The following is a 57,671-nucleotide window of genomic DNA, read 5'->3' on the forward strand; positions in this document are numbered from 1 at the left end:
GCAGGCGCTTGGCCGGTAACGCCGAACAGCTTGAACAGCAGGACCCGCCAGACCACCTCGACCGGCACCGGTGCCGAGCCGAAGCCCAGGGAGACCACGCAGGAGACCAGCAGCAGGGCGAACAGCCCGAGCAGCAACAGGCGATGACGGGCGCTTGCGGACCTCATGCGCCGTGCAGGCTCTTGGCGATGGTCTCGATGGCTTCGACGTTCTCAAGGCTTGGCGTGGCCGCCACGTATGGAATGACCACGAAGCGCTTGTTGCGGATCGCATCGACCGATTGCAGGGCTGGATGCTGTTGGAGAAACGCCTGCTTCTGCGCGGCGCTGACTTCGCCATAGTCGACGATGACAATCACCTCGGGGTTGCGTTCGACCACGCTCTCCCAGTTGACCCGGGTCCAGCTGGCCTCGATGTCGTCGAGCACATTGCGCCCGCCCGCTGCGGCGATCAGCGCTTCGGGCATGCCCAGGCGCCCGGAGGTCATGGCCCGGTCTTCGCCGCTGTCGTAGAGAAACACCCGTGGGCGCTGTGCCGGCAAGTGCTGCTGGACCACGGCGACGCGCTGTTGCATCTCACTGATCAGTCGCTCGGCGCGCGTCTGCACGTCGAAGATCCTGCCGAGGTTGCGCAGGTCGGTGTAGGTGTCATCCAGGCTCGCGGCCGGGCGCTTCATGACAAAGGCGCAGGACTCGGTCAACTCATAGACCGGGATGCCCAGCGGCGCCAGGCTCTGTGGCGTCAGGTCGCCACCGACGCGCATGCCGTAGTCCCAGCCGGCGAACAGGAAGTCGACATTGGCATTGAGCAGGGTTTCCACCGACGGGTACTTGGCCGCCAGTTCCGGCAGGCCGTCGAGTTGCTTGCGCAACTGCGGGGTCACCGCCTTCCAGCCGCTGACGCCGCTGTAGCCGACCATGCGCGAGCGCAGGCCGAGGGCGAGCATCATCTGGGTCATGTTGATGTCATGGCTCAGGGCATGCTCCGGGGCTTGGGTGAAGGTCACCTGGCGGTTGCAGCTCTGCACGGTCAACGGGTATTGGGTCGCCTCGGCGAAAACGCCGGGGCTGGCCAGCAGCAAGGCCAGGCCGAGCAGCAGGGTGGATCGAATCATCGCTGGGTTATCCAGGTAAGGCGTGGGTGGTCAGCCAGAGGGTGGCGGTCGATCAGCGCTTGCACGCCGAACACCTCCTGCAGCAACTCGGCGGTCAGCACCTGGTCAGGTGTGCCGCTGGCGACGATGCGCCCATGGTCGAGCACGTACAGGCGATCACAGAAGGCCGCAGCCAGGTTCAAGTCGTGGATGCTCGCCAGGGTGCCAATGCCCAGGCGCCGCACCTGCTGCAGCAGCTCCAGCTGATAACGGGGGTCGAGGTGGTTGGTCGGCTCATCGAGGATCAACACCTGGGGTTGCTGGACCAGGGCACGGGCGAGGATCACTCGCTGCTTCTCGCCGCCGGACAGGCTGGCGAAGGTGTGGTCATCAAAACCCTGCAGGCCGACCGCCTGCAAGGCCTGTTGCACCAACTGGCGATCCGCGTGACTGTCGCCGTCGAACAGGCCTTTATGGGGCGTGCGGCCCATGGCGACGACTTCCTCGACATTCAGGCCGAAGGCATCGGGAAACTCCTGCAGCACCACGGCAATGCGCTGGGCACACCAGCGCGAAGACTGCTGCCACAGGTCATGTGCGCCCAGGCGCACCTGGCCGCGTTCCGGCTTGTTGAAGCGGTAGGCGCAGCGCAGCAGGCTGGTCTTGCCGCTGCCGTTGGGGCCGATCAGGCCGACGAATTCGCCGGCGCCGACCTGCAGTTCAACGTCGCGCAGCTGGAACTGGTGGTGGCAGTGGCCGTGGCCCAGGGGCGACCAGTACAGGTCGCTGATACTCAGGGTACTCATCAAGGTCCTGCGGGCCTGAAAAAGCGGGGGCCTATGTTAACGGATTTGCTGTAGGAGCGGCGGCGCGACGATTCGCCTTACCCCGCGATAGCGGTTCTTCAGTCGCAGGGTATCGCGGGGCAAGCCCGCTCCCGTGTCGCCTGGGTAAGGCGCGATCAGTGATCGCGCCCGGGGTGGATCAGAAACTCAGGTCGACCTTGGTCCAGAGCGTACGCCCTGGCTCGTTGATCGGCTGCGGGTCGCTGGCCGGGTAGCCGAAGCCGGCATTGCCCGCCAGGTTCAAGTGTTCGGCGTACGCCTTGTCGAACAGGTTGTCGACCCCGGCACTGAGCTTGAGGTTGTTGCTGACCTTGTAGGCGCCGTTGAGCGAGAACACGCCGAAACCGCCGCTCTTCTCATAGTCCTTGCCCACCACGTTGCCGGAATTCTCGGCGATGCGGTTTTGTGCCGCGACCAGGCGCCACAAGGCGCCGGCGCTCCACACATCACGGCTGTAGGTCAGGCCCAGGCGGCTTTCCAGCGGTGGCATCTGCGGCAGTGCCTTGCCGTCGCTGCTGTTCTTGCCCCACGCGTAGGCGAGGGTGGCGTCGGCTTTCCAGTTGCTGGACAACTTGTACGCCGCGCCCAGTTCGCCGCCCATGATCCGCGCGTCGATGTTCTGCGCGCGCGAGCTGGGCATGCCCATCATCCCCGGCCGGTAGTCGAAGAGGATGTAGTCGCGGATCTGCCCGACATAGCCCGAGGCCCAGGCGTCGATGGTCTCGGTCTGGTACTGGATGCCGAAGTCGAGCTGGGTGGTTTTCTCCGGCTTGATACTGTCGAAGGCGTTGACTGAACCGGCCGGACCGGACTTGGGCGAGAACAGCTCCCAGTAGTCGGGAAAGCGCTGGGCGTGGCCGAGGCCGACGTAGGTGGTGGCGGGAACGTCCACCAGGTCATGCTCGTAGCGGATAAAACCGCTGGGCAGGGTATCGGCGCGGGTGTTGTCGCGAGTGGCGCTGGTGGCTCGGTAATCCTTGGCCGAGGCACGGTCCAGGCGCGCGCCGGTGATCAGCCGGTCCTGTTCGGCGGCGTACCAGGTCAGTTCGCCGAACACCCCGTAGTTGTGGAAGTCGGCGTCCTTGGTCCAGGCCATGTGCTTGTGCGCATCGACGCCCATGCCGCCGCGCTGGCGGTGTTCGTTGGTCTGTGCGTCGATGCCGCTGATCAGTTGCAGGTCATCCCAGCGCCAAGTGCCCTTGATCCGCCCGCCGAGGGTGCGGCGGTCGACGTTGCTGACCATCGGCATGCCCATCATGCCCATGCCTGAGGGCGTGCGCAGGCTGTAGTTGTCCATCACGTGGTCGGCATAGTTGTAGTAGACCTGAGCTTCGAGCTTGTCCCAGACCTCGCCGATGTTGGACTTCTCGAAACGCAGGCCAAGGCTTTCGCGCTTGAACTGCGAGCCGTCCATGCCGCGCCCGGCATAGCGGGCTTCACCGTCGCCCTTGCCGGCGGTCAGTTCCACCAGGGTGTCGGCGTCCGGCGTCCAGCCCAGGGCGACGTCACCGTTCCATTTGTCCCAGCGCGACGGCACGGTGTCGCCATTGCCGTCTTCATAGTCATCGGAGCGCGACTGGTTGCCGACGAAACGCGCATAGCCGTAGCGATTGCCGGCGGCGGCATCCAGCACCTTGTCGAAGCGGCCGTTGGAGCCACCCAGCAGGCTGGCATTGACGCGGCTGCCGAGCTCGCCGAATTTTTCCGGCTCGCGGTCAAAGAGGATGGTCCCGGCCGAGGCGCCCGGGCCCCAGATCACGCTTTGCGGGCCCTTGATCACGGTCAGGCGGTCGTAGGTTTCCGGCGAGATGTACGAAGTCGGGGCATCCATGCGGTTGGGGCAGGCGCCGAGCATCACGCCGCCGTTGGTGAGGATGTTCAGGCGTGAGCCGAACATGCCGCGCAGCACCGGGTCACCATTGGTGCCACCAGCGCGAATGGCCGAAAAACCCGGGATGGTTTTCAGGTAATCGGCGCCATCACTGGCCGGTACCGGCTGGCGTGGATCCTTGGGGTTGGTGACGATAGTCAGTGGCGAGCTGGGAGCCACGGCGGTGATCACCGTCGGGCTCAGTTCGGCCTGGTCATGGACATGCGTGTCCTGGGCCTGGTCGGCGGCCAGGGCCAGGGGGCTGAGCAGGGTGCCGCAGATCACGGCGATGGTTCCTTGCAGGGACAGACGAAAAACAGCGGTGCAGCCGGACATAATGATTCCAACATCGATCAGTCATAAGGGTGCGCGCAGTCGACGGCAGTTGCCGGACTTCGGGCGCAGGTAGTGGGCTCAGACGACGATGAGGGAAGGCGGCGCGCGGCTGCGGGCGCCGGGGAATACCGTTTGCCGGGCATGGCCCTGGCGCGGGTGGACGAGCAGTCGGTGGCTGGCGGGAACGGCTTCGGTGTTGAGCAGGCTCAGGGCCTGGGGCAGCGCCGGGCAATGGAAGAACAGGCTGCAATAGCCGCACTTCTCCCAGATCACCTTCAGCGCCGGGCTGCCGCCGTGATGGCTGTCGGCATGGCAATAATCGGCAGCGCTGTCCATGCTCATGCCGGCCGGCATGGCACGGTGATCCATCGGCATCGACTGGGAAACCAGTGGGCCGATAAAGATCATCAACATGGCGAACAGGCTCAGCCAGCTGCCGCGAACCGTCCTCGACTCAGGACGCGCGGTGTGGCTGAACCTGCTGCGGGCGATCGTCACGCCGGGCAGCCTTCAGCGATCAATGGCTGTGGGCGGCTTCCTCGGGTGCCTGCTTCTGTACCGCGACCTCGACGGTGATATCACCGGCGTTCTTGAAGTGCAGGGTCAGCAGGAAGCGCTTGCCATCAGCCAGCAGGCTGCGGTCCTTGGGTTGCATCAGCATCACGTGGTAGGCACCGGGGGCGAACTTCAGGTCGCCACCGGCAGGGACGTCGACGCTCTGTACCTGCTGCATTTTCATCAGGCCGTCCTTGTGCACATGCTCGTGCAACTGGGCATCGTCGCTGATCGGGCTGTTGACGCTGAGCAGGGTGTCGGCAGTCTTGCCGTTGTTATGCACAACGAAATAGGCCGCCACGTTGGGCGCGTTGGGCGGCAGTTCCTGCGACCACGGGTGAGCGATATGCAGCTCGCCTACGGTGTATTCATGGGCATTGGCAAAGGTCGCCGGCAGCATCAGTGCGGCCAGCAGCAGGGCGTTCTTGAACATGGTGATTCTCCAGTCGATTCAGGTTCGCAGCAGGTAGCGCAGTGAACTCAGACCAGAGGGGAGGCGCGTGGGTTGAGGGCCGGCCACTGTTGCCGGGGTGTCGGCTGGTGGATGGCAAGCAGCGCAGGCGCGGGGGCGAAATCCTGGCTGGGCACCAGCAAGCGTGGTGGGTGGCCAGGCAATGCCAGCAAGGGCGCTGCGCCAGAGCAGCACCAGCAGTGCTGCATGCTGGAGTGATCATCGCCTTGCTGGCCGAGGTCGATCTTGCCCAGGGCAATGATTTGCGCCTTGGCCTTGCCGCCGACACTCGAACAGAAGGCGCCCCATAGCAGTTGTTCGGCCGGCCCCTTGGGGGCTGCGGACGCCAACGGCATGGCCAGCAGATTGAACAGCACTGCGAAGCAGGCGATCCAGGCAATGGCGGGCCGATATGGGGACATGGAAAGATCCGGTCAGGAATCAGAGGTGGCTATTGTAACGCCCAGTATAGGGAAAATTACCGGGGGTGCGGTGAAGTGCCGCACACCCGGCACGCATCAGGCCTGCTTGTTGCGGCCCATCAGCCCGCGCACGGTTTCCTGCAGGTCGGCGGGCAGCACCACGACCTTGGCGTTGTCGCTGCTGGCAAGGCTTTCCATGGCGCCGATGTAACGCTCGCCCAACAGGTACATGGCCGGGGTGATCTCGGTACCCACCGCGTCCTTGACCAAGGTGATCGAACGCGCCGAGGCTTCGGCGAGGTTGATCTGCGCTTCGGCGTCGAGCTTGGCTGCCTGCTGGCGCGCTTCGGCTTCAAGGATGGCGGCCTGCTTGGCGCCTTCGGCCCGGGTGACGTCGGCTTTACGTTCACGCTCGGCGGCGGCCTGGCGCTCCATGGCCGCCTGCATGTTCTGCGACGGCTTGATGTCCTGGATCTCTACCGAGCGCACGGTCACGCCCCAGTCTTCGGTCTGCTCGGACATGGCTTCGCGCAGGCGCGCCTTGATCTGTTCGCGGCTCGACAGCGCTTCGTCCAGGTCCATGGCGCCGACGATGGCGCGCAGCGAGGTCATGGTCAGGCTGGTCACTGCGAAGGAGAAGTCCTGGACACCGTAGGCGGCTTTTTGCGGGTCGACGACCTTGGCGAAACACAGGGCGTTGGCGACGATCACCGCGTTGTCGCGGGTAATGATTTCCTGCTGCTGCACATCGAGGATGATGTCCTTGGTCGGCAGGCGGTAGGCGACCACGTCCATGTACGGGATCAGCAGGTTCAGGCCAGGTTTGAGGGTGCTGTGGTAGCGGCCCAGGCGCTCGACGATCCACTCCTCGCCCTGGGGCACGATGCGCACGCCCTTGAACAGGGTGAGGAGGGCGAATGCGGCGATCGTGCCGACGACGATAAGGCTGGTCATGAGTCAAAGCTTCCTTTTTTGCTGATCAGGCCCGGGTAACCCGGGCGGTATTGCCTTCGATGGCGGTGATGCGCACGCGCTCGCCCGAGGGAATCTCGGCATCGGCAACGCAGATCCACTCCTCGTTGCCCAGGATGGGTTTCTGGAAGCGCACGCGGCCTTTCTGGAACTCAGAGACCGTGGCGGTGAGCAGGCCGACCTCGCCGATCACGCTGTCGGCGGTCCAGCGGGTGTCTGGCTGCTTCTTGCGAAACACCTTGAACCACAACAATGTGGTGATGGATGAGAACACCACCCACAGCAGCATTTGCATGTCGAGTTGCAGGCTCGGCGCCAGAAAGGCGATGAACGAAACCAGCACGGCGCCGATGCCGAACCAGAGGATGAAGAAGGTTGGCAGGACCAGTTCGAGCACTACAAGGCCGAAACCGAATACCAGCCAGATCCACCATTGCATTTCCATATGGGTGAAGTCTTCCGGGGGGAGGAGGGGTGTAGTGTAAGGCAGAGGGGTGGGGACGGGGCAAATCAACCCAGTAAGAAATTTCTTAAAATCTGGTTTGTATGGCTATGCGCCCACAGGTTGTGGTGCAAGCAAATCCATCAAGGCAGGTCTGCCAGCAGCTTTGAAGGACTGAAGAATTCCCTGTCGACTTGCGGCAGCACTGGTCGCTTGAGGACCAACACCGGCACTCGCCGTTGCCTGGCGATTTCAAGTTTGGGCTCGGTCGCCCCGCTGCCACTGTTCTTGCTGATCAGCACATCGATCTGCCGGCGCTCGAACAGCGCGCGTTCGTCGTCCAGGTGAAACGGCCCGCGTGCGCCGATCACTTCGCAACGCTCATTGCCCGGGCAGGCTTCAAGGGCGCGCAAGGTCCAGAACTGATGGGCGGGAATCTCGTGCAGATGCTGCAGTGGCTCACGGCCGAGGGTGAACAGCGGGCGTTGGAACGGGCGCAGGGCTTCGATCAGCTCGGCCCAGTCGGCCACCTCGCGCCAGTCATCCCCGGCCTGGGCTTGCCATGCCGGGCGGCGCAAAGCCCAGCACGGCACGCCGGTCAGCTGCGCGGCGCGAGCAGCGTTGGCGCTGATCTGTGCGGCGTAGGGGTGGGTGGCGTCGATCAGCAGATCGATGTTGTGCGCAAGCAGGTAAGCGGCCAAACCCTCGGCACCGCCAAACCCTCCGACCCGCACCTGGCAGTTCAGGTCAGTGGGCACCCGGCCAATTCCGGCCAGGCTGTAGACCTGCTGCGGGCCCAGGGTGCGGGCAATGGCCAGGGCCTCGGTGATGCCGCCGAGCAACAGGATGCGCTTCATGCAAAGCCCCCCGCATGGCCAACGATGCCACCCTGGCGATCGATGGCGAACACCTCCACCTGCACCTGCGCCGGCACCACGCTGCGGGCAAAGGCCAGGGCATGGGCGCAGACCGCGTCGCCCAGGGCAACGCCGGCGGCGCTGGCCAGGGCCAGCGCCTGCTGGCTGGTGTTGGCCTGGCGAATCGCGTCTTGCAAGGCGTCGTCGGCACCGATCGCCGCCGCCCAGTCGGCCAGTTGCGGCAGGTCGATGCTCGAATGGCGGCTGTGCAGGTCCATGTGCCCGGCGGCCAGCTTGCTGATCTTGCCAAAGCCACCGCACAGGCTGAGTTTATCCACAGGCACTTTGCGCAGGTGCTTGAGCACCGCGCCGACAAAGTCGCCCATTTCGATCAGGGCGATTTCCGGCAGGTTGTAGACTCGGCGCATGGTGTCTTCGCTGGCGTTGCCGGTGCAGGCGGCGATGTGCTGGTAACCGTTGGTTTTCGCCACGTCGATGCCCTGGTGGATCGAGGCGATGTAGGCCGAGCAGGAGAACGGCCGGACAATGCCGCTGGTGCCGAGGATCGACAGGCCGCCAAGAATGCCCAGGCGCGGGTTCATGGTTTTCAGCGCCAGGCTTTCACCGTCCTGGACGCTCACCGTGACCTCGAACCCGCCTGCGTAAGCGTGTTCGGCGGCCAGGCGCTGCAGGTGTTCGGTCATCATCCGCCGGGGTACCGGGTTGATGGCCGGCTCGCCAACCGCCAGTACCAGCCCGGGGCGGGTCACCGTGCCGACGCCCTTGCCAGCGACAAAGCGTACGCCAGGCTCTGCCTGTAAACGCACGCGGCTGTACAGCAGGGCGCCGTGGGTGACGTCCGGGTCATCGCCGGCATCCTTGAGGGTGCCGGCCTCGGCGCCATCCTCCAGCAGGCGGCAGAACTCCAGGCGCATCTGCACCACCTTGCCCTTGGGCAGGGTGATGTGCACGGCGTCATCGCCCTCGCCGGCAAGCAGCAGGCGGGCCGCTGCGAGGCTGGTGGCGGTGGCGCAGCTGCCGGTGGTCAGGCCGCTGCGCAGCGGGGCGGGTTGTTCCCGGGTCTCGTCACGCATCGACAGGCTTGACCGCTTCTAGCAGGGTAATCGGCAGGGCCTGGCGCCAGGTGTCGAACTCGCCCAGCGGTTGCGCCTGGGCGATATGGATACGGGTCAGCTCGCCGCCATGTTGCTCGCGCCAGTTGACCAGGGCCAGCTCGCTTTGCAGGGTCACGGCATTGGCCACCAGGCGCCCGCCCGGGCGCAGTTGCTCCCAGCAATGCTGCAGCACGCCTTCGCGGGTCACGCCGCCGCCGATGAAGATGGCATCAGGGCGCTCCAGGCCCTGCAGGGCCATCGGTGCACGGCCGCGGATCAGTTGCAGGCCGGGCACGCCGAGGGCATCGCGGTTGTGTTCGATCAACTGCTGGCGGCCCTCATCGGACTCGATGGCCAGCGCCCGGCAACTGGGGTGGGCGCGCATCCACTCGATGCCGATCGAGCCGCTGCCGGCGCCGACATCCCAGAGCAGTTCGCCCGGTCGCGGCGCCAGGCGCGCCAGGGTAATGGCACGCACATCGCGCTTGGTCAGCTGGCCATCGTGCTTGAAGGCGCTGTCCGGCAGACCGGCCAGGGGCGACAGGCGCGGCGCATCGGGTGCGGCCAGGCATTCGATGGCGATCAGGTTCAAGTCGGCAACCTGCGTGTGCGCAAAGTGCTCGGCAGTGCCCTCAAGTCGGCGTTCGGCGCTGCCGCCAAGGTGCTCGAAGACCTGCAGCCGGCTCGGCCCGAAACCGCGCTCACGCAGCAATGCGGCGATGGCAGCCGGGCTGCTGCCATCGTTGCTCAGCACCAGCAGGCGCACGCCGCTGTACAGATGAGCATTGAGCGCCGCGATCGGCCGCGCCACCACCGAAAGGCTCAGTACCTCCTGCAGCGGCCAGCCCAGGCGGGCGGCGGCCAGGGCGCAGGAGGAGGGCATCGGCAGCACGTTCATTTCACTGACATCGAGCTGCCGCGCCAGGCTGGCGCCCACGCCATAGAACATCGGGTCGCCGCTGGCCAGTACGCACACCGGTTCGCCACGCAGGGCCAGTACCGGCGCCAGGGAAAAAGGGCTGGGCCAGAGCAGGCGTTCGCCAGCGATGCAGTGCGGCAGCAGATCCAGCTGGCGCTGGCCGCCAAACACCCGTGAGGCGCCCAGCAGCGCGCGCCGGGCATTCTTGCCCAGGCCACTGAAACCGTCTTCACCGATACCTACTACTGTCAGCCAGGGCGACATGGATTTCCTCAATTCAACGCAATCCGACCGGCAGGCTTTTCATGCCTTCGGACAAAGCAGGCATAATACCGCGCCTTCTACACTGAAGTGCCTTTTCACGATTGCCGGGTGACCTTTTGAACCAGCCTGTATCGGCCCACCAGCCCCAAGCTTCGCTGCGTCCCTCGGCCTGTCCGGGGTTGTGGCGCATCGTCCAGGCGCTGGATGGCGGCATCTGCCGGATCAAGCTGGCAGGCGGTGCGCTGACGGCTGATCAGGCCGATGCCGTTGCCACTGCGGCCGAGCGCTATGCGGGGGGTGAAATAGAAGTCACCAACCGCGGCAACCTGCAGATTCGTGGCATTGCTGGCGAGCATGGCGCTCTGATCGAAGGGCTGCTGGCGGCGGGCCTGGGCCCGCGTGATGCGGCCGGCGATGATGTGCGCAACCTGATGCTCAGCCCCGTGGCCGGCCTTGATCCGCAGCTGCTGATCGACACCCGGCCCTTGGCACAGCAGGTGCTGCAAGCGCTGGAGACCACCCCGCGTTTTCATCAGCTGTCGGCCAAGTTCGCCGTGCAGCTGGATGGCGGTGAGGCCCTGGCAATGCTTGAACACCCCCATGACCTGTGGCTCAGCCCCCTGAACCTGGACGGCGAACTGTGGCTGGCGTTCGGCCTGGCCGGGTGCCCGGCCAAGGATGCGCCATTGGGCGCTGTGCCCCTGACCCGGGGCCATGAGCTGGTGCTGGCGGTGCTCAACCGTTTTCTCGACCTGGCCCGCCCAGAGCAAACACGGATGCGCCAGTTGCTGGCCGAGCATGCACCGGAGGCCTTTACCGCCGGGTTGGGCTTGCCGATCCGGGCTGACGCAGCGGTCTGCCAATGGCGCCGCTCGCTGACAGCGGCCAGCTATCTGGGCATTTATCCCCAGCTGCAAACCGGCCTGAGCGCTGTCGGTGCCGCAGCGCCGCTGGGCCGCCTGAACCCTTCGATGCTGCGCGGCGCGGCCCGGCTTGCACGTGAACAGGGCGACGGCACCCTGCGCATGACACCCTGGCAAAGCCTGTTGCTGCCTGCTATCGCCCAGCGCCATGCCGAGCGGGTCAGCGAGGGTCTGGCCCAACTGGGGCTGCTGGTCTCGGCGAGTGAACCACTGTCCCGCCTGGTCGCCTGCAGCGGTTCCGCCGGCTGTGCCAAGGGCCAGGCCGAAACCAAGGGCGATGCCCGCCTGCTGGCGCCCCTGCTGGCCCCCGGTGCCCCGGCCAGCGTGCACCTGAGTGGCTGCCCGCGCTCTTGCGCCATGGCCCATGTCGCCCCGGCGACCTTGCTGGCGCAGGGCTCCGGCCACTACGACTTGTATCTGCGTGACGGCGCCCAGCCGGGCTTCGGCCAGCTGCGCGCACGCAACCTCACACTAAAAGAAGCTGGCGCATTGCTAGACGCCTGCTCACGGAGCACCCTTGATGATTGATTACATCCGCGATGGTCAGGAGATCTATCGCAATTCCTTCGCGATCATTCGAGAGGAAGCCCGGCTCGATCGCATCCCGGCCGATCTGGAAAAGCTCGCGGTCCGCGTGATTCACGCCTGCGGCATGGTCGATGCGATCGATGGCCTGCAGTTCTCCCCGGGTGCCGGCAAGGCCGGGCGCGATGCCCTGGCCGCTGGCGCGCCGATCCTCTGCGATGCACGGATGGTCTCCGAGGGCATTACCCGCGCGCGCCTGCCGGCCAACAACCCAGTGATTTGCACCCTGCGCGACGAGCAGGTGCCGGCGCTTGCCCGCGAGCTGGGCAACACCCGTTCGGCGGTGGCCCTGGAGTTGTGGCGGCCGCACCTGGAAGGCAGCGTGGTGGTGATCGGCAACGCGCCGACCGCGCTGTTCTACCTGCTGGAAATGCTCGACGCCGGCGCGCCCAAACCCGCGCTGATCCTCGGCTTCCCGGTGGGCTTTGTCGGCGCTGCCGAATCCAAGGCGATGCTCGCCGCCGACAGCCGTGGCGTACCCTTCGTGATCATGCAGGGGCGCCTGGGCGGTAGCGCCATGGCCGCCGCGGCCGTCAATGCCCTGGCCACGGAGGTCGAATGATGCAGGCTCGTGGACGTTTGCTGGGCCTGGGCGTCGGCCCTGGCGACCCGGAACTGATCACCGTCAAGGCGTTGCGCCTGCTGCGCGAATCGCCGGTGGTGGCCTACTTCGTCGCCAAGGGCAAGCGCGGCAACGCCTTTGGCATCATCGAGAGCCATTTGCAGGAGGCCCAGACCTTGCTGCCCCTGGTGTACCCGGTGACCACCGAAGTGCTGCCGGCGCCGTTGTCCTATGAACAGGTCATCAGCGATTTTTACGATGCCGCCAGCCTTGAGGTTGCCGCGCACCTGGATGCCGGCCGCGACGTGGCGGTGATCTGCGAAGGTGATCCGTTCTTCTACGGCTCCTACATGTACCTGCACGACCGCCTCGCCGAGCGTTATGACGCCCAGGTGATCCCGGGGGTCTGCTCGATGCTCGGCGGCGCCTCGGTGCTCGGTGCGCCGCTGGTCTATCGCAACCAGAGCTTGTCGGTGCTGTCCGGTGTGCTGCCCCACGACGAGCTCAAGCGTCGCCTGGCCGATGCCGATGCGGCGGTGATCATGAAGCTTGGGCGCAACTTCCCCAAGGTTCGCGATGTGCTGACTGAGCTCGGCCTGGCCGAGCGTGCGCTGTATGTGGAGCGGGCGACCATGGCCAACCAGAAGATCGTGGCCCTGGATGAGGTCGACCCGCAATCCTCGCCGTACTTCTCGCTGATCATCGTTCCCGGTGAAAGGTGGCAAGGCTGATGACGCGCAAAGCACCGGCCATCGTCATCCTTGGCAAAGGCAGCCTGGCCACTGCCCGCAAGATCCAGCAGTTGTACCCGGATGCGCTGATCCATGGCCTTGAAGGCCGGGTTGAAGGCGCCGACTGCAGTTACCAGGCGTTCGGCGCCACCTTGTGCCAGCTCTATCAGCAAGACACGCCGATCATTGCCCTGTGCGCTGCCGGTATCGTCATCCGCACCTTGGCCAGCCTGTTGCTGGAGAAGGGCGCCGAGCCGCCGGTACTGGCGGTGGCCGAGGATGGCAGCGCCGTGGTACCGCTGCTCGGTGGCCTGGGCGGGGTCAATGTCATGGCCCGGGAAATCGCCGCCGGCCTGGGTGTGGCGGCAGCGATTACCACCAGCGGCGAGCTGCGTTTCGGCACCTGCCTGCTCAATCCGCCCAGCGGCTATGCCCTGGCCGACCTTGCGCTGGGCAAGCGCTTCGTCTCCGACCTGCTGGCCGGTGAACCTGTGCGCATCGACGGCGCCGCGCCTTGGCTTGAGCAGGCCCAGTTGCCGCAAAGCGAGCAGGCGCAGTTGGCGATCCATGTCGGTTGTGATGCCCGTGAAGCCTCGGCCAATGAACTGGTGATCTATCCGCGCTGTGTGCTGGTGGCGGTCAGTGAAGTGCCGCCGGAGCTGGCCAAGGCCATCCGTGCTGCCCTGCAGGCTGCACGGATTGCCGAGCCGGCGCTGGCCTGCCTGCTGGCAGCCGACGAACACATGGCCAACCCGGCCCTGCACGCTGCGGCGGCCGAGCTGGGTGTGGCCTTGCGCTTTGCTCCAGGCGCTGGCGATGCCAGTGCCCTGGCCGCTCAGGCAATGCCGCAATTGCTGCCACCGCAGCCGGTGACCGATGGCCTGGCCATCGTGGTGTCGAACCAGCCGATCGATCCGCAACAGATCGGCCGCGCCCGTGGGCGCCTGGCCGTGATCGGCCTCGGGCCTGGCGCTGCCGACCTGATGGTGCCGGCGGTCAAGGCCGAGCTTGCGCGGGCCAACGATGTGCTCGGCTATGAAACCTATGTGCGCATGGCCGGGCCGTTTCGTGCCGACCAGGTGCTGCATTGCACCGACAACCGCGAAGAGATGCAGCGTGCCCGGCATGCCTTCGAACTGGCGGCGCAAGGGCGTTCGGTGGTGGTGGTGTCGTCGGGAGATCCGGGCGTGTTCGCCATGGCCGCGGCGGTGCTCGAAGCGTTGCATGAGTCGAGCGATCGGCACTGGCACGCTGTGGAGCTGCAGATGCTACCCGGTGTTTCGGCCTCACTGGCAACTGCGGCGCAGGCGGGCGCACCGTTGGGCCATGACTTCTGCGTACTGTCGCTGTCGGACAACCTCAAGCCCTGGTCAATCATCGAGAAACGCCTGGACCTGGCCTGCCAGGCCGACCTGGCGCTGGCCTTCTACAACCCGATCTCGCGCTCGCGTCCGTGGCAGCTTGGGCGGGCCCTGGAAATCGTCCGTCAGCACCGTAACGCACTAACCCCTGTAGTCCTTGGCCGCGACATCGGTAGGCCGGGACAGACGCTAAGGGTGGTCACGCTCGGTGAGCTGCAGCCGGAAATGGTCGATATGCGCACCATGGTGCTGGTCGGGTCCTCGACTACCTGCGAGTTTGCCCGCGCGGACGGTGGGCAGTGGGTCTATACCCCGCGCTGGTATCCGGCGCAGGATTGACGCTGCAGTGGAAGGCTTTCGATCCTGATTGAAACGGCCGTCTCGAATAGCGTGAAAGCCCCTGTCGATACCGACCGGGGCTTCATGAAAAGGACTATTCGAGATGAACGACACCACAGAAATTCTCAGCACCAATACCGCCGCAGTTCTTGAGCAATCGTTGCTCGCGTTTGGCGCCGGCATGTCGGTGCAAAGCCGTACCGACGTGAAGAACTCATACCAGTTCGCGTCTCTGGTGGCTAGCAAGCTGTATGACCAGGAAGGCCAGGGTGAAGCCTGGTTCAAGCAGTTTCTCAAAGTCCTGCAGGATTGTGGCTGGGTCACCGCACGTCGTAGCTATGAGCGCGAGTTTACCTCCTCCAAGACGTTGACCGTCGGCGCCGTGGCCGCCAAGGCGCTGGGCGCTATAGGCACTGCGGTAATGGGCGGTCCCATCGGCGTGGCGCTGAACAAGCTGACCAACGACGCGCTGGCGAAACTGGGTCAGGTTGATCAAGCGCAGAAGCTTTTTGACCGTAACGTAAAAAACAAAAGGACCGCCACAATCGGTTTGGCCTCCTGCATTGAAACCTCCGAGGGGGAAGTGGTCCTGGCCATGAGCTGCGTGCATTCCGACACCTCTGCCAAAGACCTGGATGTCTTCGTACTGGAATGGAACAGCAGCTCTGCCGAGTTCTACACCGGGACTGCGGCGCTGTCATTCAATAAGCCGGTGTATGAGCGGGTGCGTGCCACCATCGAAGAGAAGCTGGGCGAGCGCAGTGTCAACAGCGTGCTGGACTACGAGATCTGACCGCCGGGGGTGGCTCGTTCGTCGGGCCACCCTGCCATTTCAAACGCAAGGATGACAGAAATGGACGACTACTCGGTATGGACGGCGGGTGGCACCCTGTTGCTGGTTGCCCCTGAAGTATTGCCTGCTCAGCGCCAGGCAATAATCGACTCACTGGTGTACTCCCAATTACGTGCCAACAAGGTCGTAGGTTCGCGCTTCATGAACTATTCGCTTTGGTATGGGCGTTACCGCAAGGAACTTTCAGAGCGCGGCTGGATGATTACCCAGTTCTTCCATGATACGCGGTCTGCAAGCGCCGATTCGTTGCTTGCGCCAATCCAGCCGGTGCGCCTGTGGCTGGACAGCCAGTATGAGACGGCGGACGGCATCATCGAAACCGCATTGAGCACATTGAAAGGCACGCAGAGCAACCTGGAGGCGTTTCGCCGTTTCACGTTCGAAGGCACCAAGTACGGTACGCGGATTGCCCTTGAGATTGGCCTGGTGCATCCGGGGCCTGTGATCAACCTGTGCAGTATCGCCTTGCACACCTGCGAGCCTATAGAGCAGGTCAGTATCGAGGGACCATTGCTTGCCAGGGCGTTGCAGGGGGACGTTGTGGTCAAGGGGCTGTTGGCGCAACTGGATGATCAACAGTTCGAGCCACATCGTGCTCAATTGCGCGTGTTGATCGAGCGTAAGCAAAAGGAGCAACCGGCTCTGGTGAATGAAGTGCCAGGAGGCCCCCATGAGTGAGCAACAGGCAGCAGTAGTGGGCGCAAGTCTGATGTCGTTCATGCCTGGCCTGTCACCCGGGCAACGCAGTTCGGTACAGCTCGCAATTCTGCAAGCCGAGCAGGAAACGCGTTTCGTCCATGAGCAGGGCCAGGTCGAGGACTGGTACAGCTATTACAAGAACAAGCTCAAGTTTTACGGTTGGGACGCGGTACCGCCCAGTGAGGTGCATTGGCCTGGCCAGGAGCGCTCAGGCATTGTCGACAGCGCGCTCAAGGCTATCTCGGCTATCGCCGGTGACGACTACGCGCTATCGACTGAACGGGCCATGCAAGGCTTGAAGCGCAATGCCAGGGCCTTGTTGCAGTTTGAACAGCGCACGCGCCAGCAAGGCGTGTTTCAGTTGTTGCCCTGTGCGCCAGCCAGGAACGGCTCGGTCGATATGGTGTTGTATCACGAGCTGGTCGACGTATCGGAGCTCAGTGCAGGCTTTCTGTATCGCCAGCGCCGACAAAAGCTGCTCAGGGCGGAACTGGTGCGCTTCAATACCCGCCTGTTCGATCAGCAGTTCAGAAGCAAAGTGCAACGGAGCCTGCAGAACGTCGCCCTGCGGGAAATTCTTGACCTCAAGGTCTAGGGCACCAGATAACCCTTGATCCCGGTAAAGATGATCTGCGCCGCCAAGGCGCAGACAAACAGCCCCATCAACCGGCTGACGATCTGCAACCCCTGGTCGCCCAGAATCCGCTCGATCCGGTGCGAGAGGTACAGCACCAGGCCGACGGTGAAGCTGGCCAGGGCAATACTGACGATGGCCAGCAGCTTGTCGTCCCAATGCGGCTGGCTGACGCCCATCACCAGCAGCGCACCGATGGTGCCGGGGCCGACGGTCAGAGGGATGGTCAGCGGGACGATGGTGACGTCCTGCTGCACGCTGTCGGTCTGCACCGCCGACTTGCCCTGGGCCATACCCAGCGCGGAAATGAACAGCACGCTGCCGGCGCCGATACGGAATGCATCGGCGGTGATGCCGAACACACCGAAAATCACCCGGCCGAACAGGTACAACAGCACGCTGGCAATCAGCACCGCAATCGCCACGCGCCAGGCCAGTTGTTTGCGCTCCTTGCTGGAATGGCCGCGGGTCAGGCTGATGAAGCACGAGAGCACGAAGAACGGGCTGTAGAGCACGAGCATTTTCAGGTAGACGCTGAACAACTCATGGAGCATGGCCGAAGCTCGCGACAAGGGTGACGGGAAGAAGTGTATCAGGGGCCGGGGGGATTACGGGGTAGGAATCTGGCTCGATTCGGCTTCGCGGCGCGCCACCCAATGTTCGATCAACTCGCGCAACTGCGACAGTTCCACCGGTTTGGACATGTGCCCGTCCATGCCGGCCAGGCGTGCACGTTCCTTGTGCTCGGCAAGGATATGCGCGGTCAGCGCCACCACCGGCGTGCGCCGGCGCTGGTTACTGACTTCCCAGATGCGCAATTGCTGGGTGGCCGAGAAGCCATCGAGCACCGGCATTTCGCAATCCATCAGCACCAGGTCGTAGTGGTTGGCCTTCATCGCCTGCAGGGCCTCTTCGCCGTTGCTGGCGGTGTCTGGCTCCAGGCTCAACTTGCCGAGCATGCCGCGGATCACCTTGGTCGAGATGTTGTTGTCTTCGGCCACCAGAATGCGGAAATCGCTGGGCAGGTTCAGCGGCGCCGACAGGCCGGTCTGCACCGGGATACTTGGCTGGCCCTTGCTGCGCTGGGACAGCTCTTCAGCCAGGGTGGTCTTGAGGGTGTAGCCGGCCACCGGTTTGGCCAGGATGCGTTTCACTCCGGCATTGCGGGCGATGACCTTGCTGGGTGCATTGCTGATACCGGTGAGCATCACCAGCAGGATGTCGTGGTTGAGGCTCGGGTCTTCCTTGATTTTCGCCGCCAGTTGCATGCCGGTCATGCCGGGCATGTTCTGGTCGAGCAGCACCGCGTCGAAGTAGTCGCGCAGGTGCGCCTTGGTACGCAGCAGGGCCAGGGCCTCTTTGCCCGACGGCACGGCGCTGACGTTCATGCCCCAGGCGCTGCACTGCTGCACCAGCACCTTGCGGCAGGTGTCGTTGTCGTCCACCACCAGCACCCGGGCGCCGCGCAGCGGCCCGTCGAGGTCTGCCAGTGGCTGTTCCAGGCGTGAAGGGTCAAGCGGCAGGGTCATCCACAGAGTGTTGCCCATGCTGTGGCTGGTCTTGATGCCGAACTCGCCCTGCATCAGGGCGATCAGCTGCTTGGCGATGACCAGGCCCAGATGGCCGCCGAGCTTGTTGCTGGAAAGGAAATGCTTGCTGTGCAGCTCAGCCTGCAGCAGTGCTTCGCGCTCACCTGGCGGAATCGGCTCGCCGCTGTCCTGCACGGCAATGCGCAGGCGCGGGCTGTCACCCCGTTGGTCGAGGGCGACCACCAGGAGGATTTCACCCTGGTCGGTTTTCTTCAGGGCATTTTCCAGCAGGCCCAGCAGGGCCTGGCGCAAGCGTGTCGGATCGCCGCTGATGACCCGTGGCACCTGCGGTTGGGTGAAACTGATGAGTTCGATGTTCTGCTGTTCGGCCTTGGCCCGGAAGATACTCAGGCAATCTTCGATCAAGGCATTGAGGTCGAACTGCACGTCATCCAGTTCGATCTGCCCGGATTCGAGCTTGGAGATGTCGAGGATCTCGTTGATCAGGGTCAGCAGCTCGTTGCCGGCGCTGTGGATGGTCTGCACGTAGTCACGTTGCTTGACCGACAGCGGGGTGCCGAGCAGCAGCTCGGTCATGCCCAGTACGCCGTTCATGGGCGTGCGGATCTCGTGGCTGATCTTGGCCAGGAACTCGGCCTTGGCATTGATCTCGGCGTTGCTGGCGGCCAGTTCGCGGCTGGCGCTGAAGCGTTCTTCGCTGATGCGCCGCAGGCGCTCGCTGACCGCAAGATTGAGCAGCAGGCCGCTGATGCTGGTCAGCCCCAGGAGTATGAACAGCAGCCATTGGGTTGGCGTGCGGGTCAGGCCAAGCAAGGCCGGCAGTACCACCAGGCAGCCGATGTTGAACGCCAGCATGGCCAGGGCGAACAGCCGCGCCGGGGCATAGCCCTTGTACCAGTGATAGCTGGCCACCAGCAGCATGGTCAGGCTGGCCAGCGCCATCAGCGCATAGGTCATCAGGTTCAGTGGCAGGGTGTCAACGAACAGCAGCAGCAGGCCAAAGAGTGCGATCACCAGCATCTCCACCTGCAACAGGCGGCTCAGGCGTGGTTGTTCACAGGGCGTGAAGAAGCGCAGGGTGAAGGTCAGGCCGGCCAGCGACGCGAGCAGGGCGGTCAGGTAGGCCGCAGGCGTTTGCGCCGAATGCCAGAGGCTCCACCAGGGGCCACTGAGGTTGAGCAAAATCAGCGCGCTGAGCAGCATCAGCGCGTGGTAGACCGCCAGGGCCAGGCTGGTACTTGAGCGTGAGTAAGCGAAGCGGATCAGGTTGTGCAGCATCAGCATCAGCAGGCAGCCGAACAGCAGGCCGAAGAACAGCGGCTGGCGCTGGTCGGCGGCGGCCTGGGCAGCAGGCTCCAGGCTGATGGCCGGGCGCAGCTGGTGCTCTGATACCAGGCGCAGGTAGATGTCTAGCGCGTGCGCACTGTTGGGCAGGGCCAGCACATGGTCGCTGCTGCGCAGGTAAGGATCGTCGCTGTCGTTCAGGCGACCGTTATGGATCTGCTTGATCAGCCGATCGCCGTCGAGGGCGTACAGGTCCAGGCGCGACAGGTCGGGGGCGAAGACCCGCAGCAGTTTTTCCTGCTGCCCGGGCTCCAGCCGGTAGTGCAGCCACAACGCCTGGTCGGGCGTGGCAGCGTTGAGTTCGTTGAGTTCGAGGGGGCTGAACTGGTTGCGGTAGCGTTCCGAGCGTACATCGCTCAATTGCAGGCTGGCCTGATCGTCAAGCAATACCGCCCAACCACTGCCTTGTTCGGCCGCAGCCGGGAACAGGCAGAGCAGGGTCAGCAAGCTGACGGTGAGGCCAATGGCAATCCTGAGCCAACGCACGACGAAATCCCTTCTTAGCTGAATGCCGGATGGTAACTATGCGCGGCGCGCCAAGCCGAAGGCAAGGCCCATGGCGGGCCTTGTCGACAAGCCGGAGGCAGGACGCTTGCGGCGTCGCGGCCTCCAGGCACCTGCTTATTGCTGGTGTTCACCGCGTTCGCGGGCAATGGCGCGGTAGCCGATGTCCTTGCGGTAGAAGCTGGCGTCCCAGTTGATCTCGGCAGCCAGGCGGTAGGCTTGTTGCTGGGCAGACTCGACGCTGTTGCCCAGGGCAGTGGCGCAGAGTACGCGGCCACCGGTGGCAACCACCTGGCCGTCCTTGAGTGCGGTACCGGCGTGGAAGACTTTACCTTCCAGCTTCGCGGCAGCATCCAGGCCGTTGATCGCGGCGCCTTTGCTGTAGTCACCCGGGTAGCCACCGGCTGCCAGGACCACGCCCAGGCTTGGGCGCGGGTCCCACTGCGCTTCGACCTTGTCCAGGGCCTTGGCGAAGGCGGCTTCGATCAGCAGCACCAGGCTTGACTCCAGGCGCAGCATGACTGGCTGGGTTTCCGGGTCGCCGAAGCGGCAGTTGAACTCGATGACTTTCGGGTTGCCGGCTTTGTCGATCATCAGACCGGCATAGAGGAAACCGGTGTAGACGTTGCCTTCCTCGGCCATGCCACGCACGGTCGGCCAGATCACCTGGTCCATCACGCGCTGGTGCACGTCGGCGGTGACCACCGGTGCTGGCGAGTAAGCGCCCATGCCGCCGGTGTTCGGGCCAGTGTCGGCGTCGCCGACACGTTTGTGGTCCTGGCTGGTAGCCATTGGCAGTACGTTCTGGCCATCGACCATGACGATGAAGCTGGCTTCCTCGCCGTCAAGGAACTCCTCGATCACCACGCGCGAACCTGCATCACCAAAGGCATTGCCGGCGAGCATGTCGCGCACGGCGTCTTCGGCTTCGGCCAGGGTCATGGCGACGATCACGCCTTTACCGGCGGCCAGGCCGTCGGCCTTGATCACGATCGGCGCGCCTTTTTCCCGCAGATAGGCCAGGGCCGGCTCGATCTCGGTGAAGTTCTGGTAGTCGGCGGTCGGGATCTTGTGGCGCGCCAGGAAGTCCTTGGTGAAAGCCTTGGAGCCTTCCAGCTGGGCTGCGCCCTTGGTTGGGCCAAAGCAGTCCAGGCCACGGCTGCGGAACAGGTCGACGACACCGGCAACCAGCGGGCCTTCAGGGCCGACGATGGTCAGGGCGACATTCTTTTCGGCGAAATCGGCCAGTTGCTCCAGGGCGGTGACGTCGATGTCGACGTTCTCGCACTTGGCTTCGGTGGCGGTGCCGGCGTTGCCCGGGGCAACGAAGACTTTCTCGACCCGTGGGTCCTGAGCGACTTTCCAGGCCAGGGCGTGTTCACGACCGCCGCTACCGATAATCAAAACGTTCATGTCAAAACCTCGATGAAGCTAATTCGGATAATGCTGGTAGCCGGGACTCTTGTGGGAGCGGGCTTGACCCGCGATGCGCTGTAACTGACAGATCGCAATCGCGGGTCAAGCCCGCTCCCACAGAGCCTGGCACCAGGTCCTGGTATCAGTGACGGAAGTGACGCATGCCGGTGAAGACCATGGCGATGCCGGCTTCGTCAGCGGCCGCGATGACTTCGGCATCACGCATCGAGCCACCTGGCTGGATCACCGCAGTGATGCCCACCTTGGCGGCGTTGTCGATGCCATCGCGGAACGGGAAGAACGCATCCGATGCCATGACCGCGCCCTGCACCTGCAGGCCAGCGTGCTCGGCCTTGATGGCCGCGATACGGGCGGAGTTGACGCGGCTCATCTGGCCGGCACCGACACCGATGGTCTGGCGGTTCTTGGCGTAGACGATGGCGTTGGACTTGACGAACTTGGCCACTTTCCAGGCGAAGATCAGGTCGTGGATCTCTTGTTCGGTCGGCGCGCGCTTGGTGACCACTTTCAGGTCGCCCTCAGTGATCATGCCGATGTCGCGGCTCTGCACCAGCAGGCCGCCGGTGACGCGCTTGAAGTCCCAGGCAGCGGCACGCTCAGCCGACCACTCGCCGCAGGACAGCAGGCGGACGTTGGCCTTGGCAGCCACCACGGCGCGGGCTTCGTCGCTGACGCTCGGGGCGATGATCACTTCGACGAACTGACGCTCGACGATGGCCTTGGCGGTTTCGGCATCCAGCTCGCGGTTGAAGGCGATGATGCCGCCGAACGCCGACTCGGTGTCGGTAGCGTAGGCCAGTTCGTAGGCCTGGCGGATGCCGCCTTCGGCGTCCGGGCTGACGGCCACGCCGCACGGGTTGGCGTGCTTGACGATGACGCAGGCCGGCTTGACGAAGCTCTTCACGCACTCCAGCGCGGCGTCGGTATCGGCCACGTTGTTGTACGACAGCTCTTTGCCCTGCAGCTGTACGGCGGTGGCAATGCCGGCTTCAGCGGGCTTGGCCTCGACATAGAACGCCGCGCTCTGGTGCGGGTTCTCGCCGTAGCGCATTTCCTGGGCCTTGATGAACTGGCTGTTGAAGGTGCGCGGGAACTCGCTGCGGCCTTCGGTGCTCAGGGTTTCACTGGCCTGGTTCACGGTACCCATGTAGTTGGCGATCATACCGTCGTAGGCGGCGGTATGCTCGAATGCCTTGAGCATCAGGTCGAAGCGCTGGGCGTAGGTCAGGCCGCCGGCCTTGAGGCTTTCCAGCACCTGGCCGTAGTCGCTGGCGTTGACCACGATGGCGACGTCTTTGTGGTTCTTGGCCGCCGAGCGAACCATGGTCGGGCCGCCGATGTCGATGTTCTCGATAGCGGTTGGCAGGTCACAGCCAGGCTTTGCGATAGTGGCTTCGAACGGGTAGAGGTTGACCGCGACCAGGTCGATCGGCTTGATCCCGTGTTCGGCCATGATGGCGTCGTCGGTACCCCGACGGCCTAGGATGCCGCCGTGGATTTTCGGGTGCAGGGTCTTGACCCGGCCGTCCATCATTTCGGCGAAGCCGGTGTAATCGGCAACTTCCACCGCGGCAACGCCATTGTCCTGGAGCAACTTGAAGGTGCCGCCGGTGGACAGGATCTCGACGCCGAGCTGTTGCAGCTCACGGGCGAATTCAAGGATCCCGGTCTTGTCGGAGACGCTGATCAAGGCGCGGCGGATCGGCAGGCGGGTAGTCTGGTCGGTCATTTCAGATTCCATAACGCGGTGGAGTCAGCAAAAAAGGCGACCTCATCGAATGGGAGCCGCCTTTTCTGGTTTGGATGCTTGCTTACAACAAATCGTACTGCTTGAGTTTCTTGCGCAAGGTGCCGCGGTTGAGCCCGAGCAGCTCGCTGGCCTTGGTCTGGTTGCCCTTGACGTAGTTCATTACGCTTTCGAGCAACGGCGCTTCGACTTCCGAGAGCACCAGGTTGTACACGTCCGTGACGGCCGCGCCCTCAAGATGGGCGAAATAGTTGTGCAGCGCCTTTTCCACACTGCCGCGAAGGGTCTGGCCCTCTTCGCTCGGTGTATTCAGGTGCTGTTTCAGGTTGACGTTGTCGCTCACGGGCGTTGTTCCACTCACTAAAGTCTCGGTCATCATCGTCATGCGGCCACCCCTTGTCCGTCCTCTGTCTCAAGGCTCTGTTCACGTTCGCTAAAGAAGCCGCGAACGTTGGCGCACTGCGCTTGCGTGTCTTCCAAACGGTTGAACTGGGCGCGAAACTCCCTGGCGCCCGGTAGCGTTGCCAGGTACCAACCGACGTGCTTGCGGGCGATACGTACGCCCATCACATCGCCGTAAAAGGCGTGCAACGCGGTCAGGTGCTCCAGCAGAATTCGTTCCACTTCGTCCAACTGCGGCGCCGGCAGTGTTTCGCCGGTGCGCAGGTAATGCTCGATCTCGCGAAAGATCCATGGCCGCCCCTGGGCAGCCCGGCCAATCAGCAGACCGTCGGCACCGGTGGCAGCCAGCACCGCTCGGGCCTTTTCTGGCGAAGTGATATCGCCATTGGCAAAAACCGGGATCGACACCGCCTGCTTGATTGCCGCGATGGTGTCGTACTCGGCTTCGCCGGTGTAGAGGTCGGCGCGTGTGCGTCCATGTACCGCCAGTGCCTGGATGCCAGCCTGCTCGGCGATCCTCGCCACAGTCAGGCCGTTCTTGTTGGCCCTGTCCCAGCCGGTGCGGATCTTCAGCGTGACCGGCACGTCCACGGCGGCAACCACCGCGTGGAGGATTTCGCTGACCAGGGCTTCATCTTTCAATAAAGCAGAGCCTGCGGCCTTGTTGCAGACTTTTTTTGCCGGGCAGCCCATATTGATGTCAATGATCTGGGCGCCGGCCTCGACATTGGCCCGGGCCGCAGCTGCGAGCATCTGCGCGTCACCGCCGGCGATCTGCACCGAGCGCGGCTCGGGATCACCTTCGTGAATCATGCGCAGACGCGACTTGCGGCTGTTCCACAGGCTCATGTCACTGCTGACCATCTCCGACACCACCAGGCCTGCACCCATTCGTCGGCACAACTGACGAAATGGCTGGTCCGTGACCCCGGCCATCGGCGCGAGGATCAGGGCGTTCTGCAGTGTGTATGGGCCGATGCGTACCGCCGACATAGGAGTTCCCTGTTGTGGGGCCGGATCATTAGAGTTCGAAAAAGGGTTGGCATGATACCCGCTCTCGGTGACCGGATAAAGATGGATTTGGATAAAATCTGAACAGTTGGCTTCGAGGCTCGAGCTGCAAGCTTCAAGCCGCGAGCAAAAACGGACGCGCGTAAGGGGCTGCTGCTTCTTGTGGCTTGAAGCTTGCCGCTGGCAGCTCGCCTGTCATTCCGGCGAGCGGAATGACAGGCTGTAGTTGACCGCTTTGGGACCCGGATCGAGGATGTCCAGGGCAATGTGGATCGGTGTCTGGCTGGGCATTTCGCCCTTGCCGGCCAGCTCACCGCTGAGGTATTCGGTGGGCTTGAAGCGGCGGCTGGCGATCAACTGGCCGTTCAGGTCGGCAAAACGCAGCTCCAGCAGCGGGAACGGCTGGGAGAACGGCGCACGGTTGTAGATGATTGCATCGACGATCAAGGCTCCGTGGAAGTCCGGGTGGCTGCGCACCACCAGGTTGCTGCTCTTGATCCGGGCGATGTCGACTCGCGACGGTACCTGGCAGCCGACGGTCGGGCAGATCGTCTGGAACCAGGGGCGGTAGCGGTCCTGGCGGGCCAGTTCGTCGAACTGGTACCAGATGTACTGGCCAGCCAGTGCCGCGGCGGCCAGCAGGATCAGCAAGATCCACAGCAGGCGCTTGCCCCAGTTGACCTTGGGTTTCTGCCAGCCGAGCTGGATCGGGTCGTCGACCAGGTCGAGCAGCGGCTCCTTGCGGGCAGCGCGGCGGCCGCTCGGGCCCAGGCCTGGTTCGCGGCGTTCGTCCAGCTCAGGTTCGGGGCTGTCCAGGTCGTCGTCAGGCTCCCGGGCGGACAGGCGTTCGCCGGGCAGTTCGTCATCATCGGCATGCAGCGGTTGCGCGGGTGGCGCCGGGGCATCGAGATCGTCGTCGAGTACATCCAGCGACAGCGAAGGCTCGGTGCGCTCGCCTGGCGCCGGGGCGAGATCCAGGGCTTCCTGTTCGATCAGCGGCGGCTGTGGCTCGTCGAACTCGGCATTGAGCTGTTCGCGCTCGGAGGCCGGGCTGCTGAACAGGCTGTCGGGCCAGTGCTGGTCGTCCTGCTCGGGGCTGTCGCGGTGCGCGCTGAGGCTGTCTTCGCGCGGGGCAGCGGCCTTGAACTCGGTCGTCGGCTGGATTTCGCGCTGTTCCAGGCGCGCCAGTTCCTGATCCAGATCGAGCTGGTCGAGGTCCAGTTCTGCGGCGCTCCACTCGTGCTGGCTGGGCGCTTGCGCGGGCTCCACCACAGGCTCGACCGGCGCCGGCTGCGCAGACGGGTTCTGCGCCGCGCTTTGCTCCAGCAGTTGCCGGGCGGCGTTGAACACTTGCAGGCAGGCGCCGCAACGCACCACACCGCGGGCCACGCTCAGCTGATTGTGGCTGACGCGAAAGCTGGTCTGGCAATGCGGGCACTGGGTGACGAAACTGTCGGTCATGCGGCGGTCCGGGTTATGCAGAAGGTTATTCTAGGCGCACTTAGCGGCGGCGACCACTGATGCGTACCCAGCCATCGCGTACGGCGATCGGGTCGAGGTCGAAGTCCTTGGCGTAGGCCGCGGCGACTTCATCACCCTGTTCGGCGAGAATCCCCGACAGCGCCAGCAGGCCTCCCGGACGTACCAGCCCGGACAGTTGCGGGGCCAGCGATACCAACGGGCCGGCAAGGATGTTGGCAACCAGCACGTCGGCCTGCATGGCCGGCATGTGCTCGGGCAGGTACAGGGCGAATTTCTCGTCGGCGATGCCGTTGCGCCCGGCGTTGTCGCGCGAGGCTTCCAGGGCCTGCACGTCGATGTCGGTACCGACCGCTTCGCGGGCGCCGAGCAGCAGCGCGGCGATGGCGAGGATGCCCGAGCCGCAACCGAAGTCGAGCACCTGGGTGTCTTTCAGGTCCTGGCCGTCGAGCCATTCCAGGCACAGGGCGGTGGTCGGGTGGGTGCCGGTGCCGAAGGCCAGGCCCGGATCGAGCAGCAGGTTGACCGCCTCAGGCTCCGGCGCCGCATGCCAGCTTGGCACGATCCACAGGCGCTGGCCGAAACGCATCGGCTGGAAGTTGTCCATCCAGCTGCGTTCCCAATCCTGGTCTTCGATGACTTCAGCCTGGTGCTCGGGCAGTTCGGCGCCGGTCAGCAACTGCAGGTGGGCGAACACCGCGTTGGCGTCGGTATCGGCTTCGAACAATGCCAGCAGGTGAGTGTGCGACCACAGCGGGGTGGTGTTGAGGTCCGGTTCGAAGATCGGCTGATCTTCGGCATCCATGAAGGTGACCGAAACGGCGCCTACTTCGAGCAGGGCATCTTCATAGGTTTCGGCTTGTTCCGGGCTGATGGCCAGACGTACTTGCAGCCAAGGCATGGCGGGCACCTTTGGAAAAATCTACAGGGGCAGCCCGAGGCTGCGAGAAGCCCGCCAGTTTACTTGAGTGCGAAGGGTTTGTGGGATCCCTGTAGGCCCTAGAGCCTGGCCGGCGAGACGATGATCTTCACATTCTCCTCCTTGTTGTTCACCAGTTCCTCGAAGCCCTGGCCGACAATCGCCTCAAGGCCGATACGGCCGGTGACCAGCGGGCTGATATCCAGCCGCCCATCGGCGATGAAGGCGATGACGTCGGCAAACTCGCCGTTGTAGGCCAGGGCGCCGAGCACCTGCTTTTCGGTGGACACCAGTTCGAAGAAGTTGAACGCGCTGGGCTCCTCGAAAATGCCCACCAGCACGCACTTGCCGGCCTTGCGGATGACATCGATGGCGAGCTTGGCGGTGTGCTTGTTGCCGATGCATTCAAAGCTGACATCGGCACCGAGGCCCGCAGTCAGGGTGCGAATCTCTGCCAGCACATCGCATTGCTTGGGGTCGAGCACTGCCGTGGCGCCGACCTCCAGGGCCTTGGCCTTGCGCGCAGTGGACATTTCCAAGGCTATTACCTGGGCGGCACCGGCTGCCTTGGCGCACATGATGGTGCACAGGCCGATGGTCCCGGCACCCACCACCACGACGTTCTGGCCGAGCAGGTTGCCGGCCTTTTTCACCGCATGCATGCCGACCGCCAGTGGCTCGATCAGCGCCCCGGCCTCGCGCGGAAAACCTTCGGGCAAGCGGTACAGCAGGTTGGCCGGCACGTTGACCCGCTCGGCGAAGGCGCCGTTGTTCATCAGGCCGGTAAAGGCCAGGCGTTCGCAGATGTTGTACAGGCCATGGGTGCAGTAGTAGCAGGTACCGCAGTGCTGACAGGCATCGGCAGCCACCGGGTCACCGATGGCATAGCCCTGCACGCCGTCACCGAGCTTGAGGATTTCGCCGCAAAACTCATGGCCAAGAATGCACTGGCCCTGAATGCCGGTCAGCGGATGCGGCGCCTCCACCGGAATGAACACGGGGCCGGCGACATACTCGTGCAGGTCTGAGCCGCAAATGCCGCACCAGTCGACCTTGATCTGCACCCAGCCCGGCGGCGGGTCGGCGGGCAACGGCACATCTTCGACGCGAATGTCCTGGCGGCCATGCCAGACCGCTGCGCGCATGCTGGCGGCGGGCTTGGAAAGATCATTCATAGTTGTTATCTCCCGGGCGTACACGAAAGCGCCGCCGTGGTGACGGCGGCGCGGGTTGGTTCAATGGCTGGCGATGAAGGCCGCCAGCCGCTGGTTGATCCGCTCGGCGGCCTCCATCTGCACCATATGGCCCTGGCCTGGCAAGATCTCGACCTCGGCTGTCAGGCCCTTGGCATGGCGGGCCGGGATGATTGCGTCAGCAGCGCCCCAGATCACCAGGCTTGGCTGTTGGGCAACCACCGCGCGCAGGTCGTGGCGCTGCACACTGCCGTCAGCCAGGGCCGCGGCAAGTTGGCGCAACGCCGAGTCGACACCTTCCAGGCGCTTGAACTTGAGCATGTCTTCGAGCATCTGCCGGGTCACCAGGCCAGGGTCGGAAAACAGCTGCGTCAGTTGCGGCTTGAGTGCGTTGCGGTTGCTGGCGTCAACGAAACCTTGCAGGTAGTCGCCATTGATTTCGCGACCGAGGCCGGCGCTGGCGATCAGGGTCAAGGTGCGTACCCGTTGCGGCGCCAGGCGTGCCAGGTTGAGCGACACCGCACCGCCCATGGAATGCCCGGCCAGGTGCGCGTGCTGGATATCCAGGTGGTCGAGCAAGGCGATTACCGTCTGGCTCAGTTCATCCAGGTCGCCCCGTTGCAGGGCTTTGCCCGACTCGCCATGCCCGGGCAGGTCGAGGGCGATGACCCGACGCTCGGCGGCCAGGGCCTGATGGTTGAACAGCCAGTTGTTCAGGTCGCCGCCAAAGCCGTGCACCAGCAGCAGCGGCGTGCCGCCCTCGCCGAGGTCGAAGTAGCGCAGGGTACGCCCGCCCAGGTCGATTTTCTGTGGCGCCGGGCCGCTGTCCTGTTCGCCGTCGCCGCCGGGGACGAACTCGGCCTGGAAGCGCTGCACCACCGCGTCGATCTCGGCTTCGTCCGCTTCGCCTTCGACCACCACCGCCAACAGGGCGCCCACCGGCAGGGTTTCATCCGGCTGGGCGATCAGGCGGCGCAGCACGCCGCTGAACGGCGCCTCGACGCTGCTGGAGATCTTGTCGGTCTCGACATCCAGCACCTCGTCGCCCTTGTTGATCTGCTCGCCTTCCCGCTTGAGCCAAGTGTCGATGCGCCCTTCGGTCATCGACAGGCCCCATTTGGGCATGGTCAGGGTATGGATCTGGCTCATGCAGCATTCCTCGCGCCAATCACCTTGTGCACCGCGGCTTCGATCTTCGCCGCGGTGGGGATGTACAGGTCTTCCAGGGCGTCGGAGAACGGCACCGGGGTGTGCGGGGCGGTGACCATTTCGATCGGCCCCTTGAGGGCGGCGAAGGCTTTTTGCGCCACCAGGGCGCTGATGTCGGTGGCCATCGAGCAACGTGGGTTGGCTTCGTCGATCACCACCAGGCGCCCGGTTTTTTCCACGCTTTCAAGGATGCTGTCTTCATCCAGCGGGCTGGTGGTGCGCAGGTCGAGGACCTCGCAGTCGATGCCCTGGCGCGCCAGGTTGGCGGCAGCCTCCATGGCCAGGTGAACCATGCGCCCGTAGGTCACCAGGGTGATGTCGTCGCCGTCGCGCAGGTAATTGGCTTCGCCGAACGGCACGGTATACAGCTCTTCCGGCACCTCGCCCTGCATGCTGTAAAGCAACTTGTGCTCGCAGAAGATTACCGGGTCGTTGTCGCGAATCGCCTGGATCAGCAGGCCCTTGGCGTCGTACGGCGAGGACGGGCAGACCACTTTCAGGCCGGGAATGTGTGTCCACAGCGAGGTGAGCATCTGCGAATGCTGTGCGGCGGCGCGCAGGCCGGCACCGACCATGGTGCGCATCACCAGCGGGGTGACCGCCTTGCCGCCGAACATGTAGCGGAATTTTGCCGCCTGGTTGAGGATCTGGTCCAGGCAGCAGCCGGCGAAGTCGACGAACATCAGTTCGCACACCGGGCGCAGGCCCTGGGTGGCGGCGCCGACCGCCGCGCCGACATAACCGATCTCGGACAACGGCGCGTCGAGCACGCGGCCGGGAAACTGCTTGTACAGGCCTTTGGTCACGCCGAGTACGCCGCCCCAGGCGTCCTCTTCACCAGGCGCCCCGGCGCCGCCGGCGACGTCTTCACCGATGATGAAAACGCTGCTGTCGCGGCGCATTTCCTGGGCCAGGGCTTCGTTGATGGCTTGCTGGTAGCTGATTTTTCTCGCCATGATGCTTCTCCACTTGTTCTTGTTGTCAGGCAGGCTCAGGGGTACGACACGTACACATCGCTGAGCAGGGCGGCAGGGTCGGGTTTCGGGTCGGACTTGGCCCGGCGCACCGAGTCTTCGATCAGGTCCTCGACCCGAGCATCGATCTGCTCGAGTTGTTCGGCGCTGAGCAGGCCGGCGCGGGTGCTGCGCTGGCGGAACTGCATCAGGCAGTCGCGGGTTTCGCGCAGGTTCTTCACTTCATCCGGCGCGCGGTAGGTTTGTGCGTCACCTTCGAAGTGGCCGTAGTAGCGGGTCAGCTTGACCTCGATCAGCGACGGGCCCTGACCCGAGCGTGCACGTTCGATGGCCGCGCCCGCCGCCTCGAACACGGCGAAGAAGTCGTAGCCGTCGATGGTCACCCCGGGCATGCCGAAGCCAGCGGCGCGGTCGGCAATGTGATCGCAGGCCACCGACCAGTTCGACGCGGTAGCCTCGGCATACCCGTTGTTCTCGGCAACGAAGATGCACGGCAGGTTCATGATCGAGGCCAGGTTCATCGCCTCGAACACCGCGCCCTCGTTGGCGCCACCGTCGCCGAAGAACACCACGGCGACGTCATCGGTGCCCTTGATTTTCGCTGCCAGCGCCGCCCCGGCCACCAATGGCGCACCGGCACCGACGATGCCGTTGGCGCCGAGCATGCCTTTCTCCAGGTCGGCGATGTGCATCGAACCGCCCTTGCCGCCACACACACCGGTCTTCTTGCCGTAGATCTCGGCCATCATCCCGTACACGTCGACGCCCTTGGCGATGCAGTGGCCGTGGCCGCGGTGGTTGGAGGCGATGCAGTCGCTGTCGCGCAGGTGGGCCATGACGCCAGCGGCCGAGGCCTCTTCGCCGGCATACAGGTGAACGAAACCGGGGATCTCGCCGGTGGCGAACTCCACGTGCAGGCGCTCTTCGAAGGCGCGAATGGTGCGCATGACTTCATAGGCATGCAGCAATTGCTCGGTAGACAGGTGAGTGGACATCTTGTTGTTCTCCGGGGTTGTCTCAACACGGTTGGTTCGCAGGGTGTTGCGGGTGTTCGCGGCCGACCGCCAGCAGGCGATGGCGCGCGGCATAGGCCAGCACCGCCTCGACGTCGATGCTCAAGGGGCCGAAAGCGTCGAGGGTGATACTTGGCTGGTCGCGTTCGCTGAACTCGATTTCGCGCTCGCCGTCCAGCGCCAAGGTGCCGCTGGACAGGCTCAGGGAGTAGGTAACGCCAGGCATCAGCAGCCCTGAGGCAGTCACTCCGCAGCCTTGCAACAGGCCGGGGGCGAGCGGTGCCAGCAAGGCTTGCTCAGCCTGTGGATGCAGGCGAATCCAGGCGCCTTCGGGTGCTGTACGCGACACCGGGCACCACAGCCCGCACAGTGCCGAGAGGCCAATGGCGTGAGGTTCGGCGAAGGTGGTGAAGACTTCCGCGAGGTCCTCGCCGCGGCTGATGGCGCGGGCGCCGATGAAGCGCTGCGGCGACACCGCGACATCCACCAGGGCCCATTCGCAAAGGCTCTGTTCCGGCACCCGCACCACCAGGCGCTTGTTGCGGCGCAGGGCAATCGCGGCGGGGATGCGGGCGCTGGCGAACAGCCCGCCGGCAAGGCCCGCACTGGTGGCTTCGCGCAGTTCCGGGAAGGCATTGTTGGTGCCGGTGGACAGGGTCAGCAGCGGAATGTCGCCGATTTCGGCGGCCACCGCCTTGTGCGTACCGTCACCGCCGAGCACGGCGATCAGGGCCACACCCTGGGCGGCCATCAGGCGCGCGGCGTGGCGGGTGTCTTCAACGGTTTGGCGCAGCGGCATGTCAAGGATGGTCAGTTGCGGCCAGCGCTGTTGCTCGGCATGCGGGCCGAGGCTGGCCTTGAGCACCGCGGCGGCGATGCCGGTCATGTCAGGCGGCAGCAGCACCTGTTCGATACCGGTGGCGGCAAACGCGGCGAGCAAGCGCTGCACCGCTGAGGCCTTGTCGGTGCTGGAGTAGAGCCCGGCATTGGCAGTCAGTCGGCGCAAGTCGCGGCCGCTGGCCGGATTGGCGATGATCCCCACGGTCAGGGCGGGTTGGCGCATGGCACACCTCTGGTTCTTGTTTGCCAGGGGCAGGAGCAAGGCCGGTGCCAAGTTATGCGGATGTCCGCTCTAGAGCGGTTTTTGCGGTGTTGGCCCGGGCTGCGGCAAGACGCTCGGTGTCAGCGCCGTTGGCTATGGGGCGAGACGCTGAGACGCTGCGTCTCAGCCGGCCGGGAATCCACAGAGTGCTTGTTCACCCTTGGCATTCGGCGCTTAATGAGGCCCATAACGACAAGAACACGAGAACCGGAGGCCCCATGCTTGCCGCGAACTCCAAAGCCCACATCGACTGTGTCAGCCGCGTGCTGAAGAACGCCGAACGCCTGCCCCAGGCGCCGGTGCCGCCGCTGATCCTCGACTCCTGGCGCCGCTCGATGGAGCAGCACCGGCTCGACCCTGCGTCCCAGCAGGGGCCCCGCATCCTCTCGCAAAGCCTGCTCGACGAATGCCGCGAACGTTCCGAGCTGTTCCTGCGCATTGCCGGCGATGCGGTGGCGCGCCTGCATGGACGGGTGCACGATGCCGACTATTGCGTGCTGCTGACCGATGCCCAGGGGCGGACCATCGATTACCGGGTCGAGCCGGTCATCCGCAACGACTGTCGCAAGGCCGGGCTGTACCTGGGCACCTGCTGGTCGGAGGGCGAGGAGGGCACTTGCGGAGTGGCGGCGGTGCTGACCAGCAAGGCACCGGCGACGGTGCACAAGCGCGATCATTTTCGTGCCGCCTTCATCGGCCTGACCTGCTCGGCGGCGCCGGTGTTCGACCCCCGGGGCGAGCTGCTCGGCGTGGTCGATGTCTCGGCGCTGCAATCACCGGACGACCGGCGCAGCCAGCACCTGATCCGGCAGATGGTGGTGCAGAGCGCGCGGGAGATCGAGAACGCGTTTTTCATGCACAGTGCCGAACCGCACTGGGTGCTGCGTGCCCACAGCACGCCGGGCTATGTCGACAGCCAGCCGGATTACCTGCTGGCCTGGGATGCCGATGGCCGATTGCAGGCGCTCAACAGCCTGGCGCGCAAGGTGCTGCTGGAGCGCTACGGGCAGCTGCCGGAACATATCGGCGAGCTGTTCGACCTCGATGCCCTGCGCGCCGCCACCGATGAATCGGCCCAGCGCCTGCGCTGGCGCGGTGAAAGCGGCGAACTGCATGTGCGCATCAGCTCGCCGCGGCGCAAGCCTGGGCGGCGGAGCGCGGCCATTGCCCGCCAGCCGGTTGATGAGCGGGTCGAGCACAGCCTGCGCCTGGCGACCCGGGTCAAGGACTGCAACCTGGCCGTGCTGGTGTTGGGCGAAACCGGTTCGGGCAAGGAGGTGTTTGCCCGCCAGTTGCATGTCATGAGCCAGCGCAGCCGCAAGCCGTTCGTGGCGCTGAACTGCGCCGCCATCCCCGAGAACCTGATCGAGAGCGAGCTGTTCGGCTATGTCGCCGGAGCCTTTACCGGCGCCTCCAGCAAGGGCATGCAGGGCCTGCTGCAACAGGCTGATGGCGGTACGCTGTTTCTCGATGAGATCGGCGATATGCCACTGAACCTGCAGACCCGCTTGCTGCGTGTGCTGGCCGAAGGCGAGGTGGCGCCCTTGGGCGCTTCGGCGCGCCAGCGGGTGGATATCCAGGTGATCTGCGCCACACACCGCGACCTGACGGCAATGGTCGCGGCCGGCAGTTTTCGCGAAGACCTGTACTTTCGTCTGGCCAATGCCCGCTTCGAACTGCCGCCCTTGCGTGAGCGCAGTGACCGGCTGGCGCTGATCAACCAGTTGCTGGGCGAAGAAGCCAAGGGCTGTGGCGTTGATGTCGGTTTGAGCGACGGTGCGTTGGAGGCGCTGCTCAATTACCCCTGGCCGGGCAATTTGCGTCAGCTGCGCCAGGTCCTGCGTTATGCCTGTGCAATCTGTTCCGGCAGCACTTTGCAGCTCGATGATTTGCCGCTGGAGATTCGCGGCGGGCAGGTCCAGGCGCAGGTCCAGGCCAGTGTCAGCCCTGCGCGCCAGCAGTTGCTCGATGCGCTGATTCGCCACCGCTGGAAGCCGGGCGATACGGCCAAGGCCTTGGGAATATCGCGGGCGACCTTGTACCGGCGGGTGCATGAGCACAGGATCGAGATGCCGCGGATGACCAAAAGCTGATTCTCTGTGGGAGCGGGCTTGACCCGCGATGCGATTCGCCTGAAAAACCGCCATCGCGGGTCAAGCCCGCTCCCACGGCAGCCCCAAAAAAAGACCCCGGTCACAGGACCGGGGTCTTTTTTACATCACGACCGAATCACTCCTGGTTAGCCAGTTTGTGTTCCAGATAGTGAATGTTGACACCGCCTTTGCAGAAACCTTCATCACGCACCAGGTCGCGGTGCAGCGGGATGTTGGTCTTGATGCCGTCGACGACGATCTCGTCCAGGGCATTGCGCATGCGCGCCATGGCTTCGTCGCGGTCCTTGCCGTAGGTGATCAGCTTGCCGATCAGCGAGTCGTAGTTCGGTGGAACCGCGTAACCGCTGTACAGGTGCGAGTCGACGCGAACGCCGTTGCCACCCGGGGCGTGGAAATGCTTGACCGTGCCTGGGCTCGGGATGAACTTCTTCGGGTCTTCGGCGTTGATCCGGCACTCCAGGGAGTGACCACGAATCACCACGTCATCCTGGGTGAACGACAGCTTGTTGCCAGCGGCGATGCTGAGCATCTCCTTGACGATGTCGATACCGGTGACCATCTCCGAAACCGGGTGCTCCACCTGAACACGGGTGTTCATTTCGATGAAGTAGAAACGACCGTTCTCGTAGAGGAACTCGAAGGTGCCGGCGCCACGGTAGCCGATGTCGACGCACGCCTTGACGCAGCGGGCGAAGACTTCCTGGCGGGCTTTCTCGTCGATGCCCGGTGCCGGCGCTTCTTCGAGGACCTTCTGGTGGCGGCGCTGCAGCGAGCAGTCGCGGTCACCCAGGTGCACAGCGTTACCCTGGCCGTCGGACAGGACCTGGACTTCCACGTGACGTGGGTTGGTCAGGAACTTCTCGAGGTAGACCATCGGGTTGCCGAAGGCGGCGCCCGCTTCGCTACGGGTCAGCTTGGCCGAGGAGATCAGGTCCTCTTCCTTGTGCACCACGCGCATGCCGCGACCACCACCGCCACCGGCGGCCTTGATGATCACCGGGTAGCCGACTTCACGGCCGATGCGCAGGGCTTCTTCTTCGTCTTCCGGCAGCGGGCCGTCGGAACCCGGCACGGTTGGAACACCGGCCTTGATCATCGCGTCCTTGGCCGAAACCTTGTCGCCCATCAGGCGAATGGTGTCGGCGTTCGGGCCGATGAAGGCAAAACCGGAGTTCTCGACCTGCTCGGCGAAATCGGCGTTTTCCGCGAGGAAACCGTAGCCCGGGTGAATGGCGGTAGCGCCGGTCACTTCGGCCGCGGCGATGATGGCCGGGATGTGCAGGTAGGACTGGCTGGCCGAAGCAGGACCGATGCAGACCGACTCGTCTGCCAGGCCCAGGTGCATCAGTTCGCGGTCAGCCGTGGAGTGTACGGCGACGGTCTTGATGCCCAGCTCTTTGCAGGCACGCAGGATCCGCAGGGCAATTTCCCCGCGGTTGGCAATCAGGACTTTTTCCAGCTTCGCAGACATCGTTGGCTCTCCGCGGTTCAAACGATGGTGAACAGCGGCTGGTCGAACTCAACCGGCTGACCGTCTTCTACCAGGATGGATTCGATCACACCGCTGGTTTCAGCTTCGATGTGGTTCATCATCTTCATGGCTTCGACGATGCACAGGGTGTCGCCTTTCTTCACGGTCTGGCCGACTTCAACGAAGGCTGGCGAGGTAGGCGAGGCTTTGCGGTAGAAGGTACCGACCATTGGCGAACGGGCAACGGTGCCGTTCAGCTTTGGCGCGGCAGCTTCGGCTGGAGCGGCGGCAGCGGCAGGGGCGGCTGGTGCGGCAACAGGAGCGGCGACTGGAGCCGGAGCGTAGTACTGCTGGGCTGGAGTCTTGCTGTGGCGGCTGATCCGTACGGACTCTTCGCCTTCCTTGATCTCCAGCTCGTCGATGCCAGACTCTTCCAGCAGTTCGATCAGTTTCTTGACTTTACGGATATCCATTAATCATCAACTCCCAAGGTTCGGTCAGGGGCGTAAATATAAAAACGTGTTAGCAAACGTTTCTTGTGAGCCCCGGCCCGTAGGCCAGGGTCTCGTCATCAGGGCTTTGCGTTAGCAGCCAGGTGTTCCAGGGCAGACTCCAGGGCCAGGCGATAGCCAGTAGCACCCAGGCCGCAAATCACCCCTACGGCGACATCAGAGAAGTAGGAGTGATGGCGAAAAGGTTCGCGTTTGTGCACGTTGGACAGATGCACTTCGATGAATGGGATGCTCACCGCCAGCAACGCGTCACGTAATGCGACACTTGTATGTGTGAAAGCCGCCGGATTGATCAGGATGAAGTCCACGCCTTCGCTGCGCGCAGCATGGATGCGGTCGATCAATTCGTACTCGGCATTGCTTTGCAGGTACTGCAGGTGATGGCCGGCGGCGCGGGCGCGCTGCTCCAGATCCTGGTTGATCTGGGCCAGGGTCACGGCGCCATAGACGCCCGGTTCGCGGGTGCCGAGCAGGTTCAGGTTGGGGCCGTGCAGCACCAGTAGCGTTGCCATCTGTGGTTCCTTTTTATCGTTAGGAAACTTTGCGCGGCGACTATGCCGTAAACCGGCGGGCACTGTCCAGTTACCGGCAATAGCCAGCACGATGACCGATATTCACGCTAAATATGTGACTAATTTATTAATTTCAGTCATTGATTTTGGCTTTTTAGCGGCCAGAGGAAGTTATAGACCCAGATTGGCGCGAATGCGCGTCAGATGCTCGGCAAATTCGCCGGCGTTTATCTCGCCAACCACACGGTCAGCGCTCATTTCGCTGCCGTTCGCGGCAAAGAACAGCAGCGCGGGCGGGCCGAACAGCTGGTAACGGTCGAGCAGGGCGCGCTGTTCGGCGTTGCTTTCGCTGATATCGAAGCGCAGCAGCTTGTACTCCTTGAGCTGCGCTTGCACCGCCGGGGCTTTGAGCACTTCATGCTCGATCACCTTGCAACTGATGCACCAGTCGGCGTACCAGTCCAACAGCACCGGCTGGCCGGCGGCCTTGGCGGCGGCCAGGGCGCTGTCCAGCGCCGCCGGGGTGGTGAGGGTCTGCCAGTCGCTGGCGCTGCTGGCCTGGACGCTTGCGCCGGTGCTGGCAATGCCTGCCTGAGGCAACGGGCGCAGCGGGTCGCTCTGGCCGCTCAAGGCGCCGTACCAGCAGGCCAGGGCATAGAACAGCAGGGCCAGGCCGAACAACTGCGCCAGGCGCTGGCGGGTGGTTTTCAGGGTGAACTCCAGGGCGCCGAGGAACACTGCGGTGCCAGCGGCCAGCAGGCCGACCAGCAACAGCGTGACCTGGCCCGGCAGCACGCGGCTGAGCAGGCCGATGGCCAGGCCCAGCAACAGCACGCCGATTGCGTTTTTCACCGTCACCAGCCACGGCCCGCTCTTTGGCAGCCAGGCTGCGCCGCCGGTCGCGATCACTAGCAGTGGCGCGCCCATGCCCAGGCTCAGGGCGAACAGTTTCAGCGCACCGCCCAGGGCATCACCGCTGGCGCTGATGTACAGCAGCGCGCCGGCCAGTGGTGCTGACACGCACGGCGACACCAGCAGGCTGGAGAACACCCCGAGGATCGCCGCGCCGATCAGCGAACCGCCCTTGGTCTGGCCCACCAGGCGCTCCAGGCGGCTGCTGATGGCATGGGGCAGTTTCAGCTCGAACAGGCCGAACATGGCCAGGGCGAACAGCACGAAGAACAGCGCAAACGGCACCAGCACCCAGACCGACTGCAGGCGCGCCTGCAGGTTAAGGCCGGCGCCGAACAGGCCCATCAGCGCACCCAGCAGGGCGAAGCAGGCGGCCATCGGCAGCACGTAGGCCAGCGACAGGGCAAACCCGCGCCAACCGCTGGCCTGGCCGCGCAATACCACCCCAGAGAGGATCGGCAGCATCGGCAACACACAGGGTGTGAAGGTCAGGCCGACGCCGGCGAGAAAGAACAGCAGCAGGCTTTGCCAGTCCCACCCGGCTTTGCCGACGGCCGTAGCGCCTGGCAACGCGCTGCTCGCAGTGCCATCGACACTCAGGCGCGCGGTTTCCGGCGGGTAGCACAGGCCCTTGTCGGCACAGCCCTGGTAGCCGACCAGCAGGGTGAAGGGGCGTTGTTCGTTGGCCGGGCGGGGGATTTCGATGTCGAGGATGCCGTGGTAGACCTCGACGTCGCCGAAGAATTCGTCGTGCTTGGCTTCACCGGGCGGGATCTGTGCCGTGCCCAGGGCGATGTCGGCAGGTTCGCTGCGGAACTGGAAGCGGTGGCGGTACAGGTAGTAGCCATCGGCGGCGACGAAGCGCAGTTTCAGGCTTTGCCCTTCATCCTGCACCAGGCTCAGCTTGAAGGCTTCGTGCACCGGCAGGAAATCGGCGCTGTTGTTCAGCGACGCCGCGCCCAGGGTGGCGCTGGGGCGATTGTCGAGCAGGCCGGCGCCGGCGGCGGGCAAGGCCAGGAGCAGAAACAGGAGGCAAAGCAGGCGGCGCATGGCGGTCTCGCAGTACAAAAGTGCCTGCATGATAGCGGACTGCGCCGTTACGTGCAGTTACGCGGCGCCTGCATCGCTGGCAAGGCCAGCTCCCACAGGGCCGGTGGATGCAGATCTACTGTGGGCGCCGGCTTTGCCGGCGATGGTGGCGCCACCGTCTTGGATCAGAGCCGAAACGCCCGCACCGCCGTGTTCAACTCACCCCCAAGCCGGAGCAATTGCTCACCCTGTTCACGGCCTTCGCCAATACGCTGCAGGTTGTCCTCGCCCAGGCCATGAATCCGTTCGCTGTGATCGCGAATCTCGCTCACCGCGCCACTTTGCTGGGCGGTGACATCGGCAATCCGTACCGCCGTGGCGGAGATGGTCTGGATCGCCGCGACAATTTCATCCAGCGCGCCATCTGCCGCCTGGGCCTGATCGGCGGTGATTTGGGCATGTTCGAGCTGGGCGCGCATGCCTTGCACCGAGTCGCGCGCCGCCTGTTGCAAGCGGCCGATCAAGGTCTGGATCTCGCCAGTGGCACCGGTGGTGCGCTGCGCCAGTGAGCGTACCTCTTCGGCAACCACGGCAAAACCACGGCCCATTTCCCCGGCCCGCGCCGCTTCGATCGCCGCATTGAGGGCCAGCAGGTTGGTCTGCTCGGCAATCGAGCGGATGACCGTCAGCACGCTGCCGATGGTTGCCGACTCCTGCGCCAGTTGTTCGATCATCTGTGCGTTGCCCTGCACTTCATCGACCAGCGCTCGCAGCCCGGTCAGGCTTTGGCCGATCACCGCCTGGCCCTGCTCCACGGCGCGCCCGGCGTCATGACTGGCGTCGGCGGCCTGGCTAGCATCGCCGGCCACCTGCAGGATAGTTGCTTCCAGTTCCCCCAGGGCATCACGGATTTGCGCGGTATCGCCGGCCTGGCGTTCGGCGCCATCGTGCAGGGCGCTGCTCATGCCGGCCAGGGCGTGGCTGCTGCCGGCGACTTGTTCCGCGTTGTGGCGAATGGTGCCGACCAGCTCCACCAAGTAGGCGCGCAGGCGATTGAGCGAGTCCTGGATGTCATGCATCTCGCGGTTGCTCCGCCCCAGGGCAATGGCCTGGCCGAAGTCACCCTCGGCCCAGCGCGACAGCGCCGGCGCCAGGTTGGTCAGCACCCGTGCCAGGCGCCGCTGCAGGGTGTCGATGAGCAGGGCGATGAGCAGGATCAGGCCGATCATCAGGCCCTGGATCACCCGCACTTCGCCCTGGATGGCGGCATGCTGGCTGCGCACGCCGGGTTCGAGCTCGGCGATGGCCTGCTGTACGGCGGCGATGCGCTCGAAGGTACTGTTCGCCAGGGCGCTGCGCTGCTGGATCTGCTCGCGGGTACGCTGCAGTTCGCCCGGGTAGCGCTTGATCAGGCTGTTGAGCTCGCGCTTGAGCGCCACGCCATGGTCTTGGGCCTCGGTGCTGGCCTGGGTTTCCAGGCCCATCAGCGCGGCAAAGTCGTCGGCGCTGGATTCGCGGGCGGCGGTTACGCCCAGCAGCGGCAACTGCTCAAGTACCTGCGCCTGAGCGGCGATCTGCTGCAGTTCGCGCTCGACTTCATCGGCCAGTTCGCTCCGGCCGCTGCTGACCAGCTTGTCGCGGGCCAGGGACAGCCGCGACAGGTGCAGGGAGGCGTTGAACAGTGCCGGTGCATAACGCCCGGCATCGCTACTGGTACTGCTCTGGGCATAGTTGGCCAGTTGTTCGAGGCTGGCGCCCAGCTCGCGTTCGGCCTGGAGCAGCAGGGCCTGGGGATCGCCGGCCAGCTTGCCGGCACCGAGCAGTTCGTTGGCGGTGAAGCGCTGCAGGTTGTCCAGGCTCGGGCGCAGCCGGGCTGCAAGCGCTGCTGGCAATTGTTCGAGTTCGGCCTGCAGGGCGGCGGTGGCTTGCACCGCCGTGGCATGGCGCAGGGCGTCGCCGCTGCTCAGGTAGTCCTGGATGTTGCGCGCGGCCTGGTTCTGGAATTGCTGCGACAGCGACAGGTAGCGCTCCATTAATAGGTAGGGGCGCTCCAGGGCGCGCTGCGACCACCACAGGGTGGCGCCCAGGGCGATGCACACGGTAACCAGCAACAGGGTATTGAAATTGGTAAGCAGCTTCAGGCGCATGTCCGGGTCTACCAACGGCCGAATGGTAAGCGCCTGAAGTTATTGCGTTTTAATGACCGGGTTATGACGAGACGGGCGGTTTTGCGAAAAAAACTGGCACTTTGCCTTTATGCTTCCACCCGTTGCACGCAGTTGCGTCCGGCGCCTTTGGCGCGGTACAGCGCCTCATCGGCGGCAGTGGCCATGCTCAGGGCATCCAGACCTTCGCTCAACTGTACAACGCCGGCGCTGAAGGTGCAGGACAGGTCGCGAGGTTGGGCGGGGTAATGGATCTCGGCGAAGCGCCGGCGAATCTCATCGAGCACTTTGTGCGCGGCACCCAGGTCGGTGTTGGGCATGACGATGGCGAACTCTTCTCCGCCGTAACGGCCGATGAAGTCGGTCTTGCGCAGGCGCTGCTTGAGGAACAGCGCCAGGCTCTTGATCACCCGGTCACCCATGGGGTGGCCGTGGCTGTCGTTGACCTTCTTGAAGTGATCGATATCGAGCATGGCGAAGCTCAGCGGCTGTTCTTCGCGGCGCGCGCGGAAGCTGCAGTCTTCCAGCAGTTGCAGGATGTGAGTGTGGTTGTACAGCCCGGTCAGGCTGTCGCGCACCATCCGCGCCTTGAGGTTGCGCGCGCGGGCGGCGCGGTTGCGCACGGTGGTGATCAGGTGTCGCGAGCGGATCGGTTTGGTTAAAAAGTCATCACCGCCCTCGCTCATGGCGTCGAGCTGTTTATCCAGGTCGTCTTCGGCCGACAGGTAGATGATCGGCACGCTGACATAACGGTCGTTGTGGCGGATCACCTTGGCCAGTTCCGTGCCGGTGCAGGCCGGCATGTACATGTCGAGGATGATCAGGTCGGGCTGGAAGTCGGCAAGCTCGGCCATGGTCTGGATCGGGTCGATCAAGGTGCGGGTGACGATCCCGGCGCTGTTGAGCAGGCGCTCGGTGTGCAGGGCCTGGGCCCGCGAGTCGTCGATGATCAGCACCTTGAAGGGTTCGTACTGGGTGACGCTGGTCAGCAGCTCGACTTTCTCCAGCAGGCTCGAGGCTTCCAGGGTGCCGGTCAGAAACTCCTGGCCGCCGGCGCGTACGGCGGCCAGGCGCGTCGGGGTGTCGGTTTCGTGCAGGCTGAAAAACAGCAACGGTAACCGCTGTTCCAGGCCCTGCTGGGCCTGGGCCGCCAGTTGCAGGCCGACACCGGGGCCGGTGAAGTCGACGTCCATGACGATCGCCGAAGGCAGCCGTTCGCTCATGGTCGCCTGGAATGCGGCGGCGCTGTACAAGGCCTGTACACCCAAGCCGAAGAACTCCAGCTGTTGGGCCAGGCGTTCGGCGCGGTCGTGGTCCTGGAGCATGATGTACACCGGCTTGCGCAAGGGGGGCAGCGGCACTTGCTCAAGCTGGTCACCCTGGCGCAGGCCGGTGCGCGACAGGCGCTGCATCAGCCGGTTGAGTTCGCTGATCAGTTGGCTGCTCAGGCGCGCACTGTTGGCCTCGACCGCCTCCAGGGTATGGCCGATGGCTTCGGCCAACTGGCTGTGCTCGGGCTGCTCGAAGCGCTCGGCATAGCGTTGCAGGCGCAGGTTGGCCTCGCACAGCTCACCCAGGTCGCCAGTGGACCACTCGCTGCGCTGCAGGCGCTGCCAGATTTCGAGGATTTGCCGGGCCTGATGAATGACCCGCTGGGCAAAGTGTTGCTTGAGGCGCTCACGATTGGGGTCTTCTGGCTCGGTCATGTCCTGACTACTTATAAGGGTGAGGCTGAGGTCGAGTGATGGCTCTATGCTAGCACCACTTTCCCGGCAATCGAGTGCCTTGTATCAATAAACTGTACAAGTCCGTTTATTCATTTGCTGACCCAATAGTCGCTTATGCGAACCGCCGTGCTTGATTTATAGTGCAGCGATACTTGCCGACCCCGGCAGGTGGCGCGCGGCACAAAACGCCCATCGCGCTGGCACGAAGCCCGGGGGTTGCGGTCGAACCCCTTGAACCGACGTGACTGAAAGGACAACGCCATGCTGGACTGGAAAAACCGTACAGGCAAAGCCGAGGCGCGTGAGCGGGTCGAGCCGCGCACCGCCGCCACCCGCAGCTATTTCGGCGGGTTGCTGTTCAGCCGCGCCCTGGGCTCGCTGATCGGCCTGTACCTGCTGGTGTGCGTGGGCCTGGGCTGGTACTGGAGCGCCGAACCCGACCTGTTCCCGGTACAGCAGAACGCCCAGGCGGCTGCCGAAAAAACCGGCAAGCAGATGGTCGTCGGCTACACCACCATCGAGACGCTCAAGACCGTGGCCGGTACCTTGCTCAACAAGCCCGGCGGCTACATTTCCAACGACCGCTTCCCGCCAGGCCTGTGGATGGACAACATGCCCAGCTGGGAGTACGGCGTGCTGGTCCAGGTACGTGACCTGAGCCGTGCCCTGCGCAAGGACTTTGCCCGCTCGCAGTCGCAGTCCACCGAAGACGCGGACCTGGCCAAGGCCGAGCCGCGCTTCAACTTCGACAACAAGAGCTGGATCCTGCCGTCGAGCGAGTCCGAGTTCCAGGAAGGCATCAACTCCCTGACCCGCTACCAGAACCGTCTGGCCTCGCCGGACCAGCAGGGCGCGCTGTTCTACACCCGTGCCGACAACCTCAACAACTGGCTGGGCGACGTCGCCACCCGCCTGGGCTCGCTGTCGCAGCGGCTGTCGGCGAGCGTTGGCCGGGTCAAGCTCAACAGCACCCTGAAGACTGAATCGGTGGTGCCGGGCCAGGTGCCGCAGGTTGACGAGGAAGTGGTCGAAACCCCATGGCTGCAGATCGACAACGTGTTCTACGAAGCCCGCGGCCAGGCCTGGGCGCTGTCGCACCTGCTGCGCGCCATCGAGGTCGACTTCGCCGACGTACTGGCGAAGAAGAATGCCACGGTCAGCGTGCGGCAGATCATCCGTGAGCTGGAAGCCTCGCAGGAACCGCTGTGGAGCCCGATGGTGCTCAACGGCAGCGGCTTTGGCATGTGGGCCAACCATTCGCTGGTAATGGCCAACTACATCTCGCGGGCCAACGCTGCGGTGATCGACCTGCGTCAACTGCTGACCCAGGGCTGAACCGGTGTCGATCTCCAAGCAGGAGGCGGCGCACCGCGCCGCCTCCGACCTCGAACGGATCGCCTGGGTCGACGAAAACGACCGGTTGCTCGGCGCCTTGCCCCGCGCCGAGCTACGCGAACGCGGCCTGATCGGGCGCGGCACCTACATCCTGCTGTTCAATTCCGTTGGTGAGCTGTGCGTGCACCGGCGCACCGAGAGCAAGGCGATCTACCCGGGTTACTGGGATGTCGCCGCCGGTGGCATGGTCCAGGCCGACGAAAGCTTTGCCGAGTCGGCGGCCCGCGAGCTTGAAGAAGAGCTCGGGGTGGCCGGGGTCGAGCTCACGGCCCACGAGTGCTTTTTCTTTGACCAACCTGGCAACCGGCTCTGGTGCGCGGTGTTTTCGGCGGTCTGGGACGGGCCTTTGCGCCTGCAGCCGGAAGAGGTCAGCGAAGCGCGTTTTATCCCCGTCGAACAGGCCCTGGCCGACAGCCGGCAGCAGCCGTACTGCCCCGATTCACTGGCTGCTTTGCAGCGCTACATCGACCGTCAAGCCTGACGTCGCGAATCACATGCAAAATGGCGCAGTTTTGTACTTAGCATTCGCGACATTTATCGTTACACTGCGCGGCCTTTTAAGGCTGCCGCACGCTTCATGCGGCAGTTGCGCTGCCCCTGCCAGAGTGGGGCTTCGCGGTCGGTACCCCGCCAGGGGCGTCGACCAGTTTTTATCCTCACCGTAGAGGATCAAAAGTGGCCAAGAAAGCCGCATCATTCGCCGCCCTGGGTGGCCTGGTGTTCTCCACTGATGCAGGTCGGCATTGCCCGGACTGCAGCAAACCCATAGATGCCTGCATCTGCAAACAGACGCTCATCCCCGAAGGCGATGGCATTGCTCGCGTGCGCCGCGAAAGCAAGGGCCGTGGCGGCAAGACGGTGACGACCATCAGCGGCGTGCCGCTGCCCCTGGAACAGCTCAAGGATCTGGCCAGCACGCTCAAGCGCCGCTGCGGAACCGGCGGCGCGTTGAAAGACGGGGTCATCGAAATCCAGGGCGATCATGTCGAGCTGTTACTGGCCGAGCTGATCAAACAGGGCTTCAAAGCGAAAAAGTCCGGCGGCTGAAGACTGCATCGCGATTTTTTGCAGTTCGCTTTCTAAACTCGTTCCCGTAGGAAGGGTCTATCCCTGAACACGGATAATCGTCACTTTCAGGTTTTACACTGCGCCCGCCCCATGCAGGCCGGTGTTTTTCGACTTTCTATATAGGGGACTTCAATGTCCGTACGACGCACACGCAAAGACGATGGCAGCCAATGGACAGTTGCGGACAGCCGCAGTGTTTACGGCATTCGCCATTGGGGGGCCGGTTACTTCGCAATCAACGAGGCCGGGCGCGTCGAAGTCCGCCCGAACGGGCCAGGCAGTGCGCCGATCGACCTGTTCGAGCAGGTTGACGAGCTGCGCAAGAGTGGCCTGTCGCTGCCGCTGCTGGTCCGTTTCCCGGACATCCTCCAGGACCGCGTGCGCCAGCTGACTGGCGCTTTTGACGCCAACATCGCGCGCCTGGAATACCAGAGCCAGTACACCGCGCTGTACCCGATCAAGGTCAACCAGCAGGAAGCGGTGGTCGAGAACATCATCGCCACCCAGAACGTGTCCATTGGCCTGGAAGCCGGCTCCAAGCCCGAGCTGCTGGCGGTGCTGGCGCTGGCGCCGAAAGGCGGCACCATCGTCTGCAACGGTTACAAGGACCGCGAGTTCATCCGCCTGGCGCTGATGGGGCAGAAACTTGGCCACAACGTCTTCATCGTCATCGAAAAAGAGTCGGAAGTGGCCCTGGTGATCGAGGAAGCCGCCGAGCTCAAGGTCAAGCCGCAGATCGGCCTGCGCGTGCGCCTGTCGTCGCTGGCCTCGAGCAAGTGGGCCGATACCGGTGGCGAGAAGTCCAAGTTCGGCCTCTCGGCCGCGCAACTGATCTCGGTAGTGCAGCGCTTTCGCGATGCCGGCCTGGACCAGGGCATCCGCCTGCTGCATTTCCACATGGGCTCGCAGATCGCCAACCTGGCCGACTACCAGCATGGTTTCAAGGAAGCCATCCGTTATTACGGCGAGCTGCGTGCACTGAACCTGCCGGTCGATCACATCGACGTCGGCGGCGGCCTGGGCGTGGACTACGACGGCACCCACTCGCGCAACGCCAGCTCGATCAACTACGACATGGATGACTACGCCGGTGTCGTGGTCGGTATGCTCAAGGAGTTCTGCGATGCCCAGGGCCTGCCGCATCCGCACATCTTTTCGGAAAGCGGCCGCTCGCTGACCGCGCACCACGCCATGCTGGTGGTGCAGGTGACCGATGTCGAGAAGCACAACGACGAAGTGCCGCTGATCGAGAACAAGGAAAACCTGCCCGAGACCGTACAGTGGCTGGTCGACCTGCTCGGCCCGACCGATATCGAGATGGTCACCGAGACCTACTGGCGCGCCACCCACTACATGAGCGACGTGGCTGCCCAGTACGCCGACGGCAAGATCACCCTGGCCGAGAAAGCCCTGGCCGAGCAGTGCTACTTTGCCGTTTGCCGGCGCCTGCACAACTCGCTCAAGGCCCGTCAGCGCTCGCATCGCCAGGTGCTGGACGAGCTCAACGACAAGCTGGCCGACAAGTACATCTGCAACTTCTCGGTATTCCAGAGCCTGCCGGACACCTGGGCGATCGGCCAGGTCCTGCCGATCCTGCCGCTGCATCGCCTGGACGAAGAGCCGCTGCGCCGCGCCGTGCTGCAGGACCTGACCTGCGACTCGGATGGCAAGATCAACCAGTACGTCGACGAGCAGAGCATCGAGACCAGCCTGCCGGTGCACGGGATCAACGAGGGAGAGGACTACCTGTTGGGTATCTTCCTGGTCGGTGCCTACCAGGAGATCCTCGGTGACATGCACAACCTGTTCGGTGACACCGACTCGGTGAACATCTACCAGAACCCGAACGGCAGCGTGTACCACGCCGGTATCGAGACCCACGACACCATCGAAGACATGCTGCGTTACGTGCACCTGTCGCCGGAGGAGTTGATGACCCACTACCGCGACAAGTGCGCCAGCGCCAAGATCACTGCCCGTGAGAAAACCCAGTTCCTCGACGCGTTGCGTCTGGGGCTGACCCGCTCGTCTTACCTGTCGAGCTGATCAGTGGTGCGGGTCGCGTGCAGTCACTGGCTGTGCGTCGACCCTATCGCCGGCAAGGCCGGCTCCCACAGGTGCAGTGCCGCGCTCTTGTGGGAGCTGGCCTTGCCAGCGATGGGCTGCGCAGCAGACCCAGAAACTACCGCACAAACCACCCCTCCCGCCGCTGCAACCGCCAGCCCATCACCCCCAGCGTCACCCCGCGCAAAGCCATGAACAGCAGAAACCCCAGCCACAGGCCGTGGTTGCCCAGGTCCTGGGAGGCATAGGCGACCGGCAGGGCGATCAGTACGCTGAGCAGCATCCCATTGCGCATCTCCCGCGCCCGTGTGGCGCCGATGAACAAGCCATCAAGCAGATAGCTCCATACCGCAATCAACGGCAGCAGTGCCAGGTACGGCAGGTACTGGTAGGCGGTTTCGCGCACGTTGGCGATGTCGGTCTGCATGTTGATGAACAGATGCCCAGCCAACAGGAACAACACGGCAAAGCCGCTACTGGCCAGCAACGACCAGCCGCAGGCGACGGTCAATGAACGTCGTAGCGCCTGGCGATCACCCGCGCCAATGGCATGCCCGCACAGCGCTTCGACCGCATGGGCCAGGCCATCGAGGGCATAGGCGGTGAGCAACAGGCCATTGAGCAGCAGAGCGTTGGCCGCCACCGTCGCTTCACCCAGGCGTGCGCCTTGTACGGTGATCAGGAAGAACACCGCCTGCAGCGCCAGGCTGCGGATGAAGATGTCGCGGTTGACGCTGAGCAGTGGCCGCCAGCTTTGCCAGCGCGCCAGCAACGCCCAGGCGATTTGCCCGGGGTAGGCACGCAAGGCCGGGCGGGTCAGGGCCAGGCCGAGCAGGGCGGCGCTCCACTCGGCAATCACCGAGGCGCGGGCCGAACCGATCACGCCCCAGTCCAGACCGAGCACGAACCACAGGTTGAGGGCGATGTTGAGCAGGTTGGTGGTCAGCAGGATGGCCAGCGGCGCCTTGGCGTTCTGGGTGCCGAGGAACCAGCCGACCAGGGCGAAGCTGGCCAGCGCCGCTGGCAGGCCCAGCAGGCGGGTCTGGAAGAAGTCGTGGGTCGATTGCTCCAGCGCCGCCGTGGGCTGCATCAGTTGCAGGGCCAGGTGGCTGAACGGCAGGGCCAGCACGCCCAGCAGCAGGGCAAACAACAGCGCCAGCAACAGGCCCTGCAGCAACACCTGGCGTAAGGCAGCACCGTCGGCACGGCCCGCCGCCTGGGCGGCGAAACCGGTCGAGCCCATGCGCAGAAAGCCCATGACCCAGGCCAGGAAGGTGTACAGGCTGGCGCCCACCGCCACCGCTCCCAGTTGATGGGCATGGGGCAGGTGGCCGATCACGGCGCTGTCGACCAGGGCCACCAATGGTACGGAAATATTCGAGAGGATCATCGGCGCGGCCAGCGCCCAGACCTTGATATGGGTCGGGCGGTCGCGCCAGTCGGTCAGCAAACGGGACATGGAGGCTCCTGGCAAGCCGGCATTGTAGCCGCTGTGCTAGTAAATCGTGCGAAGGCCGTCTCACATCCGCTCGCCGTATCACCGTTGCGGCGCGGTTGATATATAGTGCACGCCTAAGATTCCGCTGCCCGAGAGTTACTACTCCCATGCTCAACAAAGGATTGTTGCTGGCCTGCGCGCTGGCCTTGCTCAGTGCCTGCGATTCGTCTGCCCCGGATAAACCGGCGTCGGCCCCCGTCGAACCGCCTGCGCAGACCCAGGACCAACCCGCAGCCCCGGCTCCGGCCGCCCCGGCGGCGCAAGTGGAAGCGGCAAAACCCGCTCCGGTCAAGGACGATGCCGCGACCCTGGCCAAGCGCTATGCCGGCCGCGAACTGAGCGTGGTGGATGTCTCGGAAGTACAGGTCGATGGCGCCAGCGCCCTGGCCCTGACCTTCTCGGTGCCGCTGGATGACCAGCAGAACTTCGCCGACAAGGTGCACCTGGTCGATACCGTCAAAGGCAAGGTCGACGGCGCCTGGGAACTCTCCGCCAACAAGATGGAGCTGCGCCTGCGCCACCTGGAGCCGCAGCGCAAGCTGGTGCTGACCATCGACGCCGGCCTGCTCGCGGTCAATGGCAAGCGCCTGCCCGCCGAGTCGATCAGCCGCCTGGAAACCCGCGACATGCAGTCGACCATCGGCTTCGCCAGCCGTGGCTCGCTGCTGCCGACCCGCCTGGCCGAAGGCTTGCCGGTGATTGCCCTGAACGTCAACAAGGTCGATGTCGAGTTCTTCCGCATCAAACCTGACAAACTCTCGCCGTTCCTCGCCGCCTGGGGCCGCAACAGCAGCCTGTACTACTACCAGTCCAAGGAAACCCTGGACATGGCCGAGCTGGTCTACAGCGGCCGCTTTGACCTCAACCCGGCGAAGAATACCCGCGAGACCGTACTGCTGCCGATTGCCGGGATCAAGCCGCTGCAAGAGCCCGGCGTGTACCTGGCGGTGATGCGCGCGTCCGGCACCTATGACTATTCGCAACCGGCGACGCTGTTCACCCTGAGTGACATCGGCGTCTCGGCGCATCGCTACCAGAACCGCATGGATGTCTTCACCCAGGGCCTGGAAGGCGGCAAGGCGCTGAGCGGCGTCGAGCTGGAACTGCTCGACGGCGAAGGCCGCGTGCTGGCCCAGGCCAAGACCGACAGCGACGGCCACGCCCAGTTGCCAACGCCACCCAAGGCTGAAACCCTGCTGGCCCACCAGGGCGTGCACACCACCATGCTGCGCCTGAACAGCGCTGCCCTGGACCTGGCCGAGTTCGACATCACCGGCCCTCAGGCCAACCCGCTGCAGTTCTTCGTGTTCGGCCCGCGTGACCTCTATCGCCCGGGTGAAACCGTGCTGCTCAACGGCCTGCTGCGTGACCAGGATGGCCGCCCGCTCAAGCCGCAACCGGTGACCGTGGAAGTCCGCCGCCCGGATGAGCAGATCAGCCGCAAGTTCGTCTGGGAAGCCGATGCCAGTGGCTTCTATCAGTACCAACTGCAACTGGCCGATGAAGCGCCGACCGGGCGCTGGCAGTTGTTGTTCGACCTCGGTGGCGGCAAGAAGCAGGTGTTCGAGTTCCTCGTCGAAGACTTCCTGCCCGAGCGCCTGGCCCTGGAGCTCAAGGGCAGCGACAAGCCGTTGAGCCCGGAGCAGACCGCGCAGATCAAGGTCAATGGTCGCTACCTGTATGGCGCCCCGGCCTCGGGCAACCGCCTGAGCGGCCAGGCTTATGTGCGCCCGTTGCGTGAAGCGGTAGCGGCGCTGCCTGGCTACAAGTTCGGTTCGATCACCGAGGAGGAGCTGAGCCAGGACCTGGAGCTGGACGAGGTGACCCTCGATGCCGCGGGCAAAACCACGCTGAACATCGAAAGCAAATGGTCCGAAGCCCGTTCGCCGCTGCAATTGACCGTGCAGGCCAGCCTGCAGGAGTCCGGTGGCCGGCCGATCACCCGCCGTCTTGAGCAACCCATCTGGCCGGCCGGGCGCCTGCCTGGTCTGCGCGGCCTGTTCGACGGGGAAGAGACCGACGGCGAAGGCCCGGTGGAATTCGAAGTGCTGGTGGCCGATGCCGCAGGCAACAAGCTGGCCGTCAACAACCTCAAGGTTCGCCTGATCCGTGAGCGTCGCGACTACTACTGGAACTACTCGCAGAGCGATGGCTGGAGCTACAACTACAACGAGAAGTACCTGACCCAGAACGAAGAGACGGTCAATGTCAAAGCCGGCTCGACCGCGCGGGTCAACTTCCTGGTTGACTGGGGCCCGTACCGCGTCGAGGTCGAAGACCCGCAGACCGGTCTGGTGTCGAGCGAACGCTTCTGGGCCGGCTACCGCGCCCAGGACAACGCCGACGGCGGCGCCGTGCGTCCCGATCAGGTCAAGCTGGCCCTCGACAAGCCGTCCTACGCCGATGGCGCCACCGCCAACATCACCGTCACCCCGCCTGCCGCAGGCACCGGTTACCTGATGGTCGAGTCCAGCGAAGGCCCGCTGTGGTGGGAAGAAATCGACGTGCCGGCCGAAGGCAAGAGCTTCGCCGTCAAGCTCGATCCGAAGTGGGCGCGCCATGACCTGTATGTCAGCGCCCTGGTGATCCGCCCGGGCGAGCGCAAGGTCAACGCCACGCCGAAGCGCGCCGTAGGTGTGCTGCACCTGCCGCTGGATCGTCACGAACGCAAGCTGGCCGTCACCCTCAGCGCGCCGGAGAAGATGCGTCCCAAGCAGCCGCTGACCGTCAAGGTGCAGGCACGCAATGCCGACGGCAGTGTGCCCAAGCAGGTGCATGTACTGCTGGCGGCAGTGGACGTGGGTATCCTTAACATCACCGAATTCGCCACCCCCGACCCGTTCACCGGTATGTTCGGGCGCAAGGCCTATGGCGCCGACCAGCTGGACATCTATGGCCAACTGATCGAAGCCGGGCAGGGCCGTCTGGCCAGCCTGGCCTTCGGTGGTGACGCCGCCATGGCCAAGGGCGGCAAGCGCCCGAACACCACGGTGACCATCGTCGCCAAGCAAAGCGCCCCGGTCACCCTCAATGACAAGGGCGAAGGTGAAGCCACGGTCGATATCCCCGACTTCAACGGTGAGCTGCGGTTGATGGCCCAGGCCTGGACCGACGAGCGCTACGGCATGGCCGAAGGCAAGACCGTGGTCGCCGCGCCGTTGATTGCCGAGCTCTCGGCACCGCGCTTCCTCGCCGGTGGCGACCGCACCACCCTGGCCCTGGACCTGTCCAACCTGTCGGGCAAGGTGCAGAACCTGACCGTGCGCCTGAGCACCGAAGGCCAGTTGAACCTGCTCGGCGCCGCCGAACAGACCCTGAGCCTCACCGAAGGCAAGCGTGTCACCCTGCTGGTACCGGTGCAGGCCAGCGGTGGCCTGGGCCAGGGCAAGGTCAAGGTCGACGTGCAAGGCCTGCAACTGCCGGGCGAATCGGCCACGGCCTTCAGCCGCGACTGGACCCTGGGCATTCGCCCGGCCTACCCGGCGATGCTGCAGCACTATCGCGTAGCCCTCAAAGACCAACCCTGGACCTTGCCCGACGCAGATCTTGCACTGTTCGAACCCGCCGGCCTCGAAGCCTCATTGGCCCTGTCGAGCCGTCCACCGCTGAACCTGGCCGAACAGATCCGCGCCCTCGAAGCCTATCCGTATGGTTGCCTGGAGCAGACCACCAGTGGCCTGTACCCATCGCTGTACGCTGATGCCGCGACCCTCAAACGCCTCGGTATCAAGGGTGAAGCGGCGGACGTGCGCAAGCGCAAGATCGAGATGGGCATCGAGCACCTGCTGGGCATGCAGCGTTACAACGGCAGCTTCGGCCTGTGGAGCGCCGATGACCAGGAAGAGTTCTGGCTGACTGCCTACGTCACCGACTTCCTCCTGCGCGCCCGCGAGCAGGGTTATGCGGTACCGCCCGAGGCCCTGAAAAAGGCCAGCGAGCGTCTGCTGCGTTACCTGCAGGAGCGCAACCTGATCGAGGTCAACTACAGCCAGAACTCCGAGCACAGCCGCTTCGCCGTGCAGGCCTACGCCGCCCTGGTGCTGGCGCGTACCCAGCAGGCGCCGCTGGGCGCCCTGCGCAGCTTGTTCGAGCGGCGCAGCGATGCGCGCTCGGGCCTGCCGTTGGTACAGCTGGCCATCGCCCTGGACAAGATGGGCGACAAGCCGCGTGGGCAACAGGCGCTGCAGGCCGGCCTTGCCGTCACCCGCAACGAGAACACCTGGCTGGGCGACTACGGCAGCTCCGTGCGTGATCAGGCGCTGATCCTCTCGCTGCTGGCCGAGAACAACCTGGCCAGCGACAAGCTCGATGGCCGTCTGTTCGCGCTGGCTGACCAGATGGCCGCCAACCGCTGGCTGTCGACCCAGGAGCTTAACGCGCTGTTCCTCGCCGGTCGTGGCCTGCTGGCCAAGCCGGAAGGTAAATGGTCGGCGCGCCTGGACAGTGCCGGTGAAGTGCGCGAGCTCAACGCCGAGCAATCGGGGATGAAACTCGAGGGCCCGCTGCTGGCTTCGCCGCTGACCATCCAGAATGAAGGCAGCGAGACGCTGTTCCAGCACCTGACCCTGTCCGGATATCCGCGTCAGGCCCCGGTTGCCCGTGGCAGCGGCATGACCATCCACCGCGAGTTCCTCGGCATGAACGGCCAGGCCCTGGACATCAAGGCGCTCAAGAGCGGTGACCTGGTGCTGGTGCACCTGACGGTGACGGCCAACACCCAGGTGCCGGACGCCCTGGTGGTCGACTTGCTGCCGGCGGGCCTGGAGCTGGAAAACCAGAACCTGGCGCAAAGTGCGGCCAGTCTGGAGAACGCCAGCAGTGCGGTGAAGGAGTGGCGTGAGTCGATGCAGAACGCCAACGTGGTGCATCAGGAGTTTCGCGATGACCGCTACGTGGCGGCACTGAACATCGAGAACTACTACACCACCCACCTGCTGTACCTGGCCCGGGCGGTCACCCCGGGGACCTACAAGGTACCGCCGCCGCAGGTCGAGTCAATGTACCGGCCGAACTACAACGCGGTGGGCGAGGCCCCCGCCGAGCTGGTAGTCAAAGGCCGCTGACAGAGGGCTTTGTGGGAGCGGATGAATCCGCTCCCACATGCTCTAATTGCTCAGTGAATGATCCAGCTCAGCACCCACAAACCCAGCACCAGCCAGATGATGCCGAGTATGATCGAAGCGCGCATGAACGCGCGGATCGCCGAGTACAGCAGCATCAGGCCGATGATCAGGGCGAGGATGCTGACCAGCGAAGTGTCCATGCCCAGGGTGCGTGACAGGCCCTCGATGAAATTGCCACCGGCGTTGGCCAGCAAGTTGAACAACCCGCTCAGGCCGTCGACGATAAAACGAATCACTGCCCCCAGTGCCTGGCCGAGCCACTCGAAAAAACCTTCTACATGCATAGTTGCTTCCTGATGATCAATTCGGCGAATGCGCCGTTGCCAAGCCTTTGGCCGTGCCTTGGCCGGGTCGGTTCCCTGCGTAGCTGTTACGCCAGGAGGACTTGATGCACATCTTAGCGCGCCTGCGCGGCGCAATCAGAAAACCGCTGGGCTTGCTGCTCGGTATCCCGTTGCTGCTTGTTGCCTTGCTATGGCTCGCCGACCGCATCTGGCCGTTGCCGATGCCGGCGGATGATCTGGCCCGGGTAGTGCTGGCCGAAGACGGCACGCCGCTGTGGCGCTTCGCCGATGCCGAGGGTGTATGGCGCTACCCGGTCAGCGCCGAACAGATTTCGCCCTATTACCTGGAGGCATTGCTGACTTACGAAGACCGCTGGTTCTACCATCACCCCGGGGTCAATCCGCTGGCGCTGGCGCGGGCGGCCTGGCAGAACCTGCGCGGTGGCCGGGTGTTGTCTGGCGGCAGTACGCTGTCGATGCAAGTGGCGCGTCTGCTCGATCCACATTCGCGCACGCTGCCCGGCAAGCTGCGTCAGTTGTGGCGCACTGCACAGCTGGAGTGGCACCTGTCGAAGGCGCAGATTCTTGAAATCTACCTCAACCGCGCGCCGTTCGGCGGCACCTTGCAGGGCGTCGCCGCAGCCAGTTGGGCGTACCTTGGCAAGTCGCCGATGCACCTGACACCGTCGGAGGCGGCGCTGCTCGCGGTGCTGCCCCAGGCGCCAAGCCGTCTACGCCCGGATCGCCACCCCGAGCGTGCCCAGGCGGCGCGCGACAAGGTCCTGCAACGCCTGGCCGAGTACCAGGTATGGCCGCAGCAGCGGGTTGCCGAGGCAGCAGAAGAGCCACTGTTGCTGGCTCCGCGTCAGGAACCGGCGCTGGCGCCGCTGCTGGCGCGCCGACTCAATCGTCCGCTCAGCCCGCCGTTGATTCGCACCACCCTCGATGCCTCCTTGCAACGGCGCCTGGAAGACCTGCTGCTGGGCTGGCGCGCGCGGCTGCCGGAGCGTACCTCGGCGGCGATCCTGGTGGTCGAGGCGCAGAACATGGCGGTGCGCGCTTACCTGGGTTCGATTGATCTCAATGACGAGCGCCGTTTTGGCCACGTCGACATGATCAGCGCCTTGCGCTCACCCGGCTCGACCCTCAAGCCGTTTCTTTACGGCATGGCCATGGACGATGGCCTGATCCATTCCGAATCCTTGCTGCAGGATGTGCCGCGGCGCTACGGCGATTATCGCCCGGGCAACTTCTCCATGGGTTTCAGCGGGCCGGTGGCGGCCAGTTCGGCCCTGGCATTGTCATTGAACCTGCCGGCGGTGCAACTGCTTGAAGCCTACGGGCCGAAACGCTTCGCCGCGCAGATGCGCAGTGGTGGCGTGCCGCTGATCCTGCCGCCGTTGGCCGAGCCGAACCTGTCGCTGATTCTCGGCGGCGCCGGTAGCCGCCTGGAGGACCTGGTCGGTGGTTATGCGGCCTTTGCCCGAGATGGCTTGAGCGCACCGATCCGCTTGCAGCCGGATGATCCGTTGCTTGAGCGGCGTCTGCTGTCGCCGGGCAGCGCCTGGATCATCCGGCGTATTCTCAGCGGCCAGGCGCGCCCGGATCGCGACCCTCACGCCGAACTGGTGCAGCGTCCGCAGTTGGCCTGGAAGACCGGTACCAGCTATGGCTTTCGTGATGCCTGGTCGATTGGCGTGGGGCCGCGCTACCTGATCGGCATCTGGATCGGCCGCCCGGATGGCACGCCAGTGCCGGGGCAGTTCGGCCTGGCCTCGGCGGCGCCGTTGATGCTGCAGGTGCATGACGTGCTGAGCAACCGCGACAGCCAGCGCGGTATTGCCACTCCCGTGACGGCGGTGCCGGCCAATGTCGGGGTTGCGGCAATCTGCTGGCCGCTGGGGCAACCTATGGCCCGCCAGGACCCGAACTGCCGTCGCCAGCGCTTCGCCTGGACCCTGGACGGCACCACGCCGCCGACCTTGCTGGCCCAGGACCAACCGTTGAGCGTCGGCCTGCGCGAGACCGTCTGGGTCAACACCCAGGGTTTGCGCGTCGATGCCACGTGCCCCGGCGCCCAGGCGCGGGACATCGCCCTATGGCCGTCGCCACTGGAACCCTGGCTGCCACGGGTGGAACGCCGCGAGGCGCGCTTGCCCAAGGTCGATCCGGGTTGCCCGCCGCAGGTGCCGCCCAGCGCGCCGCCGTTGTCGATCGTCGGTGTGCGTCAGGGCGACCAGTTACGCCGTCCGGCCACCAGCAGCGAGCCGTTGCGTTTCAAGGTCTCGGCCCTTGGCGGTAACGGTCGGCACTGGTGGTTTCTCAACGGTGCGCCACTGGGCGAAACCAGCGGCCAGGAAAACCTTACGGCGAGCTTCGACCAGGCCGGGCGCTTTGAGTTGAGCGCCCTGGATGAAAGCGGCGAAACCGCCCGGGTCGAGTTCCAGGTCAACGAGTGACAACGCGCATTAGACGATGCCGGGGCCAGCACCTACGCTTGGGGTGACGAGGCCGCTGCCCTGGCGGCTGCGTACTGATCGGGATCATGGAGTGTCCGATGCGTCCGTTGGCTGTCGCAATTGTTGGATTGTCCTGGGCGAGCGTGGCCAGCAGCGAACCCCTGCCGCGCTTTCTCGACAGCCACGAAATCGAACGAAACCTGCCCGCCCCCAACCTGCCGGCCGATGCCTATCGGCCGAGCAACCCGGGTGTGCAGGTGCCCATTGCGGTCACCCTGGCCCAGCCATTACTGCGTGATACCCGGATATTCCTGCGCAAGGTGCGCTTCGAGGGCGGCAGCATCTATCCGTTGAGTGACCTGCGCGACAACTATCAGGGCCTGGTCAACCGCGAGGTCAGTCTGGGCGAACTGATCGACGCCACCCAGCGCCTGACCCAGCGCTACCAGCAGGACGGCTACCTGCTGTCCCATGCTTATCTGCCCGAGCAGGACTTCGCCGATGGCCGGGTGCGGGTGGTGCTGGTCGAAGGCTACATCGACGATCTTGAGCTGCATGGCAAGGTTGGCCCGGCGGCCGCCTATGTGGAGCAACTGGTGGGTTGGCTCAAGGCCGAACGCCCGCTG

The 57,671-nt window shown here is 64.6% G+C and carries 48 protein-coding genes (2 of these 48 running past the window's edge); 15 read left to right on the forward strand and 33 right to left on the reverse strand.

The window, feature by feature from the left end; translation table 11 throughout:
* The 12 genes from NLX68_RS11020 to cbiE all read right to left on the reverse strand — a co-directional run.
* Positions 1–167, reverse strand: partial view of an iron ABC transporter permease gene (locus NLX68_RS11020; RefSeq protein ID WP_254283998.1) — the 5' portion only. The gene continues 856 nt to the left of window position 1, outside the view; 167 of the gene's 1,023 nt are visible here — the first part of the coding sequence; the start codon lies at positions 165–167; the stop codon falls past the left edge of the window.
* The gene (locus NLX68_RS11025) at positions 164–1,114 is read right to left on the reverse strand and encodes an ABC transporter substrate-binding protein (protein WP_254283999.1); all 951 of its coding nucleotides are present in this window, start codon (positions 1,112–1,114) and stop codon (positions 164–166) included. The genes NLX68_RS11020 and NLX68_RS11025 overlap by 4 nt, the downstream gene beginning before the upstream one ends.
* On the reverse strand, positions 1,111–1,899 hold the full coding sequence (locus tag NLX68_RS11030; protein WP_254284000.1) for an ABC transporter ATP-binding protein: 789 nt from the start codon (positions 1,897–1,899) through the stop codon (positions 1,111–1,113). The genes NLX68_RS11025 and NLX68_RS11030 overlap by 4 nt, the downstream gene beginning before the upstream one ends.
* A 178-nt stretch (positions 1,900–2,077) precedes the next feature.
* Complete coding sequence (locus NLX68_RS11035) at positions 2,078–4,144, reverse strand: TonB-dependent copper receptor (protein ID WP_254284001.1); 2,067 nt, start codon at positions 4,142–4,144, stop codon at positions 2,078–2,080.
* Between the two features lie 78 nt (positions 4,145–4,222).
* Positions 4,223–4,642 (reverse strand): DUF2946 domain-containing protein, encoded by a 420-nt coding sequence (locus NLX68_RS11040; RefSeq protein ID WP_010221662.1) that lies wholly within the window; start codon positions 4,640–4,642, stop codon positions 4,223–4,225.
* A 19-nt stretch (positions 4,643–4,661) separates the two neighbouring features.
* Positions 4,662–5,132: a copper chaperone PCu(A)C gene (locus NLX68_RS11045; protein WP_254284002.1), complete on the reverse strand. Its 471-nt coding sequence runs from the start codon at positions 5,130–5,132 to the stop codon at positions 4,662–4,664.
* Between the two features lie 47 nt (positions 5,133–5,179).
* Positions 5,180–5,572 (reverse strand): DUF2946 domain-containing protein, encoded by a 393-nt coding sequence (locus tag NLX68_RS11050; RefSeq protein WP_254284003.1) that lies wholly within the window; start codon positions 5,570–5,572, stop codon positions 5,180–5,182.
* 96 nt (positions 5,573–5,668) lie between these two features.
* Positions 5,669–6,526, reverse strand: a complete 858-nt coding sequence (locus NLX68_RS11055; RefSeq protein ID WP_254284004.1) for an SPFH domain-containing protein — start codon at positions 6,524–6,526, stop codon at positions 5,669–5,671.
* 25 nt (positions 6,527–6,551) lie between these two features.
* Positions 6,552–6,989, reverse strand: a complete 438-nt coding sequence (locus NLX68_RS11060; RefSeq protein ID WP_010221667.1) for an NfeD family protein — start codon at positions 6,987–6,989, stop codon at positions 6,552–6,554.
* Between the two features lie 140 nt (positions 6,990–7,129).
* Positions 7,130–7,843 (reverse strand): cobalt-precorrin-6A reductase, encoded by a 714-nt coding sequence (locus tag NLX68_RS11065; protein ID WP_254284005.1) that lies wholly within the window; start codon positions 7,841–7,843, stop codon positions 7,130–7,132.
* Positions 7,840–8,937, reverse strand: coding sequence for a cobalt-precorrin-5B (C(1))-methyltransferase (locus tag NLX68_RS11070; RefSeq protein ID WP_254284006.1), 1,098 nt, complete (start codon positions 8,935–8,937; stop codon positions 7,840–7,842). Before NLX68_RS11070 ends, NLX68_RS11065 begins: the two co-directional genes overlap by 4 nt.
* A complete protein-coding gene (cbiE, locus tag NLX68_RS11075; RefSeq protein WP_254284007.1) occupies positions 8,930–10,141 on the reverse strand; it encodes a precorrin-6y C5,15-methyltransferase (decarboxylating) subunit CbiE in 1,212 nt (403 codons plus the stop codon). Before cbiE ends, NLX68_RS11070 begins: the two co-directional genes overlap by 8 nt.
* Before the next feature lie 116 nt (positions 10,142–10,257).
* On the opposite strand from cbiE, the gene cobG reads away from it, so the two are divergent.
* From cobG to NLX68_RS11110, 7 genes are all read left to right on the forward strand, one after another.
* Positions 10,258–11,592, forward strand: a complete 1,335-nt coding sequence (gene cobG / locus NLX68_RS11080) for a precorrin-3B synthase (RefSeq protein WP_302056143.1) — start codon at positions 10,258–10,260, stop codon at positions 11,590–11,592.
* On the forward strand, positions 11,585–12,211 hold the full coding sequence (locus tag NLX68_RS11085; protein ID WP_254284008.1) for a precorrin-8X methylmutase: 627 nt from the start codon (positions 11,585–11,587) through the stop codon (positions 12,209–12,211). Before cobG ends, NLX68_RS11085 begins: the two co-directional genes overlap by 8 nt.
* Positions 12,211–12,942 carry a precorrin-2 C(20)-methyltransferase gene (locus tag NLX68_RS11090; RefSeq protein ID WP_254284072.1) on the forward strand — a complete coding sequence of 244 codons (732 nt, stop codon included), beginning with the start codon at positions 12,211–12,213 and terminating at the stop codon, positions 12,940–12,942. The genes NLX68_RS11085 and NLX68_RS11090 overlap by 1 nt, the downstream gene beginning before the upstream one ends.
* Positions 12,942–14,642, forward strand: coding sequence for a precorrin-3B C(17)-methyltransferase (gene cobJ, locus NLX68_RS11095; RefSeq protein ID WP_254284009.1), 1,701 nt, complete (start codon positions 12,942–12,944; stop codon positions 14,640–14,642). Before NLX68_RS11090 ends, cobJ begins: the two co-directional genes overlap by 1 nt.
* A 103-nt stretch (positions 14,643–14,745) precedes the next feature.
* Positions 14,746–15,435 (forward strand): hypothetical protein, encoded by a 690-nt coding sequence (locus NLX68_RS11100; RefSeq protein WP_254284010.1) that lies wholly within the window; start codon positions 14,746–14,748, stop codon positions 15,433–15,435.
* 60 nt (positions 15,436–15,495) lie between these two features.
* Positions 15,496–16,173, forward strand: coding sequence for a hypothetical protein (locus tag NLX68_RS11105; protein WP_254284011.1), 678 nt, complete (start codon positions 15,496–15,498; stop codon positions 16,171–16,173).
* Entirely contained in the window at positions 16,166–16,789 is a 624-nt protein-coding gene (locus tag NLX68_RS11110; protein WP_254284012.1) for a hypothetical protein, read from the forward strand. The genes NLX68_RS11105 and NLX68_RS11110 overlap by 8 nt, the downstream gene beginning before the upstream one ends.
* Here NLX68_RS11110 and NLX68_RS11115 read toward each other — a convergent pair.
* The 13 genes from NLX68_RS11115 to NLX68_RS11175 all read right to left on the reverse strand — a co-directional run bounded on the left by NLX68_RS11115 (position 16,786) and on the right by NLX68_RS11175 (position 32,673).
* Complete coding sequence (locus NLX68_RS11115) at positions 16,786–17,382, reverse strand: MarC family protein (RefSeq protein ID WP_254284013.1); 597 nt, start codon at positions 17,380–17,382, stop codon at positions 16,786–16,788. The genes NLX68_RS11110 and NLX68_RS11115 overlap by 4 nt on opposite strands.
* 54 nt (positions 17,383–17,436) lie before the next feature.
* Positions 17,437–20,208: a hybrid sensor histidine kinase/response regulator gene (locus NLX68_RS11120; RefSeq protein WP_254284014.1), complete on the reverse strand. Its 2,772-nt coding sequence runs from the start codon at positions 20,206–20,208 to the stop codon at positions 17,437–17,439.
* Between the two features lie 135 nt (positions 20,209–20,343).
* Positions 20,344–21,639, reverse strand: coding sequence for a phosphoribosylamine--glycine ligase (gene purD, locus NLX68_RS11125; protein WP_254284015.1), 1,296 nt, complete (start codon positions 21,637–21,639; stop codon positions 20,344–20,346).
* A 145-nt stretch (positions 21,640–21,784) separates the two neighbouring features.
* Positions 21,785–23,392, reverse strand: coding sequence for a bifunctional phosphoribosylaminoimidazolecarboxamide formyltransferase/IMP cyclohydrolase (gene purH, locus NLX68_RS11130; protein WP_254284016.1), 1,608 nt, complete (start codon positions 23,390–23,392; stop codon positions 21,785–21,787).
* A gap of 82 nt (positions 23,393–23,474) precedes the next feature.
* Complete coding sequence (fis, locus tag NLX68_RS11135; RefSeq protein WP_003186237.1) at positions 23,475–23,795, reverse strand: DNA-binding transcriptional regulator Fis; 321 nt, start codon at positions 23,793–23,795, stop codon at positions 23,475–23,477.
* Positions 23,792–24,805: a tRNA dihydrouridine synthase DusB gene (dusB, locus tag NLX68_RS11140; protein WP_254284017.1), complete on the reverse strand. Its 1,014-nt coding sequence runs from the start codon at positions 24,803–24,805 to the stop codon at positions 23,792–23,794. Before dusB ends, fis begins: the two co-directional genes overlap by 4 nt.
* A 213-nt stretch (positions 24,806–25,018) precedes the next feature.
* Positions 25,019–26,284 (reverse strand): DUF3426 domain-containing protein, encoded by a 1,266-nt coding sequence (locus NLX68_RS11145; protein WP_254284018.1) that lies wholly within the window; start codon positions 26,282–26,284, stop codon positions 25,019–25,021.
* A gap of 40 nt (positions 26,285–26,324) precedes the next feature.
* Complete coding sequence (gene prmA, locus NLX68_RS11150) at positions 26,325–27,203, reverse strand: 50S ribosomal protein L11 methyltransferase (protein ID WP_254284019.1); 879 nt, start codon at positions 27,201–27,203, stop codon at positions 26,325–26,327.
* A gap of 98 nt (positions 27,204–27,301) precedes the next feature.
* Complete coding sequence (locus NLX68_RS11155; protein ID WP_254284073.1) at positions 27,302–28,366, reverse strand: 2,3-butanediol dehydrogenase; 1,065 nt, start codon at positions 28,364–28,366, stop codon at positions 27,302–27,304.
* Between the two features lie 90 nt (positions 28,367–28,456).
* On the reverse strand, positions 28,457–29,563 hold the full coding sequence (locus NLX68_RS11160) for an acetoin dehydrogenase dihydrolipoyllysine-residue acetyltransferase subunit (RefSeq protein WP_254284020.1): 1,107 nt from the start codon (positions 29,561–29,563) through the stop codon (positions 28,457–28,459).
* Entirely contained in the window at positions 29,560–30,579 is a 1,020-nt protein-coding gene (locus NLX68_RS11165; RefSeq protein ID WP_254284021.1) for an alpha-ketoacid dehydrogenase subunit beta, read from the reverse strand. The genes NLX68_RS11160 and NLX68_RS11165 overlap by 4 nt, the downstream gene beginning before the upstream one ends.
* 35 nt (positions 30,580–30,614) lie before the next feature.
* A complete protein-coding gene (locus tag NLX68_RS11170) occupies positions 30,615–31,592 on the reverse strand; it encodes a thiamine pyrophosphate-dependent dehydrogenase E1 component subunit alpha (RefSeq protein WP_254284022.1) in 978 nt (325 codons plus the stop codon).
* A gap of 22 nt (positions 31,593–31,614) precedes the next feature.
* Positions 31,615–32,673 (reverse strand): ATP-NAD kinase family protein, encoded by a 1,059-nt coding sequence (locus NLX68_RS11175; RefSeq protein WP_254284023.1) that lies wholly within the window; start codon positions 32,671–32,673, stop codon positions 31,615–31,617.
* A gap of 257 nt (positions 32,674–32,930) precedes the next feature.
* Here NLX68_RS11175 and NLX68_RS11180 point away from each other — a divergent pair, with 257 nt between their 5' ends.
* Positions 32,931–34,805 carry a sigma-54-dependent Fis family transcriptional regulator gene (locus tag NLX68_RS11180; protein WP_254284024.1) on the forward strand — a complete coding sequence of 625 codons (1,875 nt, stop codon included), beginning with the start codon at positions 32,931–32,933 and terminating at the stop codon, positions 34,803–34,805.
* Between the two features lie 136 nt (positions 34,806–34,941).
* Here NLX68_RS11180 and accC read toward each other — a convergent pair whose 3' ends face one another.
* The 6 genes from accC to NLX68_RS11210 all read right to left on the reverse strand — a co-directional run bounded on the left by accC (position 34,942) and on the right by NLX68_RS11210 (position 43,133).
* Positions 34,942–36,297 carry an acetyl-CoA carboxylase biotin carboxylase subunit gene (accC, locus tag NLX68_RS11185; protein WP_010221693.1) on the reverse strand — a complete coding sequence of 452 codons (1,356 nt, stop codon included), beginning with the start codon at positions 36,295–36,297 and terminating at the stop codon, positions 34,942–34,944.
* 17 nt (positions 36,298–36,314) lie between these two features.
* Positions 36,315–36,770, reverse strand: coding sequence for an acetyl-CoA carboxylase biotin carboxyl carrier protein (accB, locus tag NLX68_RS11190; RefSeq protein WP_254284025.1), 456 nt, complete (start codon positions 36,768–36,770; stop codon positions 36,315–36,317).
* Between the two features lie 98 nt (positions 36,771–36,868).
* A complete protein-coding gene (gene aroQ / locus NLX68_RS11195; protein ID WP_045182308.1) occupies positions 36,869–37,321 on the reverse strand; it encodes a type II 3-dehydroquinate dehydratase in 453 nt (150 codons plus the stop codon).
* 171 nt (positions 37,322–37,492) lie between these two features.
* Complete coding sequence (locus tag NLX68_RS11200) at positions 37,493–39,283, reverse strand: protein-disulfide reductase DsbD (RefSeq protein ID WP_254284026.1); 1,791 nt, start codon at positions 39,281–39,283, stop codon at positions 37,493–37,495.
* A 164-nt stretch (positions 39,284–39,447) separates the two neighbouring features.
* On the reverse strand, positions 39,448–41,409 hold the full coding sequence (locus NLX68_RS11205) for a methyl-accepting chemotaxis protein (protein ID WP_254284027.1): 1,962 nt from the start codon (positions 41,407–41,409) through the stop codon (positions 39,448–39,450).
* A 107-nt stretch (positions 41,410–41,516) separates the two neighbouring features.
* Positions 41,517–43,133: a PleD family two-component system response regulator gene (locus NLX68_RS11210; RefSeq protein ID WP_010221698.1), complete on the reverse strand. Its 1,617-nt coding sequence runs from the start codon at positions 43,131–43,133 to the stop codon at positions 41,517–41,519.
* A gap of 282 nt (positions 43,134–43,415) precedes the next feature.
* On the opposite strand from NLX68_RS11210, the gene NLX68_RS11215 reads away from it, so the two are divergent.
* The 4 genes from NLX68_RS11215 (at position 43,416) to speA (ending at position 47,663) form a co-directional block, all read left to right on the forward strand.
* Complete coding sequence (locus NLX68_RS11215) at positions 43,416–44,489, forward strand: DUF2333 family protein (RefSeq protein WP_010221699.1); 1,074 nt, start codon at positions 43,416–43,418, stop codon at positions 44,487–44,489.
* A 4-nt stretch (positions 44,490–44,493) separates the two neighbouring features.
* The gene (locus NLX68_RS11220) at positions 44,494–45,030 is read left to right on the forward strand and encodes an NUDIX hydrolase (protein WP_254284028.1); all 537 of its coding nucleotides are present in this window, start codon (positions 44,494–44,496) and stop codon (positions 45,028–45,030) included.
* Positions 45,031–45,224: 194 nt separating this feature from the next.
* Positions 45,225–45,596 (forward strand): translation initiation factor Sui1, encoded by a 372-nt coding sequence (locus NLX68_RS11225; RefSeq protein WP_010221702.1) that lies wholly within the window; start codon positions 45,225–45,227, stop codon positions 45,594–45,596.
* Positions 45,597–45,749: 153 nt separating this feature from the next.
* Entirely contained in the window at positions 45,750–47,663 is a 1,914-nt protein-coding gene (gene speA, locus NLX68_RS11230) for an arginine decarboxylase (RefSeq protein ID WP_010221703.1), read from the forward strand.
* A 136-nt stretch (positions 47,664–47,799) separates the two neighbouring features.
* Here speA and NLX68_RS11235 read toward each other — a convergent pair whose 3' ends face one another.
* Positions 47,800–49,140 (reverse strand): MATE family efflux transporter, encoded by a 1,341-nt coding sequence (locus tag NLX68_RS11235; protein WP_254284029.1) that lies wholly within the window; start codon positions 49,138–49,140, stop codon positions 47,800–47,802.
* Between the two features lie 146 nt (positions 49,141–49,286).
* Here NLX68_RS11235 and NLX68_RS11240 point away from each other — a divergent pair, with 146 nt between their 5' ends.
* Entirely contained in the window at positions 49,287–54,242 is a 4,956-nt protein-coding gene (locus NLX68_RS11240; protein WP_254284030.1) for an alpha-2-macroglobulin, read from the forward strand.
* Positions 54,243–54,292: 50 nt separating this feature from the next.
* On the opposite strand, the gene NLX68_RS11245 is transcribed toward NLX68_RS11240, so the two are convergent.
* Positions 54,293–54,586 carry a hypothetical protein gene (locus NLX68_RS11245; protein ID WP_038997361.1) on the reverse strand — a complete coding sequence of 98 codons (294 nt, stop codon included), beginning with the start codon at positions 54,584–54,586 and terminating at the stop codon, positions 54,293–54,295.
* A gap of 104 nt (positions 54,587–54,690) precedes the next feature.
* Between NLX68_RS11245 and pbpC the strand changes: the two genes are divergently transcribed.
* Both pbpC and NLX68_RS11255 read left to right on the forward strand, forming a co-directional pair.
* Entirely contained in the window at positions 54,691–57,045 is a 2,355-nt protein-coding gene (gene pbpC / locus NLX68_RS11250) for a peptidoglycan glycosyltransferase PbpC (RefSeq protein ID WP_254284031.1), read from the forward strand.
* 98 nt (positions 57,046–57,143) lie between these two features.
* On the forward strand, positions 57,144–57,671 hold the start of the coding sequence (locus NLX68_RS11255) for a ShlB/FhaC/HecB family hemolysin secretion/activation protein (protein WP_254284032.1). It continues 1,140 nt past the right edge of the window; the window shows 528 of its 1,668 coding nt (coding positions 1–528); the start codon lies at positions 57,144–57,146; its stop codon lies off the right edge, out of view.

It is taken from the genome of Pseudomonas sp. SBB6 (assembly GCF_024213215.1).
Taxonomy (GTDB): domain Bacteria; phylum Pseudomonadota; class Gammaproteobacteria; order Pseudomonadales; family Pseudomonadaceae; genus Aquipseudomonas; species Aquipseudomonas donghuensis.

Excerpts from the sequence above, each read along its gene's own strand:
- NLX68_RS11065 (WP_254284005.1), bottom strand. The coding sequence starts at position 7,843 with ATGAAGCGCATCCTGTTGCTCGGCGGCATCACCGAGGCCCTGGCCATT.
- NLX68_RS11100 (WP_254284010.1), top strand. The coding sequence starts at position 14,746 with ATGAACGACACCACAGAAATTCTCAGCACCAATACCGCCGCAGTTCTT.
- NLX68_RS11110 (WP_254284012.1), top strand. The coding sequence starts at position 16,166 with ATGAGTGAGCAACAGGCAGCAGTAGTGGGCGCAAGTCTGATGTCGTTC.
- speA (WP_010221703.1), top strand. The coding sequence starts at position 45,750 with ATGTCCGTACGACGCACACGCAAAGACGATGGCAGCCAATGGACAGTT.
- NLX68_RS11235 (WP_254284029.1), bottom strand. The coding sequence starts at position 49,140 with ATGTCCCGTTTGCTGACCGACTGGCGCGACCGCCCGACCCATATCAAG.
- NLX68_RS11090 (WP_254284072.1), top strand. The coding sequence starts at position 12,211 with ATGCAGGCTCGTGGACGTTTGCTGGGCCTGGGCGTCGGCCCTGGCGAC.
- NLX68_RS11180 (WP_254284024.1), top strand. The coding sequence starts at position 32,931 with ATGCTTGCCGCGAACTCCAAAGCCCACATCGACTGTGTCAGCCGCGTG.
- NLX68_RS11160 (WP_254284020.1), bottom strand. The coding sequence starts at position 29,563 with ATGAGCCAGATCCATACCCTGACCATGCCCAAATGGGGCCTGTCGATG.
- NLX68_RS11105 (WP_254284011.1), top strand. The coding sequence starts at position 15,496 with ATGGACGACTACTCGGTATGGACGGCGGGTGGCACCCTGTTGCTGGTT.
- NLX68_RS11200 (WP_254284026.1), bottom strand. The coding sequence starts at position 39,283 with ATGCGCCGCCTGCTTTGCCTCCTGTTTCTGCTCCTGGCCTTGCCCGCC.
- NLX68_RS11085 (WP_254284008.1), top strand. The coding sequence starts at position 11,585 with ATGATTGATTACATCCGCGATGGTCAGGAGATCTATCGCAATTCCTTC.
- NLX68_RS11030 (WP_254284000.1), bottom strand. The coding sequence starts at position 1,899 with ATGAGTACCCTGAGTATCAGCGACCTGTACTGGTCGCCCCTGGGCCAC.
- accC (WP_010221693.1), bottom strand. The coding sequence starts at position 36,297 with ATGTCTGCGAAGCTGGAAAAAGTCCTGATTGCCAACCGCGGGGAAATT.
- fis (WP_003186237.1), bottom strand. The coding sequence starts at position 23,795 with ATGACGATGATGACCGAGACTTTAGTGAGTGGAACAACGCCCGTGAGC.
- NLX68_RS11240 (WP_254284030.1), top strand. The coding sequence starts at position 49,287 with ATGCTCAACAAAGGATTGTTGCTGGCCTGCGCGCTGGCCTTGCTCAGT.
- NLX68_RS11060 (WP_010221667.1), bottom strand. The coding sequence starts at position 6,989 with ATGGAAATGCAATGGTGGATCTGGCTGGTATTCGGTTTCGGCCTTGTA.
- NLX68_RS11155 (WP_254284073.1), bottom strand. The coding sequence starts at position 28,366 with ATGCGCGCAGCGGTCTGGCATGGCCGCCAGGACATTCGCGTCGAAGAT.
- NLX68_RS11210 (WP_010221698.1), bottom strand. The coding sequence starts at position 43,133 with ATGACCGAGCCAGAAGACCCCAATCGTGAGCGCCTCAAGCAACACTTT.
- cbiE (WP_254284007.1), bottom strand. The coding sequence starts at position 10,141 with ATGTCGCCCTGGCTGACAGTAGTAGGTATCGGTGAAGACGGTTTCAGT.
- purD (WP_254284015.1), bottom strand. The coding sequence starts at position 21,639 with ATGAACGTTTTGATTATCGGTAGCGGCGGTCGTGAACACGCCCTGGCC.
- NLX68_RS11055 (WP_254284004.1), bottom strand. The coding sequence starts at position 6,526 with ATGACCAGCCTTATCGTCGTCGGCACGATCGCCGCATTCGCCCTCCTC.
- NLX68_RS11070 (WP_254284006.1), bottom strand. The coding sequence starts at position 8,937 with ATGCGTGACGAGACCCGGGAACAACCCGCCCCGCTGCGCAGCGGCCTG.
- NLX68_RS11145 (WP_254284018.1), bottom strand. The coding sequence starts at position 26,284 with ATGACCGACAGTTTCGTCACCCAGTGCCCGCATTGCCAGACCAGCTTT.
- dusB (WP_254284017.1), bottom strand. The coding sequence starts at position 24,805 with ATGTCGGCGGTACGCATCGGCCCATACACACTGCAGAACGCCCTGATC.
- NLX68_RS11115 (WP_254284013.1), bottom strand. The coding sequence starts at position 17,382 with ATGCTCCATGAGTTGTTCAGCGTCTACCTGAAAATGCTCGTGCTCTAC.
- NLX68_RS11205 (WP_254284027.1), bottom strand. The coding sequence starts at position 41,409 with ATGCGCCTGAAGCTGCTTACCAATTTCAATACCCTGTTGCTGGTTACC.
- NLX68_RS11165 (WP_254284021.1), bottom strand. The coding sequence starts at position 30,579 with ATGGCGAGAAAAATCAGCTACCAGCAAGCCATCAACGAAGCCCTGGCC.
- accB (WP_254284025.1), bottom strand. The coding sequence starts at position 36,770 with ATGGATATCCGTAAAGTCAAGAAACTGATCGAACTGCTGGAAGAGTCT.
- aroQ (WP_045182308.1), bottom strand. The coding sequence starts at position 37,321 with ATGGCAACGCTACTGGTGCTGCACGGCCCCAACCTGAACCTGCTCGGC.
- NLX68_RS11045 (WP_254284002.1), bottom strand. The coding sequence starts at position 5,132 with ATGTTCAAGAACGCCCTGCTGCTGGCCGCACTGATGCTGCCGGCGACC.
- prmA (WP_254284019.1), bottom strand. The coding sequence starts at position 27,203 with ATGCCTTGGCTGCAAGTACGTCTGGCCATCAGCCCGGAACAAGCCGAA.
- NLX68_RS11035 (WP_254284001.1), bottom strand. The coding sequence starts at position 4,144 with ATGTCCGGCTGCACCGCTGTTTTTCGTCTGTCCCTGCAAGGAACCATC.
- pbpC (WP_254284031.1), top strand. The coding sequence starts at position 54,691 with ATGCACATCTTAGCGCGCCTGCGCGGCGCAATCAGAAAACCGCTGGGC.
- NLX68_RS11170 (WP_254284022.1), bottom strand. The coding sequence starts at position 31,592 with ATGTCCACTCACCTGTCTACCGAGCAATTGCTGCATGCCTATGAAGTC.
- NLX68_RS11245 (WP_038997361.1), bottom strand. The coding sequence starts at position 54,586 with ATGCATGTAGAAGGTTTTTTCGAGTGGCTCGGCCAGGCACTGGGGGCA.
- NLX68_RS11025 (WP_254283999.1), bottom strand. The coding sequence starts at position 1,114 with ATGATTCGATCCACCCTGCTGCTCGGCCTGGCCTTGCTGCTGGCCAGC.
- NLX68_RS11175 (WP_254284023.1), bottom strand. The coding sequence starts at position 32,673 with ATGCGCCAACCCGCCCTGACCGTGGGGATCATCGCCAATCCGGCCAGC.
- NLX68_RS11050 (WP_254284003.1), bottom strand. The coding sequence starts at position 5,572 with ATGTCCCCATATCGGCCCGCCATTGCCTGGATCGCCTGCTTCGCAGTG.
- cobJ (WP_254284009.1), top strand. The coding sequence starts at position 12,942 with ATGACGCGCAAAGCACCGGCCATCGTCATCCTTGGCAAAGGCAGCCTG.
- NLX68_RS11215 (WP_010221699.1), top strand. The coding sequence starts at position 43,416 with ATGCTGGACTGGAAAAACCGTACAGGCAAAGCCGAGGCGCGTGAGCGG.
- purH (WP_254284016.1), bottom strand. The coding sequence starts at position 23,392 with ATGACCGACCAGACTACCCGCCTGCCGATCCGCCGCGCCTTGATCAGC.